The sequence below is a fragment of the Cellulophaga baltica genome (genome assembly GCF_900102165.1).
Taxonomy (GTDB): Bacteria; Bacteroidota; Bacteroidia; order Flavobacteriales; family Flavobacteriaceae; genus Cellulophaga; species Cellulophaga baltica.
In genome coordinates this window covers 115344-173014 of sequence record NZ_FNBD01000003.1, presented here as the reverse complement: position 1 = coordinate 173014, position 57671 = coordinate 115344, and the positions used below count along the sequence as shown (strand labels likewise).

The 57671-nt window shown below is 34.7% G+C and carries 50 protein-coding genes and 1 tRNA gene (1 of these 51 only partly in view); 21 read left to right on the top strand and 30 right to left on the bottom strand.

Going from position 1 to position 57671, the window contains the following annotated elements; genetic code table 11:
• Window positions 1-17: 17 nt before the first annotated feature.
• The 5 genes from BLQ19_RS06415 to BLQ19_RS06395 all read right to left on the bottom strand — a co-directional run bounded on the left by BLQ19_RS06415 (window position 18) and on the right by BLQ19_RS06395 (window position 4280).
• Window positions 18-794, bottom strand: coding sequence for a UDP-2,3-diacylglucosamine diphosphatase (locus BLQ19_RS06415; RefSeq protein ID WP_074537785.1), 777 nt, complete (start codon window positions 792-794; stop codon window positions 18-20).
• A gap of 22 nt (window positions 795-816) precedes the next feature.
• Entirely contained in the window at window positions 817-1266 is a 450-nt protein-coding gene (locus BLQ19_RS06410) for a 6-pyruvoyl trahydropterin synthase family protein (RefSeq protein WP_024482523.1), read from the bottom strand.
• Between the two features lie 352 nt (window positions 1267-1618).
• Window positions 1619-2386 (bottom strand): enoyl-CoA hydratase/isomerase family protein, encoded by a 768-nt coding sequence (locus BLQ19_RS06405; protein ID WP_074537784.1) that lies wholly within the window; start codon window positions 2384-2386, stop codon window positions 1619-1621.
• A gap of 52 nt (window positions 2387-2438) precedes the next feature.
• Window positions 2439-3770 carry an MATE family efflux transporter gene (locus tag BLQ19_RS06400; RefSeq protein WP_074537783.1) on the bottom strand — a complete coding sequence of 444 codons (1332 nt, stop codon included), beginning with the start codon at window positions 3768-3770 and terminating at the stop codon, window positions 2439-2441.
• Between the two features lie 12 nt (window positions 3771-3782).
• Complete coding sequence (locus BLQ19_RS06395; protein WP_029450510.1) at window positions 3783-4280, bottom strand: GNAT family N-acetyltransferase; 498 nt, start codon at window positions 4278-4280, stop codon at window positions 3783-3785.
• 143 nt (window positions 4281-4423) lie between these two features.
• On the opposite strand from BLQ19_RS06395, the gene BLQ19_RS06390 reads away from it, so the two are divergent.
• The 6 genes from BLQ19_RS06390 (at window position 4424) to BLQ19_RS21215 (ending at window position 8288) form a co-directional block, all read left to right on the top strand.
• The gene (locus BLQ19_RS06390) at window positions 4424-5221 is read left to right on the top strand and encodes a universal stress protein (RefSeq protein ID WP_029447620.1); all 798 of its coding nucleotides are present in this window, start codon (window positions 4424-4426) and stop codon (window positions 5219-5221) included.
• A 51-nt stretch (window positions 5222-5272) separates the two neighbouring features.
• Window positions 5273-5346, top strand: a tRNA-Ala gene (locus BLQ19_RS06385).
• A gap of 109 nt (window positions 5347-5455) precedes the next feature.
• Window positions 5456-5959, top strand: coding sequence for a TlpA family protein disulfide reductase (locus BLQ19_RS06380; RefSeq protein ID WP_074537782.1), 504 nt, complete (start codon window positions 5456-5458; stop codon window positions 5957-5959).
• On the top strand, window positions 5960-7207 hold the full coding sequence (locus BLQ19_RS06375) for a hypothetical protein (RefSeq protein WP_074537781.1): 1248 nt from the start codon (window positions 5960-5962) through the stop codon (window positions 7205-7207). It begins immediately after the preceding gene.
• Window positions 7208-7520: 313 nt separating this feature from the next.
• Window positions 7521-7913 (top strand): Pycsar system effector family protein, encoded by a 393-nt coding sequence (locus BLQ19_RS06370; protein WP_367888688.1) that lies wholly within the window; start codon window positions 7521-7523, stop codon window positions 7911-7913.
• A gap of 228 nt (window positions 7914-8141) precedes the next feature.
• Window positions 8142-8288: a hypothetical protein gene (locus BLQ19_RS21215; RefSeq protein ID WP_175444402.1), complete on the top strand. Its 147-nt coding sequence runs from the start codon at window positions 8142-8144 to the stop codon at window positions 8286-8288.
• A 389-nt stretch (window positions 8289-8677) separates the two neighbouring features.
• On the opposite strand, the gene BLQ19_RS06365 is transcribed toward BLQ19_RS21215, so the two are convergent.
• From BLQ19_RS06365 to BLQ19_RS06355, 3 genes are read right to left on the bottom strand one after another with little or no spacing between them, the layout of a single operon-like run.
• Window positions 8678-11194 carry a TonB-dependent receptor gene (locus BLQ19_RS06365; RefSeq protein WP_083332205.1) on the bottom strand — a complete coding sequence of 839 codons (2517 nt, stop codon included), beginning with the start codon at window positions 11192-11194 and terminating at the stop codon, window positions 8678-8680.
• Window positions 11187-12095, bottom strand: a complete 909-nt coding sequence (locus tag BLQ19_RS06360) for a FecR family protein (protein ID WP_074537779.1) — start codon at window positions 12093-12095, stop codon at window positions 11187-11189. Before BLQ19_RS06360 ends, BLQ19_RS06365 begins: the two co-directional genes overlap by 8 nt.
• Window positions 12096-12143: 48 nt before the next feature.
• Window positions 12144-12668, bottom strand: coding sequence for an RNA polymerase sigma factor (locus BLQ19_RS06355; RefSeq protein WP_025616421.1), 525 nt, complete (start codon window positions 12666-12668; stop codon window positions 12144-12146).
• A 110-nt stretch (window positions 12669-12778) separates the two neighbouring features.
• On the opposite strand from BLQ19_RS06355, the gene BLQ19_RS21210 reads away from it, so the two are divergent.
• Window positions 12779-13915, top strand: coding sequence for a hypothetical protein (locus tag BLQ19_RS21210; RefSeq protein WP_074537778.1), 1137 nt, complete (start codon window positions 12779-12781; stop codon window positions 13913-13915).
• Between the two features lie 121 nt (window positions 13916-14036).
• Here BLQ19_RS21210 and BLQ19_RS06345 read toward each other — a convergent pair whose 3' ends face one another.
• The 4 genes from BLQ19_RS06345 to BLQ19_RS06330 form a co-directional block, all read right to left on the bottom strand.
• Window positions 14037-15806 (bottom strand): RagB/SusD family nutrient uptake outer membrane protein, encoded by a 1770-nt coding sequence (locus BLQ19_RS06345; protein WP_074537777.1) that lies wholly within the window; start codon window positions 15804-15806, stop codon window positions 14037-14039.
• A gap of 6 nt (window positions 15807-15812) precedes the next feature.
• Window positions 15813-19088 (bottom strand): TonB-dependent receptor, encoded by a 3276-nt coding sequence (locus BLQ19_RS06340; protein ID WP_074537776.1) that lies wholly within the window; start codon window positions 19086-19088, stop codon window positions 15813-15815.
• Window positions 19089-19160: 72 nt separating this feature from the next.
• The gene (locus BLQ19_RS06335; protein ID WP_074537775.1) at window positions 19161-20075 is read right to left on the bottom strand and encodes a FecR family protein; all 915 of its coding nucleotides are present in this window, start codon (window positions 20073-20075) and stop codon (window positions 19161-19163) included.
• 57 nt (window positions 20076-20132) lie between these two features.
• A complete protein-coding gene (locus tag BLQ19_RS06330) occupies window positions 20133-20681 on the bottom strand; it encodes an RNA polymerase sigma factor (protein WP_074537774.1) in 549 nt (182 codons plus the stop codon).
• A gap of 257 nt (window positions 20682-20938) precedes the next feature.
• On the opposite strand from BLQ19_RS06330, the gene BLQ19_RS06325 reads away from it, so the two are divergent.
• Window positions 20939-22000 carry a phosphatidylinositol-specific phospholipase C1-like protein gene (locus tag BLQ19_RS06325; RefSeq protein ID WP_074537773.1) on the top strand — a complete coding sequence of 354 codons (1062 nt, stop codon included), beginning with the start codon at window positions 20939-20941 and terminating at the stop codon, window positions 21998-22000.
• A gap of 111 nt (window positions 22001-22111) precedes the next feature.
• Window positions 22112-22822, top strand: a complete 711-nt coding sequence (locus BLQ19_RS06320) for an SDR family oxidoreductase (protein ID WP_025616428.1) — start codon at window positions 22112-22114, stop codon at window positions 22820-22822.
• 1 nt (window position 22823) lies between these two features.
• Here the strand turns inward: BLQ19_RS06320 and BLQ19_RS06315 are convergent, their stop codons facing one another.
• The 4 genes from BLQ19_RS06315 to BLQ19_RS06300 all read right to left on the bottom strand — a co-directional run bounded on the left by BLQ19_RS06315 (window position 22824) and on the right by BLQ19_RS06300 (window position 31406).
• On the bottom strand, window positions 22824-25556 hold the full coding sequence (locus tag BLQ19_RS06315; RefSeq protein WP_254788259.1) for a PD-(D/E)XK nuclease family protein: 2733 nt from the start codon (window positions 25554-25556) through the stop codon (window positions 22824-22826).
• A 67-nt stretch (window positions 25557-25623) separates the two neighbouring features.
• Entirely contained in the window at window positions 25624-26964 is a 1341-nt protein-coding gene (locus BLQ19_RS06310) for an OmpA family protein (protein ID WP_074537772.1), read from the bottom strand.
• A 113-nt stretch (window positions 26965-27077) separates the two neighbouring features.
• Window positions 27078-28271 carry a glycine C-acetyltransferase gene (gene kbl, locus BLQ19_RS06305; RefSeq protein ID WP_074537771.1) on the bottom strand — a complete coding sequence of 398 codons (1194 nt, stop codon included), beginning with the start codon at window positions 28269-28271 and terminating at the stop codon, window positions 27078-27080.
• Window positions 28272-28280: 9 nt separating this feature from the next.
• Window positions 28281-31406, bottom strand: coding sequence for a UvrD-helicase domain-containing protein (locus tag BLQ19_RS06300; RefSeq protein WP_074537770.1), 3126 nt, complete (start codon window positions 31404-31406; stop codon window positions 28281-28283).
• A gap of 121 nt (window positions 31407-31527) precedes the next feature.
• On the opposite strand from BLQ19_RS06300, the gene BLQ19_RS06295 reads away from it, so the two are divergent.
• On the top strand, window positions 31528-32136 hold the full coding sequence (locus tag BLQ19_RS06295) for a superoxide dismutase (protein WP_024482554.1): 609 nt from the start codon (window positions 31528-31530) through the stop codon (window positions 32134-32136).
• Between the two features lie 870 nt (window positions 32137-33006).
• On the opposite strand, the gene BLQ19_RS06290 is transcribed toward BLQ19_RS06295, so the two are convergent.
• Complete coding sequence (locus BLQ19_RS06290; protein ID WP_074537769.1) at window positions 33007-34905, bottom strand: amidophosphoribosyltransferase; 1899 nt, start codon at window positions 34903-34905, stop codon at window positions 33007-33009.
• A 53-nt stretch (window positions 34906-34958) separates the two neighbouring features.
• A complete protein-coding gene (locus BLQ19_RS06285; protein ID WP_025616434.1) occupies window positions 34959-35885 on the bottom strand; it encodes a PfkB family carbohydrate kinase in 927 nt (308 codons plus the stop codon).
• Between the two features lie 221 nt (window positions 35886-36106).
• On the opposite strand from BLQ19_RS06285, the gene BLQ19_RS06280 reads away from it, so the two are divergent.
• Window positions 36107-37597 (top strand): S10 family peptidase, encoded by a 1491-nt coding sequence (locus tag BLQ19_RS06280; RefSeq protein WP_074537768.1) that lies wholly within the window; start codon window positions 36107-36109, stop codon window positions 37595-37597.
• Here the strand turns inward: BLQ19_RS06280 and rnhA are convergent.
• Window positions 37594-38061: a ribonuclease HI gene (gene rnhA / locus BLQ19_RS06275; RefSeq protein WP_025616436.1), complete on the bottom strand. Its 468-nt coding sequence runs from the start codon at window positions 38059-38061 to the stop codon at window positions 37594-37596. The two genes, BLQ19_RS06280 and rnhA, sit on opposite strands and share 4 nt — an antisense overlap.
• Window positions 38054-38620: a phosphoribosylglycinamide formyltransferase gene (purN, locus tag BLQ19_RS06270; protein WP_074537767.1), complete on the bottom strand. Its 567-nt coding sequence runs from the start codon at window positions 38618-38620 to the stop codon at window positions 38054-38056. The genes rnhA and purN overlap by 8 nt, the downstream gene beginning before the upstream one ends.
• A 159-nt stretch (window positions 38621-38779) precedes the next feature.
• Here purN and BLQ19_RS06265 point away from each other — a divergent pair, with 159 nt between their 5' ends.
• From BLQ19_RS06265 to BLQ19_RS06230, 8 genes are all read left to right on the top strand, one after another.
• The gene (locus BLQ19_RS06265) at window positions 38780-39013 is read left to right on the top strand and encodes an acyl carrier protein (protein ID WP_009778413.1); all 234 of its coding nucleotides are present in this window, start codon (window positions 38780-38782) and stop codon (window positions 39011-39013) included.
• 118 nt (window positions 39014-39131) lie between these two features.
• Window positions 39132-40382 carry a beta-ketoacyl-ACP synthase II gene (fabF, locus tag BLQ19_RS06260; RefSeq protein WP_074537947.1) on the top strand — a complete coding sequence of 417 codons (1251 nt, stop codon included), beginning with the start codon at window positions 39132-39134 and terminating at the stop codon, window positions 40380-40382.
• A gap of 7 nt (window positions 40383-40389) precedes the next feature.
• Window positions 40390-41127, top strand: a complete 738-nt coding sequence (gene rnc / locus BLQ19_RS06255; protein ID WP_024482561.1) for a ribonuclease III — start codon at window positions 40390-40392, stop codon at window positions 41125-41127.
• A gap of 136 nt (window positions 41128-41263) precedes the next feature.
• Window positions 41264-41710, top strand: coding sequence for an IPExxxVDY family protein (locus BLQ19_RS06250; protein WP_254788256.1), 447 nt, complete (start codon window positions 41264-41266; stop codon window positions 41708-41710).
• Between the two features lie 3 nt (window positions 41711-41713).
• A complete protein-coding gene (gene pyk, locus BLQ19_RS06245) occupies window positions 41714-43162 on the top strand; it encodes a pyruvate kinase (protein WP_024482563.1) in 1449 nt (482 codons plus the stop codon).
• A 194-nt stretch (window positions 43163-43356) separates the two neighbouring features.
• On the top strand, window positions 43357-44205 hold the full coding sequence (locus tag BLQ19_RS06240) for a helix-turn-helix domain-containing protein (protein ID WP_074537946.1): 849 nt from the start codon (window positions 43357-43359) through the stop codon (window positions 44203-44205).
• Window positions 44206-44478: 273 nt separating this feature from the next.
• A complete protein-coding gene (locus BLQ19_RS06235; protein ID WP_074537765.1) occupies window positions 44479-45015 on the top strand; it encodes a carboxymuconolactone decarboxylase family protein in 537 nt (178 codons plus the stop codon).
• A gap of 54 nt (window positions 45016-45069) precedes the next feature.
• Window positions 45070-45450, top strand: coding sequence for a plastocyanin/azurin family copper-binding protein (locus tag BLQ19_RS06230; RefSeq protein ID WP_074537764.1), 381 nt, complete (start codon window positions 45070-45072; stop codon window positions 45448-45450).
• 52 nt (window positions 45451-45502) lie between these two features.
• Here BLQ19_RS06230 and dinB read toward each other — a convergent pair whose 3' ends face one another.
• Window positions 45503-46603: a DNA polymerase IV gene (dinB, locus tag BLQ19_RS06225; protein WP_025616444.1), complete on the bottom strand. Its 1101-nt coding sequence runs from the start codon at window positions 46601-46603 to the stop codon at window positions 45503-45505.
• 28 nt (window positions 46604-46631) lie between these two features.
• Here dinB and BLQ19_RS06220 point away from each other — a divergent pair, with 28 nt between their 5' ends.
• Both BLQ19_RS06220 and BLQ19_RS06215 read left to right on the top strand, forming a co-directional pair.
• On the top strand, window positions 46632-47297 hold the full coding sequence (locus tag BLQ19_RS06220) for an NAD(P)H-binding protein (RefSeq protein WP_074537763.1): 666 nt from the start codon (window positions 46632-46634) through the stop codon (window positions 47295-47297).
• A 1-nt stretch (window position 47298) separates the two neighbouring features.
• Complete coding sequence (locus tag BLQ19_RS06215) at window positions 47299-47775, top strand: CYTH domain-containing protein (RefSeq protein ID WP_024482569.1); 477 nt, start codon at window positions 47299-47301, stop codon at window positions 47773-47775.
• Between the two features lie 11 nt (window positions 47776-47786).
• On the opposite strand, the gene BLQ19_RS06210 is transcribed toward BLQ19_RS06215, so the two are convergent.
• From BLQ19_RS06210 to BLQ19_RS06170, 9 genes are all read right to left on the bottom strand, one after another.
• Window positions 47787-48380 carry a TetR/AcrR family transcriptional regulator gene (locus tag BLQ19_RS06210; protein ID WP_074537762.1) on the bottom strand — a complete coding sequence of 198 codons (594 nt, stop codon included), beginning with the start codon at window positions 48378-48380 and terminating at the stop codon, window positions 47787-47789.
• An 18-nt stretch (window positions 48381-48398) separates the two neighbouring features.
• Window positions 48399-49814: an efflux transporter outer membrane subunit gene (locus BLQ19_RS06205; RefSeq protein ID WP_074537761.1), complete on the bottom strand. Its 1416-nt coding sequence runs from the start codon at window positions 49812-49814 to the stop codon at window positions 48399-48401.
• Between the two features lie 5 nt (window positions 49815-49819).
• The gene (locus tag BLQ19_RS06200) at window positions 49820-52957 is read right to left on the bottom strand and encodes an efflux RND transporter permease subunit (protein ID WP_074537760.1); all 3138 of its coding nucleotides are present in this window, start codon (window positions 52955-52957) and stop codon (window positions 49820-49822) included.
• A gap of 22 nt (window positions 52958-52979) precedes the next feature.
• Window positions 52980-54113: an efflux RND transporter periplasmic adaptor subunit gene (locus tag BLQ19_RS06195; protein ID WP_025616449.1), complete on the bottom strand. Its 1134-nt coding sequence runs from the start codon at window positions 54111-54113 to the stop codon at window positions 52980-52982.
• A 7-nt stretch (window positions 54114-54120) separates the two neighbouring features.
• A complete protein-coding gene (locus BLQ19_RS06190; RefSeq protein ID WP_024482574.1) occupies window positions 54121-54645 on the bottom strand; it encodes a GbsR/MarR family transcriptional regulator in 525 nt (174 codons plus the stop codon).
• A 136-nt stretch (window positions 54646-54781) separates the two neighbouring features.
• Entirely contained in the window at window positions 54782-55177 is a 396-nt protein-coding gene (locus tag BLQ19_RS06185; protein ID WP_074537759.1) for a hypothetical protein, read from the bottom strand.
• A 50-nt stretch (window positions 55178-55227) separates the two neighbouring features.
• Window positions 55228-56247, bottom strand: coding sequence for a phenylalanine--tRNA ligase subunit alpha (pheS, locus tag BLQ19_RS06180; RefSeq protein WP_074537758.1), 1020 nt, complete (start codon window positions 56245-56247; stop codon window positions 55228-55230).
• A gap of 249 nt (window positions 56248-56496) precedes the next feature.
• Entirely contained in the window at window positions 56497-57123 is a 627-nt protein-coding gene (locus BLQ19_RS06175; protein WP_024482577.1) for a carbonic anhydrase, read from the bottom strand.
• Between the two features lie 96 nt (window positions 57124-57219).
• Window positions 57220-57671: the 3' portion of a carbonic anhydrase family protein gene (locus tag BLQ19_RS06170; RefSeq protein WP_024482578.1), read on the bottom strand. 175 nt of this gene lie beyond the right edge of the window; 452 of the gene's 627 nt are visible here — the last part of the coding sequence; the start codon falls outside the window, past its right edge; the stop codon is at window positions 57220-57222.

Here is a 57671-nt window from a genome sequence, read left to right as displayed (position 1 = left end):
ATAAAGGAAGTGCAGATTTATTTTGAAGTAGGGCTATACGTTTTCAGAATCATTTCTTTACCATCAAAAACTCCGTAAGTATAATAACCAATCCAGTCTCCAAGGTTTATATATTTAGATTTGTCGGTTAAGGTAATATCTAAAGGCAAATGTCTGTGGCCAAATACGAAGTAATCATAATGGTCTTGTTCTAGTTTGCGTTTGGCATATTGTACAAGCCATTCCTTCTCTTCTCCTAAGAACTTAGCATCGTCATCACCAGAAATCAGCTTGTTTTTTACCGATAGGTATTGTGCTAAACGTACGCCTAAATCTGGATGTAACCATCTAAAGAGCCATTTAGAAAACGGATTGGTAAATACTTTTTTCATTCGCTTGTATCCTTTATCACCAGGACCTAAACCATCTCCATGACCAATAAAAAATGACGTGTCGTTAAAGGTAAACTGTTGGGGTAAATGAAAAACAGGAATGCCTAATTCTTCTTCAAAGTAACCATTCATCCAAAGGTCATGATTGCCTACAAAGTAATAAATAGGAATTCCGGAGTCTGCAATTTCAGCTAATTTTCCTAAAGTTCTAGTGAAGCCTTTTGGAACCACTGTTTTATATTCCATCCAAAAGTCAAACATATCTCCTAATAAAAAGATAGCAGCAGCATCTGTTTTGATTTCATCCAACCAAGCCACAAATTTTTTCTCTCTTGGATAGCTGTGTTCCATAGTGGGAGCACCTAGGTGATTATCACTAGCAAAGTATACTTTCTTACCTTCTGGAACTTTTAAGGATTGCATCTATTAGAGACTATTAAGGAGATTAATTATCACTAGCATACCACTCTGCAAAAGAGGTATCTGTTTCTTGTAGTCTTAACGAATGTAATTGAATGTTTTCTGGTAGTCTTGATATAATACGTGCAGAAAAATCAATTACCATATTCTCACTTGTAGGTTGGTAATTTGCTAAAATTACCATGTGACCGCGGTCTGTAAGCTCTTTCGCTAATTCTACATGAGGTGTATTTTTATTAAATACGGTAGCATGATCAAACTGATCTACGATTTCTTCTTTGACAATCTTTTTTAAATCACCAAAATCTATCACCATGCCTAATTTTACATGCGAGGTATCTGTAATAGGCCTGCCAATTACCGTAACAGAAAGTTTATAACTGTGGCCATGTACATTTCTACATTTACCGTCATACCCATAAAGGGCGTGACCGGTTTCAAAATTAAATTGCTTGGTGATTCTGATATTACTCATAATGATAGCTTAAACAAAATGCTTAAATAAGCTGCAAAAGTATTGATTTATATGGAGTAATTTTAAAAAACACCAATCTTAAATAAAAGGTTTGCAGTTTAGATTTGGCGCTAGTTGTTATTGCTACTCAATAGCAAGAGCATCTTTATGGCAGAACTTTATGGAAAAAGGCACTTTTTAAGGCGGTTACTTTCTTTTAAATTTTTTATTATTTCTGTATTTATTGAAAAAATAGATAGCACCAACAATTAATAATAACAAGGCAAAAAATGTACTGCCGTTTAAAAACTCAAGTATTTTCATGATAACTAATAATAGGATAAAAGAAGAGAACGATTATTTTTTAGAGATATTATTTTTTAAATTTTTCTAAAGTGTTTTTTGTAAATTCAGACAAGGCTAACTTTCCTGTGATTGCAGCTCTTTCAGGTAATAAATCATCCCAATGGTCTGTGTTTTTCCAGAGCACTTTTTTCCAATCTTCCAAGGCTTGTGGATTGTATTGCGATAGACTATTGGTATAAAAATCTAACTCCTTGTCTAACTCAGAAATAGAATCATACACCTTGGCAAATAAGCCTTTCTCTTTAGCCCAATACGCATTTTTCCATTCTGTGGGATTCAATGATAATTCAGACAAAGCGGCTGTTCCCAGCTTACGTTCTACGGCTGGTTCAATCACAAAAGGAGCTATGCCAATAGTAAGCTCAGATAAACGAATAGAAGCGCTTTCTGTAGCGTAAACAATATCACACGCGGCTGCTAGACCAACACCACCGCCTACGGTTTTACCTTGTACGCGTCCAACAATTACTTTGCTACACGTACGCATGGCATTGATGACTTTTGCAAAGCCATTAAAAAAAACTTTTCCTTCTTCCAGCGTAGAGACGGCTACCAATTCATCAAAAGATGCGCCGGCACAAAAAGTACTATCGCCTTCAGATTTAAGAATAATTACGGTAACCTCTTTATTCGCTGAAAGATTAGAGAACTCGCTTGCTAGCCGATCTAGCAATTCACTTACAAAGGAGTTGCTTGCTGGATGGCCAAACTCTATGGTAGCCACCTTGTTTTCTATTTTCGTATAAAGACTTCCGTTAGGTCTTGTAGTAGCCATATATTGTAATTTATATCAAAAGTAATTAAAAAATAAGAGAGCCTAAGACGCATCACACAGTTCTAAGCGGCATAAATTTTCTTTTAAACTCGATCACCAAGGCACCACCACGGATAAACATCCAGAGGGTAAATGCGATCCAAATACCTTGGAGTTCTAAACCAAAATACTTCCCGATAAATAAAGCGGGAATAAAACCTAGAAAAGTGGCAGCTAATAAAGTATTTCTTAAATATTTCATTTCCCCTAACCCTTTAAATAATCCGTCAAATATAAATGCAATACTATTTATAGGCTGCCCTAGAATTACAATAAAAAAGATACCATAAAAAGCGTTTAGTACCGGAATGTCATTGGAGAAAAAGGTTCCAATCGGGGTGTAAAAAATAAAGCCTAAGGTCATAAGCAATAGGCTGACAAGTACACCATATATCATAATTTTTTTTGCCAATAAAAAGAGGCCGTCATAGTCTTTACTCCCCAATAGTTTTCCTCCCATAATATTACCTGCAGCAGCATAGCCATCAATGAAAAAAGCAGAGAAAAGCCATAGATTTATGGCAATGGTATGCGCGCCAATATACTTATCGCCAAGTGCTGTGGCCTCTCTAACAGCTAATATTAATGCAATATTAAGTGCTAAGGCTCTTACAAATAAGTTTAAACTCATGATGATGAGTCGGCCTAACTCTGGATGTAAAGGAAGTTCAGGTTTTAAGCGAATGGTTGTTTTTGTAAGGAGTAAAATAAAAGCCATAATGGCCATAACTGCTTGTGCAATTAAACTTGCCCATGCTGCGCCCTCTAAATACATAGGCTCTAAAATGCCTGTAATTCCGTAAACAAAAATATAATCAAGAAATACATTGAGAACTGCACCCACAATAGCAATGAGCATGGGGTAAAATGTATTTTGTAATCCTCTGAAAATACCCATTACGGCAAAGGTGAAGAGGGTTAGTGGAAAGCCCCAAACTCTAATAGAATAATAGGAAATACAGTACTCCAAAATTTTCCCTGTAGCGTTTAAGAATCTAAAGATATCGTCTACAATAAAGATGGTTGATAGTAAAATTAAAATACTCAGCCCAATATTTAAATAGATGGCTTGTGCGGGTAACGATTTTATTGCTTCTTTTTTTCCGGCCCCTACATATTGAGAAATTATGGCAGAAATAGCACTTCGGGTTTGTCCTAAAATCCAAATTAACATGGATAAAAAAGAACCTACAATACCTGCCGCAGCCAAAGACTCTATACCTTCTACCTCAATATTGCCAACAATAGCAGTATCCGTAATAGAAAGTAAGGGCTCTGCAATGCCCGCAATAGTTGCCGGAATTGCCAGTTTATTTATATCTTTAAAAGTGATGGTATTCTTCAAGTAAAAAGGAATTTATAGTACAAGCTCGTAACAATGAAAAGGATGTATACTTTGTTTAGGAAAGTAGATATCGCCTAGTTTTTTATAGCCTCTAACTTCGTAAAATTTTTGATTTCTTTTATTTTGGCTAAAGGTATCTAATCTTACACTGCTATAATTTTTTTGCTTGGCGTAATTTTCAGCAAAAGTCATCATTTTTTGAGCATAGCCCTTTCCTTGGTTCTCGGGATGCACAGAAAGTCTGTGAATATAGATGTTGTTTTTATTTTCTGTGAGCCATTTTATGGGCTGGTATTCCTGATCCATATGGGTAGAAATAACAATAGTGCCTATAATTTTAGAATTTTCTTCTAAGACATACAATTCATTTTGGTCTATGTCGTTCTCAAAAGCGTCTTTTGATGGGTAATGTTCATTCCATTGATGAATACCGTTATCAGACATATTTAAAGCACAGGCTCTAGTAATTTTAAGAATATCGGGAATTTCTAATATCTTTGCGCGACGCATTTTTTTAGTATATTTCTTTATTATTTGTAAATTTAAAAGATATAAAATAAAAGCGTAGTGCATTTTTTGAAATCAATTTATTGCGATTGCTTTTTGTTTCAACTAAAAAAAATATAGACTACTAAAACAAACAATTTCTACACATGAAAAATATATTAGTTCCGATTGGTACCTCACCAGATTCTCATGAAACTTTACAATACGCAGTAGATTTTGCGACTCAGTTTTCTTCTGAAATTTATGTAATGGAAGTATTTAGTGTGTCTGCTAACGCTGGTACATTAAGTAACGTTTCTGGCAAAATTACTGAAAATAGTATTGAGCGTTTAAAAGAAATAATTGAGAAAGTCGATGCTAAAGATATTGTCATTAAGATTGCAACCTACAATGGAGGTATTGTTAGTGGCGTAAAAGATATTGATAAGGAATTAGGAATAGATCTAATTATTATTTCTCCTAAAAGTAATGATATAAAAGAAGGGTTGTTCTTAGGGAATACTTCTGGTAAAATTGTAAAGCAAACAAATATTCCTAGTTTAATTGTACCTAAAGGAAGTGTGTTTGCACCTTATAAAACAATTCTTACCGCATTTAAATCAGGGGTGTTAAAACGCAATAGAATTTTAGTGCCATTAATTCAGATTAAAAAGAAATTTAGCTCTGTAGTGAATCTTTTATTGGTAAAAACACCGGGATATACAGATGCAGATTTAAAAATCAATACCGCTTTAATGGATATCAGCTCTCAGCTTACCTTAACCGAAAATGCCACTACTTATTTAGGAGTATTGGAGCATTTTCAAGCGCAGCACCCAGATCTATTGTGTGTTTTTAGAAGAAGAAGAGGCTTCTTCAAAACCTTATGGGAAAAGAATACCATATCAAAAGAAGAGTTTTATTCTCCGGTTCCTGTTTTAGTTTTAAGCGTAAAGAAAGATTAATTTTTCATTTTGATTCACAAATAAAATAGACGTTCTTTGAAGGGTCTATTCGGGGGATTAGCTCAGCTGGCTAGAGCGCTTGCCTGGCAGGCAAGAGGTCACCGGTTCGACTCCGGTATTCTCCACAAACCATCACGAACAGTGATGGTTTTTTATTTTTGTAGCACTTCTCGTGCATCCTGATGCTTCATGGGTTTAATTTGTTATTTTTGTTAGGGGAGGCATTAATAGCATATGAGAAGACATTTAGGAATCACAATTTTACTTTTAGCCTGTTCAATTTCATGCAATCAAATAGAAAAAAAACCTATTGATTCGGTAAATGAGATGAATGTTGTTACCACTCCTTCTAGTTTATATACAGATTTAGAGGGTAATCCTATTTCTTTAAATGATTATAAAGGCAAGAAAATATTGCTGAATTTTTGGGCAACATGGTGTAGGCCTTGTGTTGAGGAAATGCCTTCTTTAGAGCGCGCCATGGCATTATTGAAAGAAGACAACTATGTCTTTCTTTTAGCTACCGATGAGCCCATCGAAACCATAAACAATTTTAAAGCTCACACGAATGTTAAACTTAATTTTATACGTTACACTGGTGCCCTATCGCAATTAAAAATTTATGCGTTACCAGCCACATTCATTTATAATGAGCAAGGAAAGGAAGTCTCAGTAATTAGGGGTGCATCTGAGTGGGATGCTCCCGAAATGATTTTGAAACTAAAGAATAGCAATTAAATGAAGTCTATAAATTTCATAACCGTAAGCATAGTTTTAGTATTATTTGTCTCATGTACGTCTAAAAAGAAAGAGCAAGTACCCTCAGAAAAAAATGCAGTGTTGGTACATTCTTTGGCATTTCCTGGCGGCACAGAAACATCATTACCGCATTTATTTTCAAACACGGAGCAAACCATACTCTCTTGGGTAAAAGGGGTCAATGATTCTGTAGCGCAGTTAAATTACTCCTATTTAAAAGAGGGGAATTGGGAGCAGCCTAAGGAAATTATAACAGGTACGGATTGGTTTGTAAATTGGGCAGATTATCCAAGCATTACAGAGAATAATGGAAACTTACTTGCACATTACCTTAAAAAATCTTCTAAAGAAACTTTTGCATATGACATCAAATTAAATGTTTTACCCAAGGATGCCTTAAAATGGGAAACGCAAAAGGAATTACATACCGATAATACAAAAACAGAACACGGTTTTGTTACGGCTTTGCCTTATCAAGAGGATTCATTTTTTATCACTTGGCTAGACGGGAGAAATACGATGTCTGATGCCACTGAGGCGCATGCGGATCACGGAGGTACTATGTCTATTAGAGCTGCTGAGGTTTCTTCTGAAGGTACCGTCAGTGAAGAGGTGCTTTTAGATCCTAAAACCTGTAGCTGTTGTCAAACGACAGCCGCAATTACGGCTAATGGCCCTATTGTTTTATACCGAGACCGTACGGATGAGGAAATTAGAGATATTGCCATTACAAGACGCGTAGATGGGAAATGGACGACTCCTAAATTTATTCATAAGGATGGATGGGAGATAAAAGGCTGTCCTGTTAACGGACCAAAGGTAGATGCTATTGAAAATAATATTGTAGTAGCTTGGTTTACGGCGGTAAATGGGGAACCAAAAGTGCAGTTGATTTTTTCTGAAAATGGAGGTGAAGATTTTTTAGAACCTATTTTAATAAGCAATAAGGAAACTTTGGGTAGGGTAGATGTTGAAATGCTAAACCCTGATACTGCTATTGTAAGTTGGATGGAAACAATTGCGAAAACTACCTACTTAAAAGCAATGAAAGTAACTAAAGATGGCATAAAATCTACGCCAATTTCTATTAGTGTGTTGGGCGACTCTCGAAATACCGGGTTTCCACAAATGGAAAGAGTAGGCGACAAAATGTATTTTGCATGGACTGTTCATGATGCTAAAATATCAAGTATAAAAACAGCAAGTGTAGCCTTAGATTTATTCTAATAAACGATGCTTAAAGAGTATAAATAAATAGCGGAGCTTTGCTCCGCTATTTTCATTTTTAACTAAAATAGATAGCAATAAGCTATAGTTGGTGCTATTTCTGCAGCTTCAATTTCACTTAGAAACTTAATTTAAATTAGCTAGGTTTATTCCAGTATTGATATGGTCTGTTTCAGGGCTATTACTAGCGGCCCTGTTCTATTGTAATTGCCGACGCCTTGGGCTTCTAGAGCAAATTCGCGCCTACTTTCTTCTACAATTTGTCCTTTAGGTGCGATACCTGTTTTTTGTTGTTTTTTTGTTCTAATTTGTAATCTTAGGAACCATTTACGGGCAGTTAGATAAAGATCCTCATTTAATATATCCAGTGGTAATGATGCTGCTTACCAACATTATCTCTATTGCATTTGCAATCTTTGCTACTAGGCCAGAATTAAAACACGGGGAGAAGCATACCAACAACTTATTGTTTTATGGGAATTTCAATACCATGAATGAAGAAGAGTATGTAACCCAGATGACGGGTTTAATGTACAAAGGAGATGAGTTGTATGAAACTATTGCAAAAGATGCCTATTATCTTGGTAAAACGATAGATAGAAAATTTAGGCTTCTTCGTAAATCTTTTCATGTTTTTTTAGTCGGGATTATTCTTTCGGTGATAGCTTTTCTTATGTGTCATTTATTGTTTGCCTCGATGGTCTAATGACGGGATTTTATAAAATTTTATTTATTTAAAATCTTTTTAATAAAAAAAAATATTCTGCTTTTAGTTACGGTATATCGCTGGCAATGAATGAGTAGTATTTTTGAATACAACCCGAGAAACAACTGTTTTCTTGGGTTTTTTATTTTATGTAAAAAAAAATCAATTTTTTTTCAGGAGTTTTAAGTAGATGGTTGTTTTAGTTATATAAACAATGAAAAAGAATAGATGATGACTATACATGAACAAACCTACGGAGTAAAGACAAATGGAATGGAAGAGATTAATGCAATCTTCACTAATTGTAATAAATTTATTATTGGTATTGGAGTAATTGCCATTATTCAATTTTCAATTCTATATATGGTACTATAATCTTTGTTATTTATAAAAAGCTGTATATAGTTTCCCCAAGCGTTATGTAGCTCATATAGATTACAAAGTATTAGTGTTAAGTTTTTTGCAAATGAAAATCTTTGGTGTTGTAGCCCTCAGATTACAGTATCAAGATTGACATTTATTTTTTAGTAATAACATTGAACAGCGGACATTATGGATTTACATGAACGAATTTCTGCTCTAAAGATTACTCAAAATGAAGAAATGAAAACTATACTAGTTAAGTATAAAAAGTTTCTAATTGGACTAGGTATTTTTATTCTAATCCAATTCTTAATCCTACTTATGATATTATAAAAATTGACAACTAACTATTGGGCTACACCGCAATTGTCCCCCCACAATGTGTAGCCTAATATTTTTTCTTAAAAAATTAGCTTTACGGTGGCATTAGGAGTAAGACCCAGAGAGCTTTGATCTACCTTTTGTATGTTTTCAGAGGCATCTAGTCTATAGTAAGAAGTCATAGAGTTATCTCTATTTAGTATGTTCCATAATGCAACACCAACTTCTAATTTGGTTTTTTCATGCCAGTTAAATTGATACTTGCTCGATACATCTAAACGCAAATAATCACTTTGTTTACTGCTATTTGCTTCGCCGTAGTTAATGGTGCCATTTTCTACTTCATTCCCTATAATAGGTCTGGTAAAAGGTTTTCCTGTTCGCCAGTTGAACCCCGTTGCCAATAACAAACTCTTAATTGTATAATTTGTACCGGCAGTAATTGTATTTGTAATATCAAAATTGCTAGGGAAACTTTCATCCTGCAAGTTTTCAAAAGTATAGTTGCTTTTTAAGTGCGAGTAACTTATCCAACTACTAGAGTTTTTTAATTGTTTTCTAAGCAATACGTCTATCCCGCTAGCATCATAATTTCCGCGCTCTCTAGAAAATTCATAAGCATCTTTAAAACCTTGACTTTGTGTAGTTATGCCCTGTACTTCTTTATAAAATGGCACCACATTTACCAACCATCCTTTCTGATTATGGCTTAAGCCCAAAGACACTTGCTTGCTTTTAATAATAGGAATGGTACTGTCATTAGATAATTGCCAACGTCTTTTTTCAATTCCTAAAAAATCATTTTGAAAATTAATGATCTGAGATGTATTTTGGTGTTTATACTCTCCTAGAATTTCAATATTAAAAGTGCTCCAAAAATCATGGTTAAAACTTATTCTTGGCTCCCAAAGTGTTTTTTTAAATTTGGTAATGTAATTATATCTAAGTCCTAAGTTAAGGTGGGTTCCCTTGTTTTTTGTTGATACATTCAAGGCGCTAAATGCACCATGAGCTCTTAGTACTTCTGCTTCTAACAATACATATCTAGGATCATCTACGTCATCTAAATTAGAAACTTTGGTTTCTACAAAATCATACCCATTGGTAAGTGATAGTTGAGAAGACAATTTTGTTCGGGTTAATAGTTTTGCTCCGGTCTCAGAAACAATGTTTTTCTGAAGAAACCGTTGATTTTCTTGAATGTTTACATTTGTACCTTTTAACTGGTAATCGGTCTCATAGACGCTCACTTCAGTTTTAAAAGTATCCGTCCAATTTCTGTGGTATTGTATGCCGCCAGCGATACTACTTTGCTTTAGGTTGCTCTGTTGTATTTCTTGGGCACCGAATGAATTTTCAGTCTCATTAAACCTCACATTATTGGCCGTGTGTATGAAGTTAAACTGCAATCGGTCTTTATCAGAAGGAGTAACTAATAATCGAAAGGAAGTGTCGTAAAAATCAAATATAATATCAGAATTGGTTCTAACAGATGCTTCATTTTCTATTTCTGTATCTTGAGAAATACGTTGGTAATATTTAGAGTAGGTGGGAGTCTCAACGAGATCACTAATAGATTTTCTTGCGGCAATTTGCAAGGATGCATTTTGCCCTAATGGGGTATCAATGTAGCCATTAACATCTAATAGATTTACAGCAATACTTCCCTTAAATTTCTGATTGATGTATTTATCAGTACCCATAGAAATGGTTCCAGAAACCCCATCAGTATCTGATGCATTGCTGCCATTTTTACGAAGTTCTACTTTCTGGGTAATGTTGGGATTATACATAGAAATTAACCCAAAGAAATGACCAGATTGGTACATTTTAATACCATCCCAAGTAATTAGGTTTTGATCGTTACTGCCTCCGCGTATGTTTATATTGGATACGGTTTCATCTATACTTTGTACGCCAGGTAAGGCTTGTACCGCCTGTAATACGTCATTATCAATAAGGCCAGGAAGTATTGAAAATTTATTAAAATCTATTTGAAAGGTACCATTGTCTAATTTATCTACACCCCTAATTAAATAATCATAAACAACAATTTCTACTAATTGCTCGTGGTTGGTGACTAGGTAGATGTTCTCACAGGTATCACTTTTACTAAAATACCGTACCTGTCTTTGTAGAATTTTATGTCCAAAATGTCTAATAAATATGATGTCATCATCAGAATTAACTTCTATCTCAAAATACCCCGCTTCATTGGTGAGTGTTCCTGAGCTTCCATTTTGGATGGTCACATAGGGCAATAGTTCTCCAGTGTCTTTATCGGTAATATAGCCACAGAGTTTCCTCTTTTTTTTTCTAATGGAGATGATTTTTTTTGAAACAAAGACAAAATCCAAATTAGCGTCGAGTCTTAAAGTAGCAATTGTTTCTTTTAATGATAAAGTAGTGTCAATAGCATGGACAGTTACATTTTCTACCAGAGAAGATGCGTAGTTAAATTGTACGTCATAGCGAGATTCTAGGGTACTTAGGGTGCTATCAAGAGCTTGTTTTGTATTTGTTTCTTGAGCATATGTAGGTATACTATTAAAAAATAGCAGGATTATTCCTAAACAAAGAAAAGATTTCTTACTCACTAATAAGCAAACGTACTTTGTTTTGCTTTAGTATTTCATAGTGTAATCCTAGTGGCTCAGCTATAGCCATAAGTGCATCTTCTAAATTATCATGAACAAAACCTCCTGTAAATAATTGTTCTGTATCTATATCTTGAGATGTTATTTGAATACCATATTGTCTTTCCAGTTCTGCAAGCACTTCATATACAGGAATACGCTCAAACTGGCTCATATTATCTACCCATTGCGGACTAGGTACCGTATGTTTACTTGTTTTAATCGTCTTGTTGATTTCAAGAAATTTATCTCCTACTTTCAATATTTCTGTACCCGTTTCTGTAACTACACGTACGGTACCTTCGTAGCAGGTAACTTCAAAAATAGCACCTCTTTGTTTTACATTAAACTCAGTACCTAATACAGATACGGTTCCTGAAGGAGTAATGACATCAAATTTAGATCCTTTGGCAACATCAAAAAAAGCTTCACCCTGTAATTCAATTGCTCTTTTATCATCCCATTCACTAGCATTATATTTTACTTCAGAAAGTGCATTTAATACTACTATTGAGGAATCTGGTAATTCTATAGTTGTTTTTTGGGCAACACTAGTTTCAATATCCGTAAGGTTGTTATAGAAGAAACTATAGTAAAGACCAAAAAGGATGGCAAAAGCACTTGCTATTTTTAGCATAGGAGCAAACCATTGCAATTTTTTAACGGAAGTTTTGTCTTCTTCCACACGAGCTTTAAAAGTCTCGAAATCGGGCATTTTAGAAAAATTTGAAGCCTTGAAAACAGTAGCATCCTCGATAATTTTTGTATAGAAAGGCGCTTCGTCTAAGGTAGCGAAAACATTGTTTTCTTCTTCCGTTAGTTCGTCTGCCAACCATTTCTGTATTAATTTGTTTTTATCCATGAGATATACTCGTTTATTATAAAACAACTAAGAAGCTAAAACTCCTGACTATTTTATCTTAAAATTTTCTAATTCTTTTTTTAATTGATCAAAAGCCGAGTATATACGGTATTCTACAACCTTTCTTGTTACTCCTAATAGTTGCGCAATTTCTTCATGCTTTTTACCTTCTACCTTATTAAGCATAAAAGCGGTACGTTGGTCTTCGGATAATTTAGCCAACGCATTTTGGTATTTTTTATAGTATTCATCTTGCTCAAGAAGAAATTCAGGAGTTTCGTTCGTGTAGTCTTTAGGAGCATCATTCTGATATTTTAAAACTACTTTTTGATGTTTGTATTCATTCAGCATTAAATTATTGGCAACAGTATATAAAAAAGATTTAGCCTTCTCTAGGGTTACTTTTTTGCAATTTTCCCATAATTTTATAAACGCTTCTTGTGCTTTATCACTAGGATTTAAATTCTCTCCATACTTATAGTATAGGAAATCATGAAGACTTTTGGAGTATTTATTGTAGATATTGGCATATAATGTTTCATTACAAATATCCGCGTGGAGGTCTTTTTTCAATACGATATTTTTTTATTAGAAAATCTCAAAAACTTTTTTCTAAAATTTTCAGGAGTTTTTAACGTTGAGGTGTTATAGTAATACACAAAACACATTAATTTTTCCTAACCATGAAAAACAGTAACGTATTAATAGGATTTTTATTACTTTTTCTAAGCCTACTAAACACCTCGTGTAGAAAAGAAGAGTCCGTCTTTGAGGGGGCTACTCCACAAGATAGGTTGCTGGTTGGCTCAAATGCTTACACGCTACTTACACAAACGGCCTTACATGATGGCTCTTATGATAATATTTTAGACCAAGCAAGTTGTATCGCTATGAAACTTCCCGTAGATGTTGTCGTTAATGGCGTAGCTATAGAAGTATTGAGTATTGAAGATTTTGATCTTATCAATGATGTTTTTAGTCTAGATGATGCTGATGAAGATAGCTTAGAAATAGTATACCCTGCCACCGTAATTTTTGCAGATTATTCAGAAGCTATAGTTTCAAATACAGCCGAGCTTGAAGTTTATAGGAATGCCTGTGGAGATGAAAACAGTAGTGATGAGGATATTGAATGTATTGATATTAAGTACCCCATAGGTATTTCTTTATTTAATACCATTACAGAAGTTCTGAGTGCAAATACGGTAAAGAATGATCATGAGTTGCTAGATTTTTTAGATAGTTTGACGGATAATCATGTGGTGAATATAGATTTTCCGATACAGGTCTTGTTAAAGGATGGCTCAGAATTAGAAGTCAACACTATGGAGCAATTAGAAGCCATTATTGAGAGCTCTAAGGATAGCTGTGATGAGGAAGATAATAATGTAGAAGATACGGAATGTGATGATTGTTCTGAGGAAGAAGTTGCAACTATTTGGTCTACCTGTGATGCCTGGGAAGTAGATAAGCTTTTAATTTTTGGCATCAATAAAACGGACGATTACGAAGATTTTTCATTCAATTTTAAAGCAGATGGCAGTGTTGAGGTGAGTACGGCTACATCAGAAACATATATGGGTACTTGGGCTACTACGGAGTTAACGGTTTTCACCTATTTAGAAATTACTATTCCAGAGTTATCAGATATTAGTGGTATCTGGACCATAATTGATCTATCTATCTTTGCGAATGATGAAGCAAGAAATAAGATAGAATTACTAAGTGGTTTAAGAAGTCTTAGGTTTAAAGATGATTGTAATGATGATGAAGATGATGAAGATGATGAGGATGATGAAGATGATGAAGAGGAGGATTAGTATCCCTACAAAATAGGTAATAGAACAAAGATTCTTTACGAGTTGTCTCCAATAAATTAGAAAGCTCCATAAAATAAATTATGGAGCTTTCGGTGTAAAAAAACTAGTAAAAAAACTAAACTTAGTACCCGTTATTCTGTGTAAATTCTTTGGTGACATCCATAGTTTCCTGTGGAATAGGAAAAATTCTTCTATAGGGTTCTGTTGCTGGTTTAGCCGTGTATGCACTATCAAAAGTACCAAAACGGATCATTTGAGGTCTTCTTTGCAACTCCCAATACAATTCAAATCCTATTTCTTTATACAGTTGTTCTTCATCTAAAGCCGTTAAGACTTCGCCAGGAGCATTGCTAAATAGCGCTTCTCTAGTTCTGCTTGTTCTTAGCATATTTATATCTATTAATGCCGCTCCCGTTTGTCCGTTTCTAAAATAGGCTTCTGCGCGCATAGCATACATTCCCCCTAAACGATATAATGGAATATCTACTTTACTAGTACCGTTACCGTTTTCAGGATCGTATTCAAACTTAAAAATACGGACTCCTCTATTAATTTGGTCTTGTGCAAAAACTGCTTGAGCAGGGTTATCAAAGTTTAGTTCCGGAGTAAAATCCATAGGCGTACCAGTACTTTTTTCCATAACTAAAGGAGATACCGCGATTCTTCCGTCGTCAGTCATAATAAAGCCTCCATTACCATCTAAAATAGGTCCGTATTGAGGTCCGTTTAAGAAACCGCTATTGAAATGAAACCATGCGTTGCTTTCTGAATCAGGAACAAAATCTTCTGCAGGTACACTTACATCTGTTCCATCATTCATAAACCAAGTACCATCACGGTATTGATATTTTCTAGAAAAGCGAGGATCACTTTCATTACCGCTCCAAGTAGCAAAAAACTCTGGAGTAGTACAGGCCGCATTGGTTCCTCTATTTGCCGGAGAAGGTCTTTGATTTCGGGCTACAGAAACATACCCAAAATCATTATCTCCAGAACGCACTGCTTCAATTTCTTGAACAACAGCAAAAATCATTTCAGTACTTGAGCCATTATTAATGGAGAAGTTGGAAAAGTAATTATTTTCCAAAGCAAATTTTCCAGAATTGATTAATAAAGAAGTATACTTAATTACTTGCTCCATATCATTACTGCCAGCAGTTAATGATGCTTCCGTAAAATTAAAAGAAGAGCCGCTATTGTAGCGGTCTTTAAACACCGATCTATTCAAATACATGGTAGCTAGTAAACCGTAAGCAGCCTCTTTAGTAAAACGGCCATTATAAGTAGCTTGTTCTCCTAAAGCAGCTAAATCTGGAATAATCGCTTCTACTTCAAGAATTAAATCATCAATAGCATCTTCTGCTTGTAGAATTTGAATCGTTTGGTCTTCTGCATACGGATCTCTGTAAGGTGCTTGCCCATAAAGATCTAAGGTGGTGTATGTGTAAAATGCTAATAAACCTCGAGCTTCGGCTAAAAATAAATCTTTAGTACTCGCCTCTGAAGTATAAATGCTTTCAATGGCGGTTAAAGAACGTGTTATTCCGTTGGTGAGATAATTCCAGTTGCCTGTAACAATACTGTTGTCTGGCGCCCAAGTAAACTCATGCATAGACCTCCATTTACCACCATCTCCCCAGTCACTACCCCGTGTAGGTAGCATAGCTATGTCTGTTGTGTATTCTTGAAGTGCAAAAACCCCACCGTGATCTACAAAAGTTTTATCGCCTAAACGGTCATAAGCAGAAGCCAATACTCCTTCTGGATCTGCTGTTTGTTCTCCTAATTCCTCATCCAAAACCACTTCTTCTAAATCAGTACAACTGGTAAAGAGTAAGCTAAGCATAAGAAAGGTGATGCTATATATTGTTAATTTTTGTTGCGTGTTCATAGTCTATTATAATTTAAAAATTGCGCCTAAAATAAATGTTCGAGAACCAGGATAGCTAGAATAGTCAATTCCTAGTGATTGATTTCCACCACTAGATTTTGGACTATTGATTAATGGATCGTATCCAGAATAATTAGAAATAGTCAAAAGATTTTGACCTGTAACATATAAGTTAATCCCCTCTAGCCAGTTTACATTATTCAGCTGTAAGTTATACCCTAAACGCGCCGTATTTAGACGGATAAAATCTGATTTTTCTAAATAGAACGTAGATAGTTGAGGTGAGTTTGCTGGGTTTGCACCTGTTTCATAATAGGCCCTAGAAACATTCCTGTCAGATGCCAAATTATTAATGTTTAATGCGTTTAAGCCCGTGTTATTAATTAAATAACCACCTGCTTGACCAATTAAAGAGAACGAGAAATCAAAATTCTTATACTTCATTTGACTGTTAAAGCCGTAGGTAAATTTTGGTAAAGCACCTTCTATAATGATACGATCATCTGCTGTAATATTACCGTCATTGTTCGTATCCTTAAAAACATCAAATCCGTCTTCATCAAAACCTGTATGTTCTAATAGATAAAAAGACCCAGCAGCATAACCACTTTTGTAGATGTTAGCTAAAACGCCAGATTGACCAGGCCCAGAAATAGAACCAGAAAGTATTTCAGATACAGGTAAGTTTTTAATTTCATTCGCCAAAGTAGCACCGTTAATATCTACATCCCAACTAAAATCTGAGTTAGAAACAAGGTTAGAACCTATCATAAATTCTAAGCCAGAGTTTACAATTTCACCATCTATATTTACCCAAATATTATCAGTGGGACTCAATACTTGAGATGGGATATTTAAAATGGCATCCGCAGTCGTTTTTTGGAAATAATCTAAGGAACCATATAATTTTCTATTCCATATGCTAAAGTCTATTCCAAGGTTATACTGTTCTACGACTTCCCATTTAAGATCAGGATTTGGAGTTCTTAATACGGATATCCCATTGATTAAGGCGTCACTACCATACAAGTAATACCCGTCTGCTCCAGAGAGTGCATAACTAGCTTGGGTTATTTTGTTTTGTACTTCTTGGTTTCCAGTCTGGCCCCAGCTTGCTCTTAGTTTAAGACTTTCCACAGGACTATCTCGTAAGAAATCTTCTTCAGAAATATTCCATCCTAGAGCAAATGAAGGAAAGTAACCGTACTTGCTATTTTCGCCAAAACGGGTAGAACCATCGGCACGCATTGAAGCGGTTAGTAAATACTTGCCATCAAAAGAGTAATTAAACCTTCCAAAGTAAGACTGTAGCTCATTCTCTTGCGCAAAACCGTCTATATTGATCTGTGAATTATTTGAAGTAGGACTGTATGCTGGTTTAACGCCGTTGTCTTTCTCAGGTATATTGTCTAGGCTAAAACTAGTTCCGGAGCGTTCAAATTTTTGGTAAGAGAATCCGGCTAACACTTCTAATTTGTGCTTTTCTCCAGCCAATAGGTTATAGGTTAAATAGTGCTCTAATAAAGTGCTCTTAGATTCTAAATTATTTTGAACATACATTCCTAATGGATTCAAATCCGTAAGGTTTGGATAAATTGTGGTGTTACGTTCTGCAATAGAGCGGTCTACTCCATAGTTCAATTTATACTCCAAACCTTTAAAAAGGCGCAAAGAAGCTTCTATGTTTCCTAGAATACGAACTGTTCTGGTTTCGTCTTCATAAATGCTCAGCAAGTATGCTGGGTTATAGTGAGCATTCATATTAAAATTGGTATACTCCCCATTTTCATCATATACAGGTCTTGTAGGGTTTGCCATTAATGTATGTATGATCAATTGCCCGTTAGAACCACCATCATCACTAGTAGGTACTCCGTTATCTACAGTTTCACTTGCGGTAAGGTTTACTTTTATTTTTAAACGCTCATTGTCTAAAAAACTCTCAGCAACATTTATTCTACCAGAGGTTCGGCTAAATTCACTATTATTTACAATACCCTCTTGGTCCATATTTCCTAAGGAGACATAGTAGTTTCCGCTTTCATTGGCTTTAGAGTAAGACAAAACATTACTTTTTGTAATAGCGGTTCTGTAAATCTCATTTTGCCAATCTGTGTTAGCACCATGGTCAAAAGCATCATCTGTAATGGCAGCTCTATAGTCATCCGCATTTAGAAGATCCATTTTATTAGCTACGGTAGACATTCCTAAATAAGTATCTAGGGTTAAAGAGGCTTTTCCAGTTCTTCCTTTTTTGGTAGTGATGATGACTACACCATTAGATCCTCTTGCGCCATAAATTGCAGCAGCAGAAGCATCCTTTAATACATTTATAGATTCAATATCACTTGTGTTTAAAAAATTTAAAGGGTTTTTGGCACTTGAAGAACCAAACCCAACATTGGATCCAGAAGGACTTACATCATCATTGGTTAAGGGCACACCGTCAATGACGAATAATGGACTACTACCACTACGAATAGAGCCTACACCACGAATACTCACATCAATTCCTGCTCCAGGTTCCCCACTTGTATTTACGACACGTACACCAGCGACTTTACCTTGTAATAAGCCATCAGGAGAAGTGTTGATCCCTTGTCTAAAGCTAGATTCTTTTAATTGCGTAACAGCGCCAGTTACATCGGCTTTGGTTTGACTACCATAACCAACCACGACTACCTCATTGAGTTCTGCTGCATCTGGGGTGAGCTGTGTTCGGACAGTGGTAGATGTCACGGTTACCTCTTCGGTCTTATATCCGATATAGGAGATTTTTAAAATACTTCCGATGCTCGTTGCTATTTGAAACTCACCATCAAAATTGGTAACTACGCCATTAGAAGTTCCTTTAACTTGTACACTTGCACCAGGCAATGGCGCATTGTTCTCGTCTAAGACAACACCCGTGATTGTTTGTTGTGAAACTTTTTTGGAGGGTGCAGGAGCTACTTTCTTTAAGAGAATTATGTTGTTGGTAATACGATACGAGAAACCCGCCTTGGCACCCAAATCTTTTAAAGCGGCTTCTAAAGAAGTATTGTTATAGGAAACCGTATACTTTTTGACATCTCTTAAAATGTCTTCTCCATAGCTAAAGTTATAGGAAGATTGTGCGCTTACTTCATCTAATAGTGTAATTAAATCAGCATTGGTATAGTTAACTGTTATTGTTTTTTGATTCTCTAGAGTATCATTTGACCATCCTATCTGGATGAAAAATGAACTTAATACTAAAAAAAGTATTGGTTTTAATTTAAAAGGAATATTTTTAAAATACATTTATTTAAGTGTTAGTGAATAATGCTTGAACATTTGCCGCAATTGTTCGTAGCAATTGCGGTTTTTTTAATTTTAATCCGTAGTAATTATTTCATTTTCATAGCGCAGATTTAAATTGGTTATATAATTTATTTGATTTAATATTTCTTCGACACTTGCCTTTTTACCGATGAATAGCGTAAGTCTTAGGTCTTTTATTTGGCTATCTTTTAGATTGTTTTTTATGCCATATTTTAGATGTATGAAGTGCAATACCTCATGAAGTTTTATCGCATTCAGGGGTAAATCTTGGTTATACCAATTAAGGCGCATAATGCCTGTTAGCGTTTCTTTTTGAAGGGTATTACCAAGGGTATGTACTTCTTCTCCGGGAATTAAATTTTCAAGCTTGTTATTGTAGCGAACCTCAACTTTTCCTGTAACTACCGCTACACTACATTCTTTTTCTTCCATTCGTATGTGGAAAGAAGTACCCAGTACTTTGGTTTTTAAACTTCCTGATTGAATAACAAAAGGATGTTTCGGGTCTTTAGTAATATCAAAAAAAGCATTCCCTTTTAAGAGTGTGACATTTCGTTGCTCACCTTTAAATGTTTCAGGATATTCCAAACTAGAGTTTGGGGCTAAATATACTAGTGAACCATCATTTAGAACAATAGAATCTAGGGCATTTGTAGTTGTAGCAATTAGGATATTTGTCGTATTACTTCGGTACTGAAATACAAGAATAAGAGAGATTATGATTGCTAATGCTGCAGCATATTTTAAAAAAGTAAAATTTACTTTTTTTACAGGGGTAATGGCTATTCTAGATCTAATTTCATCTTTTATCTCGTTTTTGTCTCCCATTGTTTTTTCGTCCCAAGAAATAGTATGGTATACTTTTCTTAAAAGTATGGAGAGTAATTTATCCTCGGCGGCATTCGTTTTATTATCAATGCTTTTGGAGAATAATTTTTTGAGTATAGATGTAGATTCTTGATGCATAAATATGTTTTCTAATAGTAAGTACCAGAAAACGCTTATGCGTACTATTGCTAAATGTTATGATAAGATTAAGCAAACATTAAGTAAAAAAGAACCTGAAATTAACCCCAAAAGCAACCAGCTAAGTTGTGCTAATTCTATTCTAATTTGTCTTAAAGCAGATGATAATTGGTTTTTTACAGTTTGTTTCGAAAGTTGTAATTCTTCTGCAATCTGATCAATGTTCATTTCCTGCAGTTTGTTCATTAAAAGAATTTCCCTTCTTTTTTCAGGAAGCTTCTCTAATAGCGGGGTTAGAAATTCAGCATAATCGGATGAAGCATATTCCGACGTCTCTTCCGTAAGTTTTTCAAGGGTTTCGTCTAATACAGAAGGGTTGTGCTTTTGTTGTCGATAAAATTTTAAAATATGATTTTTTACCGCTCTAAATAAAAAGTTTTCAATAGAAATGATGTTTATTTCTGCTCTGCGTTCCCATAAATTGGTAAAAACATCTTGGATAATGTTTTTTGAAAGGTTGCTATCCCCTGTCATTTTATAAGCGAAAACATATAGTTTTTCCCAATAATTAGAATATATTTTTTCAAATTCTTGGGTGGTTTTCATTTGTGTGGTATAAGATTTTATGGATACCGCAAAAGAAGAAAATCAATTTTCAATTTATTTTATGTGAATGTTATCATATAATTAAATCAATTTTTTATTGGTACACAAAATGACTTTTTTATAGTGTAGTTTACATAAGCTTAAACTAATGATTAAGCTTATATCACTACTAAATTTTTTAGAAAGCTTTTATTTTACAACTTGTCTTGTAACTTCATGAGCCAAGGCTATTCTTAATTTATTCCACTAATTTAGTTATGATTAAAGCTTTACAATTACTTCTTTTTATAGTGTTAAGCACTATTTCTTTACATTCTCAGGATAGAAAACTACACCAGACTCAAGTTATTGGTTCTCATAATAGCTATAAGCAAGCCATACAGCCTAACTTATATTCCTATTTGGAGCGTAGAGATACTACGGGAGGTTTGCAAAGCCTGGCATACACTCATATTCCTATTCCCGAACAACTAGACTTAGGCTTACGAAATTTAGAAATTGATGTACATGCAGACCCAGAAGGAGGAAGGTATGCACACCCTAAAGGGCTTTCTATAGTTTCTGGTGATGAGGTTTATGATGAAAAGCACAGCATGAATTCTCCAGGGTTTAAGGTTTTTCATATTATAGATATTGATTTTAGAACCTCATATTACACCTTAAAAGACTGTCTTATAGCATTGAGAGCCTGGTCTGACCGAAATCCGGAACACAGTACCATATTTATTACCCTAGAGCCAAAAGATAGTGATCAGAGCATTTTTGGTACACAGGCAGTGCCTTTTACAGGTGCACTTTTTGATGCTTTAGATACGGAACTACGTACTTATTTAGGTGCGGATAAGATTATTATGCCAGATAATATCATAGGGGAATATAAAACTTTAGAAGCGGCAGTTCTTGCAGGGAATTGGCCAAGTATGGAACGTGCTAGAGGAAAGTTTCTGTTTATTTTAGATGACAATCATAAAAAGAAAGAACACTATAAGAAGGGACATTCTAATTTGAACGGTAGAGTGGCATTTATAAATGAAAAAGAGGGTAGTCCTGAAGCTGCCGCCATGATTTTGAATGACCCTAAGGATTCTCGTATATCAGAACTAGTTAGAAAGGGGTACCTCATAAGAACTAGGGCAGATGCAGGAACAAAACAGGCAAGAACCAATGACTACTCTAATTTTGAAGCGGCTAAAAAGTCTGGAGCACAAATTATTACTACAGACTATTATTTGCCAAGTACGCTGTTTAGGTCTACCTATCAAGTACAATTTGATGATGCTACTTATGAAAGAGCCAATCCAATCAATGGGGACTACTAGTTATTTATCATAACAGTTTTGCTATTTTCTAATTGAATTTTAAACTAATTATAACAGTCAATTCTTGATTAGAAGATTCAAGTATTTTAACTTCACTAAAAAATCAAGGATATGAATTTAAAAGATAAAGTAGTTTATATAACAGGAGGATCAAAAGGTATTGGTTATGGTACTGCAAAAGTATTATTAGCAGCTGGTATGAAAGTAGCTATTAGTGGTAGAACCTTGGCCTCTGTAGAAGATGCGGCGAAGAGTTTGGGAACTAATTCTAATGTCTTGGCTTTGGAGTCTGACGTTACTAAACTTATAGATGAAGAGAAAGCGGTAGCCACCATTCTTGCTAAATGGGGGCAATTAGATGTGGTCTTAGCAAATGCAGGAGTTGGTAATTTTGCTCCGGTTGATAAGATGACAGAGGAGGAGTGGCACCAAATGATTAATACTAATTTAAATGGTGTTTTTCATACGCTGAAAGCTTCTGTAGAGGCACTGAAAAAATCAGAAGGGTATTATATTACCTTGGCGAGTTTAGCAGGAACCAACTTTTTTGCCAATGGCGCAGGATACAATGCCACTAAATTTGGTGTAGTTGGCTTTACACAAGCTGCCATGTTAGATTTAAGGCAATATGGCATTAAAGTTTCTACCATAATGCCTGGTTCTGTGGCTTCAGAATTTAACAATCATGTGCCTTCAAAAGATGATGCATGGAAAATTCAGCCAGAAGATATCGGAGAGCTTGTTTTAGATGTCTTAAAAATGAACCCTAGAACACTACCAAGTAAAATTGAGGTACGCCCTACCCGTCCTGATTTAAAGTAAATTAAACTTCTTTTTCAAGGAAAGGTATTTCAGGGTTAAAAATTTCCTGAACTAAAGTATTTAGCACGCTTTTAAATTCTAAAAGCGTGCTTTTAGTTATTTCCTCTGTTTTTGACTCAGAGAAGTATAAAGTTCCGCTGTTTAAATTTTTAAAAGATATAATACCTGCTTTTATGGTTTCTATTGGTTTCATGGTATCAATCATGATTGCGTAACATAACAATTGAAAAGCTTTGCTTTTATCGTAATTCTCAATCACGTCATTCCAATCCGTGATTTTTACATTTCTAGCTTCTACTTTTCCAGTTTTGTAGTCGATGATTCTGGTGACGCCATCTACTTCATCTACTCGATCTAATTTACCTTTCAATCTTATTGTATGGGGAATTCCTGGAATCTCTAATGCAACATTTAACATTTGCTCAAGAGAGACTATCTTAATTTTTTGATGTTTAATTTCCTTTAATTCTAGTTTTATAAAGTTTTCAATATACCGTAGAATAACCGTGTACGCGATTAAGTTTTTACCTCTGGTAATATCTCCGTCTGCATAGGTCTTGGCAAAATTATGTTTTACGGTGCCTTCTATTTTAGGTAATAATGCTTCTAAAGCTTCTTTGTTTAAAAATTCGCCCACAAAGGGTTGGTATAAATCTTCCAGAGTGTCATGTACAATGGTTCCAAAAGTATTTGCTGCTAAACTTTCTTCAACCTCATTGAGGTCATTGATTCTTAGAATGCTTTTTTTGTAAAAATCGATAGGATTTCTGACATAATTTGAGAGTGATGTTGGTGAAAAGCCTTTTTCAGATAAGGCTTTCAATTGCGCCATAAGAGCTTTGCTTTTCTCAATGCGTTCAATAGGAACGGTGGGAGACGAAACCGCGGCAGATCCCGTAATTTCTTTTATATTTTGTGATATCGTATCGTCTGTTAAAAGTTGTGTTAGGAGCCTACTTTTTTCATTTCCTTCAAGAACATTTGGTTCTGTATTGTAGATTAGATAAACATTCTTTGCGCGTTGAAGTAACCTATAAAAGTGATAAGTATACACGGCATCTTTTTCCTTATATGTAGGTAGTCCGTATATTTTTTTTAAATCGAATGGGATAAATGAATTATTTGATTTTCCTGAAGGTAAGATTCCCTCATTCACGGAGGTAATAATTACGGTTTCAAAATCTAGGTTCCTACTTTCTAACATTCCCATGATCTGAGTTCCTTGTAAAGGCTCTCCTTGAAAATCTAAGGTTTCTGTACCAATTAATTCTTTATAGAGTGATTGTAAAGATTTTATATCCGTAATAAAGGCATGTTCATTAACCATTAATTCTAACTGATTGAACAGCGTATGGAAACGAAATAAATACTCTAAGCCTAAATTATTGCCCGATTCTTGAAATTTTTGTTTTAAAACATTAATCAGTTGTAAACTTCTTTTAATGAAGCTTTTTGGAGTTAAGGCAGTATCCTCAAATAAAATGCCCGTCAACTCTTTTACGTCAGGAGCCGCTTTTTCTATTTGTTCTGTTTGTACAAAGATCCAGTTTCTAGCTTTTATTTTATTAGCTATAGCGCTGGCATTATTATTTTTTTCTGTTTGATAAAATATTTGAAGGTAAGGATGTGCCAGTAGATTTAGTAATTGTTGATAAAACCATCCATTTGGTTCTTTGGTGAGCCATACTTCAAAATATAAATTGAAGAGTACAGCTATTGGTGTTTTATGAATAGGATACCCCATAGTAATATTGATACGTGCTATTTTTTCTGGAATAGCATTCAATATAGGATTTAACAGATTTTCATCTCCTAAGACAATGGCAGTTTCTTTTAATAAGAGGGGTTGTGTTTCTTGAATTTTTTCTAATAAGTTTCCTACGTATTTTGCTTGAGATACATTTTTAGGAACCCCTATAAGTTGAATATTTTTTTTTGAATTAAAATTGGCGCTTATTCCTTTAAAAGAATGAGTCTTAAAATAATTCCAGTTTTTTTTATGTTGGCGTATAAATAAACTAGCGTCATGCAGGGTGTCTTCTAAAAAATAGCGGTCAATGTCCCAATATATAGCTGCAGTAGCATGTTCCAATATGTATTGCAAAATGTTCTCTTCTGCTTTGTTCAAAGCATTAAAGCCTATGAAGACAAATTTTTTGTCTAAGGTTTGTTCAACATATGCTGTTACGGCTGTGTTTGCAGTTCTATAGGCATAGCCTTGGGAAGCTAAGTTTTTTTCTAAAAGATGTTGATTAAAACTATGATATAATGCTTCTAGATTATTCCAAAATTTCACGTAATCAGCAATCATCTGAGTAGGCTCTTCTTGAAAATAGGTGTTTAATTCTTGTATGGCGGAAAGATGAGAAAAGATAGCTTTTGTATCTATTAGATATCGATCTATCTCGTTAAAATCCTGAAGTACCGTTTGCCCCCATTTAGAGAAGCTCAGGAAACTATCTTTATCTTTCTCTGTGCTTGTTTGTAGGTATGATTTATAGAGCGTAAAGAGTTGCTCTGTGCTCGATGCATATTCTAATCCTGAGATAAGTTCAATGAAGCTTTCTATGCTATATATTTCTGGAGCGAATATCGTTTGCTGTATATTTTTAGAAATGGTATTTTTTAAAAAAGTACCGGCTCTCTTACTGGGTAGTACAAAAATGGTATCGGTTAGATTAGTACCGTTTTCTAGTAATTCCTGAACGACTTCTTCTATGAAACTTTGCATCATATAAAAATAAAAAAAGCTCCGCAATTGCGGAGCTTTTAACTATAAATTTGAATTGAACTTTTAGTTATTATTTAACTAAGTTAATTTCAACTCTTCTGTTTTGAGTTCTACCAGCTCTTGTACTGTTAGAAGCGATAGGCTTCTCTTCACCGTAACCAATTGCAGATAATCTGAATTCTTCGATTCCTTTTTCTACTAAAAATTCTTTTACAGAAAGAGCACGAGACTCAGATAAACTTTGGTTCAATTTAGCAGAACCAACGCTATCAGTATGACCTTCTACAGTAAATTTAGCATTAGGATATTCTTTTAAGATTGTGATAATGTCAACCATAACTGAAGTAGACTCAGCTTTGATAGAAGATTTACCTGTATCAAATAAGATAGTTCTAGCATAGTCATTCAATTGTTTCTGAACTTCTTCAGTAACTTCAGGACAACCTTTGTTAGCTACAGTACCAGCAACATCTGGACACATATCATCTTTGTCTAATACACCGTCACCGTCTTTATCTAAGAAAGGACAACCTTTGTTAGAAGCAGGACCAGCTTCAGCAGGACACTCATCATCTTTATCAGCAACACCGTCACCATCAGCATCTGGACAACCTTTTAAGGCAGCAGTACCAGCTTCGTTAGGACAAGCATCATCTTTATCAGCAACACCATCGCCATCAGCATCTGGACATCCGTTCATTTCTTTAGAACCAGCTTCATTAGGACAAGCATCTTTGCTATCTTCGATACCATCACCGTCAGCATCAGGACAACCGTTGAAAGCTTCTAAACCAGCAACTTCTGGACAAGCATCATCTTTGTCATAAATACCATCACCATCTGTATCAGTACCACCAAATTTGATGCTAAGACCAGCTAAGTGCTGCATGTGAGGAGCTAAGTAATCTTCGAAAGAATGCTTATATTGAGTTTGTAAAGTTAAACCGATGTTCTCAGTAAACCAGATATTAACACCAATACCACCGTTAGCTGTACCAGCTCCGATTTCATCAATCCAAGTATAACCACCACCGATTTCAACGAAAGGATCAACTACTGTATTTTTTAAAATGTTGTATTTAATAGTACCATCAAGAGCGTAGTGAGATAAATCATCAACAGATACATCACCTAACTTGTCGATTCTGTTTAAAGAACCTCTAGCTCCAACAGAAAATCCGTCACCAACGTATCTAGAAACAGATACATAAGAGATAGAAGGAAGTATATTCCAGTGATCAGTAGCGTTGAAATACTCATTTCCAAAAGAACTTACATCACTAGTTGGATAAACATCAATTGCGTTTACACCAAAACCAACTTGCCATGGATTATTCTCGTCTTGCGCTTGAATGCTGTTAAATCCTACAAAAAGTAGGGCAACAACCAATAATTTGCTAAGATGTTTCATTTTATTATATTTAAGTTTAAGGGTTTATTAGCTGCAAATGTAAGTTGTTAAGAATTATTAACAAAATCAATTTCCTATTTTTTTTAACACAATTAAAGCATTAAATGATGCATTTAAACGATTTTCAGCGTTTTCCCTACCTCCGTGAAGGCTGAAATTGCTTTATCTAAGTGATTTTTTGTGTGCGCAGCAGACAATTGAACTCTAATTCTTGCCTTATCTTTGGGTACAACCGGATAAAAGAAGCCTATAACATAGATACCTTTCTCTAATAATAGGTCTGCCATTTGCTGTGATAATTTAGCATCATAGAGCATAACGGGCACAATTGCAGAATCTCCTTCTATAATATCAAAACCTGCAGCTTTCATACCTTTTTTGAAATATAGCGTATTTTCCTCAAGCTTGTCTCTTAAAGAAGTATCTCTTTTTAACATTTCAAACACTTTTATAGAAGCACCTACGATAGCGGGTGCTAATGAGTTTGAAAACAAATAAGGTCTGGAACGTTGGCGCAACATTTCAATAATCTCTTTTTTACCGGTAGTATAACCACCCATAGCACCACCTAGTGCTTTACCAAGTGTACCTGTAATAATATCTATTCTTCCTAAAACACCTTTTTCTTCTAGTGTTCCTCTTCCTGTAGCACCAATGAATCCTGCAGAATGGCATTCATCAATCATAACTAAAGCATCATATTTATCTGCTAAGTCACATATTTTATCTAATGGCGCTAAAACACCATCCATCGAGAACACACCATCGGTAACAATAATTTTAAAACGAGAACCTGCTTCATTTGCCTTTTTTAACTGCTCTTCTAGATCTGCCATATCATTATTAGCATACCTATAGCGCATTGCTTTACATAATCGAACGCCATCAATGATAGAAGCATGGTTTAAAGAATCAGAGATAATAGCATCTTCAGCAGACAGCAAGGGTTCAAAAACACCGCCATTAGCATCAAAGGCTGCGGCATATAATATAGTGTCTTCGGTTTGATAGAAATCTGCTATGGTACTTTCTAAGGTTTTGTGGATGTCTTGTGTTCCACAAATAAAACGAACAGACGACATTCCAAAACCATGACTGTCTAAGGTGTCTTTTGCTGCTTGTACTACTTCTGGATGTGATGATAGACCTAGGTAATTATTAGCGCAAAAATTAATAACTTCTTCTCCGGTGCTAATTCTAATAACGGCATCTTGAGGAGACGTAATTATGCGTTCCTTTTTAAACAAACCAGATTCTTTGATATGCTCTAATTCTTCTGTTAAGTAATTTTTAATATTTCCGTACATGTTTTAATTTTAAATAAATTCAGGAATTATATCTTTATTTATATAAATGATAATTTTTTTATCAATTTGATATCCCATTTCTTCAATGGCATTGGCGTAAGTGTCTACTTGGTCTTTGTAGCTTACGTTTCTTGCGCCTGTTTTATAATCTATAATACTTGCTTTGTTGTTTTTGAAAACCAAACGATCTGGGCGCAAAATTATACCATTTTTTGTGATTATATCGGTTTCATTTTTAACAATGGTATCTTTTGCATAGAATTCTTTTAATTCAGTATGTTCAATTATAGATCTAACCTTTTGTTCTAATAGCGGGACCTCTTCTGAATTTAAAGATCCTTTTTTTACGAGCTTCTCAAAACATTCTGTAATATCATCAACCGTTTCAATTAAGCTCAGTATTTGGTGAATGGTATTCCCTTTAGAAAGTGCGGCTTCTGTAGAAGTATCCCAAAGCATTCCAGATTTGGTAACAATATTAAAACTAGTACGCTCTTTATAGGAATATTGGAATTTGATTACTTCTTGGTCGTTTGTAAGCTGGTCGCTACTGTTATTTTCATCGAGCTGTCCAAATTGATAATGTAATTGCTGATTTTCCCAAATGCCTACTTGTTTTAAATAACTCATAAATAGGCCGGAGTAATAATCGCTTTTAGGGTTTTCTGTTTTCCCTTCGAATTCTTTTTTGGTGAAGACAAACAAACATTTTACGGCTCTGGTTAAGGCTACATACAATACATTAAAGGCGTCTAATTCTAATTTTTCATGTTCTTCATTGTAAATACTTTCGGCCTCCTCGCTATAATTTACAATTTCTTTATTCTTATTAATTAGCATGTCTGTAAAGCCATTAAATTCTTCGGCCGCTACGGGCAACCATGTTTTTGGTTTTAGCTCCTTATATATATGACTATTGGCGTAAGGGAATAAGACTACCTCAAATTCTAATCCTTTAGATTTGTGAACCGTCATGATTTGTACCGCATCCATTTCTAATGGAGCGCTGATACTTAGCATATCTTTTTTCTTTTCCCAGTAATCTAAGAATAAGGTAGCGCTAGCCCCTTGTTTGTACTCTACTTCTAAAACTTCATCTAAGAAATAGGTAATATACGCATCAGATTCATCAACTAGATTAAAGTGCTTTACGGCCTGTTCAAAGCCGTCATAGACGCTAGATTGCTTCAGTATATTGGCATCAAATTGATAGGCTTCTAATAAATGCTTCTCTAATTTATTCAGGTTTTCAGAAATATACTCATGCTTGGGGTAGTTAGAAGTATTTCCTAAATAAGATAAAATGGCATAGGCGGCTTCGTAATCTTCACTATCAACACTAAGCTTGAGAAGGTTAACAAGGAAATTAACTTTTGGATTGTTTTTAAGTAATAAGGTTTCAGAAGATATAATCGGAATCTCATTTGCACTCAAAAAATCAGCTAGAAGTATCCCATGCTTTTTATCACGAACTAAAATACAGATATCTTTAAGAGGGTATTTCTTTTCAGAAAGGGTGGTAATGGTTTGTAGCACTTCATTGCAATACAACTCATCTTCATTTTTATCGTCTTCTTCTATAAATGAAATTTGAATAAAACCTCCTTCTTTATGGTTTACCTTTTGTTTGTTGCCTTCTTCAAAAAGCGATTTGTATACTGCATTGGTAATATTGGCACTAATGGTGGTAAAGAAACTGTTGTTAAAATTGATGACTTCATGATAGCTTCTATAGTTTGCAGGGAGGTTTTCTACATTAGGAAAATATACAAACGGATTTTTAGTTTGATGTACCAAGTTTAAAAATTGCTCTGCTTTACCGCCTCTCCAGCGATAAATAGCCTGCTTAGCATCGCCTACCAATAGTAAAGAACCATTGTTTCCTTTTTCGTCTTGACTTTCTAGGGCATTACCAATTAGAGGTATTAAGTTACTCCACTGCAATTCTGAAGTATCCTGAAACTCATCAATAAAATAATGACGGTATTTTTCTCCAAGGCGTTCATAAATAAAAGGAACGGGTTGGTTTTTTATCTCTTTAGAAATAATGCTATTAAATGTAGCTAGCGGAATTTCATCGCGCTCTAGTTCTAGATTTTTTAATTCTTTCTGTAAAGCATTAAGAACGGTTAGTGGTACAATGTTTTTGTAGGCATTTTTCAGGAAAGCCAGATCAAAGAAATTCTTTTTTATGCTTTGAAAATGAATAGCAAAGGTGGGGTGCAAGTCATCAATGGTTGCTTTTTTGTCTTCTGATAGTGTTTTGGTGTACAATGCAGTGTTTTCAAAATCTTGTTTCCAAGCGGCATTGAAGTTTATGGTTGGTTTTAATTCAGATACATCCATCATAAACTTTGAGAAATAAGAACTTTTAAAATCTTTGATCTCTAAACCATTATCAGTCATTAATTGCAGATTTGTTTTCCCTGCAAGCTGTATGTTGTCTTCTGCTTTTTTAATTTTCGCTTTTAATAAAGTTTTTAAGGTATTAAAATCTTCAATATTTTTTTGACCGATAACTTCTAGCGCATCCTCATATTTTTCTTTAAAGAGAAGCTCTCTTCCCATGTCAAAGATATCTCTTGAAATATCCCAACTTTTATCTTCGTTTGCTTTTTCTAAGGCAAATGCAATAAGAACTTTCGTAAGTTCTGGTGCTGTACCTGCTTTATTTACAAGGCGATCTACTGCTTCACTTAAAAGTAAATTAGTGTCTAGGATAACTTCAAAATTCTGAGGGAGTTTTAAATCTTTGGCGAAGGTTCTAATTAACCTATGCGTAAATTTATCAATAGTAGAAACATCAAAAAAAGCATAGTTATGTAAAATTTCTTTTAATCTAGTCTTAGATCTTTTTTGCAGCGTTTCTGTGTCTACGTGTAGTTCTTTTACAAGATCTTTGAACATGGAAGGGGCGTCCTCAGCGTTTTTAACTTTGCCAAAGTCATATAAGCTATCAATAATGCGCTCCTTCATTTCAGCTACCGCTTTATTGGTAAAGGTAATGGCTAAAATTTCTCTGTAATTTGCAGATGTTGCACTAGAGAGAATAATTTTCAGGTATGATTTGGTAAGCGTGTATGTCTTTCCAGACCCTGCTGAGGCATTATAAATATTATACGATGTGTTTTCCACCTGCTTTTTACTTGCAAATTACGTAATCTTATACAGTTCTTAACAAATTATTAGTGGAATTAGTTTCTTAAAACCTTAACTTTGTTAGACAACATTTTATTAACTTAAATACAATTATATTATGGCCTTTGATTTACCAAAATTACCATATGCATATGATGCACTAGAACCAAATATTGATGCTAGAACTATGGAAATTCACCATACTAAACATCACAATGGATATACAAACAATTTAAATAACGCTATTGCAGGAACAGATTTAGAAGGAAAATCTATTGAAGCTATTCTTGATACTTTAGATATGGACAATGCTGCCGTAAGAAATAACGGTGGTGGTTTTTACAACCATTCTCTTTTCTGGGAAGTAATGTCTCCAAATGGTGGTGGGGAGCCAACAGGTGAATTAGCGACTGCTATTGATGCAGCTTACGGTTCATTAGAAGCTTTCAAAGATGCATTTTCTAAAGCAGCAGCTACAAGATTTGGATCTGGTTGGGCATGGTTATGTGTTCATAAAGGTGGTAAAGTAGAAGTTTGTTCTACACCAAACCAAGATAACCCATTAATGCCTGGTGTAGGTTGTGGGGGTTTTCCAATCTTAGGTTTAGATGTTTGGGAGCATGCTTACTACTTAAACTACCAAAATAGAAGACCAGATTATATTAATGCGTTCTTTAACGTAATTAACTGGAATAAAGTTTCTGAGTTATATGCTGCTAATAAGTAGTCTATAGTAAGAACAATTTTCTTATATATAAAGCCCACTAGTTAATTCTGGTGGGTTTTTTCGTTTATAAAAACAGAAAAGGATGGAGAAGTCTCCATCCTTTTCATCCCAAATCTTACCATAAACTTAACCTACTTATGCTATGGCAATGCTAAGTTACTGGTATTGTGAGAAATATCAAAAGATATAGAGATAATTTATAGTACTAATGCTATAAATTTTATAAAAAAGAATCGATTAAAGGCTATTTTTTGGGTTAAAGTGCTGAGTATCAGAAATGAAAAAGGCGGAATATTATTCCGCCTTTTTCCCCCAAATCTTACCATGAACTTAACCTACTTATGCTATGGTCCTACAAATGTAGTTTGAGATAGTATATTTAGACGAAAGTTTTAGATGAACGCCGTTTATCCAAGTTGAAATACTCTTTTTGGCTTTTTGAAAGGGATTATGGTATTTTTTTTATGAAGAATAGTGTAAATACAAAAAGGTGAAGTCAGACTCCACCTTTTTTCCCCAAATCTTACCATGAACTTAACCTACTTATGCTATGGTTCTCCAAAGGTATGTTAATGAGTATGTTGTGCATCAAAGTTTTAGATGAACGCTCGGATATAAAAGTCAAAAGGTAAAACAGCAGTGTATTTGGTAGTCTTGAAGTATGCTGTATTGCAATTAGAAAAGTATAAAAATAAAAAAGGCGGAGTTAGACTCCACCTTTTTCCCCAAATCTTACCATAAACTTAACCTACTTATGCTATGGCAATCTAAAATTACTCTTGCCACTCGTTGAAACGACTAATTTTACGTCAATCGGTCAATATTATCGATGAAATACACTATTCGTTGCATTTCATCGATAGCTGTAGGTTAATATGCGCGTTCGTTTTTTCCTTCGTAGAAATTTATAAATGCTCTATTTACTACTCTGTTCCCTCCAGGTGTAGGATATTCTCCTGTAAAATACCAGTCTCCCAGGTTTTGCGGACAAGCTTGATGTAGGTTAGATATCGTTTGATAAATAATCTGTACCTCTGCATTTATCTCAGGAGAACTTAACAAGATGCCTATTTTGTCAGATATCTCTGTTGCTGTAAAAGGCAAGTAAAATTCTTTTACATAATTGATCACGTCTTTATCATGTGAATTTACTTGCAATAGGCATTTCTGATAAATATCATCAACAATATGCATGGTATTTCTATCCTTATGCAATTCTAATGCCGCTCTAAAAGCAATAAAGTCTTCTAGCTTTGCCATATCAATACCATAACAATCAGGGTATCTAATTTGTGGAGCAGAAGATACTACTACAATTTTCTTAGGATGTAACCTGTCTAATATTTTAAGGATACTTTTCTTTAAGGTAGTACCTCTAACAATACTATCGTCTATTATGACTAAGTTGTCTCCTTTTTTTACAGAACCGTAAGAGATGTCGTATACATGCGCAACCAAGTCATCTCTACCACTATCTTGTGCGATAAAGGTTCTAAGCTTAGCATCTTTAATTGCTACTTTTTCAATTCTTGGTCTTACATCTAAAATCTCATGCAATTCCTCTTTGGTAATCTTTGAACCAATAGAAAGAATTTGTTCTTCTTTCTTTTTGTTCATGTAATTTTGAGCTTCCTTCACCATTCCGTAGAATGAGGTTTCTGCTGTATTAGGAATATAAGAGAATACGGTGTTCTTTATATCTTCATCTATACACTCAAGTATTTGTGGGAAGATGAGTTTACCCAATTCTTTACGTTCTTGGTAGATTTCTTTGTCGCTACCTCTAGAGAAATAAATACGCTCAAAAGAACAAGCTTTGCGTTCTGTTGGCTCTAGAATTTCTTTAATGATAGTTTTGCCATTCTTTTTCACAAGAATTGCATGTCCAGGATCTAGTTCTTTTATATCTTCAAATTGTATATTGAAAACGGTTTGTATTGCGGGCCTTTCTGATGCAACAACAACAACTTCATCATCTTTATAATAATACGCAGGTCTAATTCCTGCAGGGTCACGTAATACAAAAGCATCACCATGACCTAATAAGCCTGCCATAGTATAACCACCATCCCAGTTTTTTGCTGCTCTACGTAAAATTTTAGCCACATTTAAGCGCTCTGCAATTAAGGGAGAAGCTTCTTGTTTGTTAAAACCTTCTTTTTTAATTTCTTTGTAAAGCTTAGCGACAGCATCATCTAAAAAGTGACCGATTTTTTCCATAACGGTAACCGTATCTGCCATTTCTTTTGGGTGCTGGCCAATTTGAATTAAATTATCAAAAAGCTCATCAACATTGGTCATGTTAAAGTTCCCTGCAACAATAAGGTTACGGTGCATCCAATTGTTTTGTCTTAAAAAGGGGTGTACACTCTCAATACTGTTCTTTCCAAACGTACCATAACGTACATGTCCTAATAGAACCTCGCCAATGTATGGAATGTGTTTTTTCTGAAGAGCAACATTGTTCTCATACTCAGGATTTTCTTTAATAGCAGAGTTTACTCTATCATTAATTTGGGCAAAGATATCTTGGATAGGTTGCTGCGCAATAGAACGTACTCTACTCATGTAGCGTTCACCAGCCTTCATATCTAATTTAATACTTGCAAAACCAGCACCGTCTTGACCTCGATTATGCTGCTTTTCCATCATAAGGTACATCTTGTTTACACCGTAAAAAGCGGTACCGTATTTCTCTTGATAATATTCTAGCGGCTTTAACAAACGTATTAAAGAAATTCCGCATTCGTGTTTAATGGCATCACTCATTTTCTTCTCGAGATATATTAAAAAAGCCCTGAAAAGACAGGGCGTAGGTTTTTTTATTGTAATTCAATATCAAATTGACTTAACTCTTTGAACTGATGTAATCTTTTATTAGTTTCTTCTTTTGATAATTTCTTCATGCGTTCGGTGCCAAACTTCTCTACGCAGAACGACGCTAAATTTGAACCTTGTATAATAGCGTTTTTCATATTGTTAAAGGAGATGTTTTGTGTCTGTGCTAAATACCCAGAAAAACCACCTGCAAAAGTATCACCGGCACCAGTAGGGTCAAAAACTTCTTCTAAAGGAAGCGCAGGAGCAAAGAATACTTTGGTCTCATGGAAAAGTAATGCGCCATGTTCTCCTTTTTTAATAACTACATATTTTGGTCCCATTTTTTCAATTTTAGCAGCTGCCTTTACTAAAGAGTACTCTCCAGTTAATTGGCGTGCTTCTTCATCATTAATGGTAATTACATCAATATGCTTTATAACCTCTAATAATTCAGGTAAGCTATTGTCCATCCAAAAATTCATAGTATCTAGTACTATTAATTTTGGTTTTTGTTCTAATTGATTAATTACACTTAATTGGACGCTAGGATGTAAATTTCCTAACATAACAACATCGGCATCTTTAAAACCATTAGGTACTACAGGATTAAAATCTGCTAATACATTAAGCTCTGTGGCTAAAGTATCTCTAGTATTTAAATCGTTGTGATATTTACCTTTCCAGTAAAAAGTTTTTCCTCCTTTTACAATTTCTAACCCAGAAAGATCAATATTTTTCTCTTTCAAAAGTGTTAAGTATTCTTCTGGCATATCATCGCCAATAATAGAAACAATGGCTGATTCTACATTAAATTGAGATGCCGCTAAGCCAATATACGTTGCAGCCCCTCCTAATATTTTATCAGTTTTTCCGAAAGGTGTTTCAATAGCATCAAAAGCAACCGTTCCAACAATTAATAATTTACCCATTATGGTCTGTAATTTTGTGCAAATATAAGGGTAACTTTTGAGGTATGTAAGGGAGTTTTAAAAAAGTATGAACAGTTTAACTAAGTTGTTTCACTTCTATAAACGCGCAGGGCTTACCGTTGTTTTAAAGACCGTTTATTTTCTTATGTTCTTTAGGCTTAGTGACCTGCGTTTCTTTAAAAAGCATTATTTTTAGAAATCAATTTTTTACTTACCAAATTATGAAGGCTGTACATTATCTTCTTTTAATTCCGTTTTTAGTAGTAACCGCTATTTCTGCACAGGGAAGAAAAATTCCCGTAGATACGATTATTACAACAAAAAGTAAAGCAACCATTAACGGTACTTTAATTAATTATACGGTACAAGCAGGCATGCAACCTGTTTGGGACGAAAAGGGAGAGCCAATCGCAAGCTTACAGTATACTTATTATACAAGAGACAATGTAAAGGATAGCGCTTCAAGACCGCTACTTATTTCCTTTAATGGTGGGCCTGGTTCTGCATCGGTCTGGATGCATTTGGCGTATACAGGTCCTAGAATATTGAAGATTGATGATGAAGGGTATCCCGTGCAACCTTATGGTGTAAATGAAAATCCATATTCTGTTTTGGATGAAACAGATATTGTATACGTAAACCCTGTAAATACGGGCTACAGTAGAACTATTCCTGAAACAGGAAAAGAGGTAGATCGTAAAAAGTTTTTTGGGATTAATGCTGATATAAAATATTTGGCAGAATGGTTAAATACATTTGTAACCAGAAATAATCGGTGGCGTTCTCCAAAGTATATAATAGGAGAAAGTTATGGAGGCACACGAGTTATGGGCTTGTCTCTTGCCTTGCAAAATCAGCAATGGATGTATTTAAACGGTGTTATCATGGTTTCACCAGCAGACTATAAGGTTTTAAGGGAAGATGGTCCTGTTTCAGGAGCGCTTAATTTACCGTACTACACGGCGGCGGCATGGCATCATCAAGCATTGCCGGCAGCATTACAGCAGAAAGATTTGAATGATATTTTGCCAGAAGTCGAGGCGTATACTATAAATAGTGTGTTGCCTGCAATAGCTAAGGGTGGTTTTATTTCTGAAACCGAAAGAAATACTGTGGCAGAGAAAATGGCATATTACGCTGGTTTGACTAAAAAAGAAATACTGGATCAAAACCTGGTAGTGCCTACAAGCTATTTTTGGAAAAATTTATTAAAAGATAAAAGTGGTTATACGGTAGGAAGATTAGATAGTAGGTATTTAGGTGTAGATAGGCAGATTTCTGGAGACAAACCAGATTATAATGCAGAACTTACCTCATGGTTGCACAGTTTTACACCGGCAATTAATTATTATTTACAGGAAGAGTTAAATTTCAAGACAGATATTAAATACAATATGTTTGGCCCAGTGCACCCTTGGGATGATAGTGATGACCATACTCGTGATGATTTAAGACAAGCAATGGCGCAAAACCCGTATTTAAATGTGTTGGTGCAAAGTGGGTATTATGATGGGGCTACTACCTATTTTAACGCAAAATATACCATGTGGCAAGTAGATCCTAGTGGGCGTATGAAAGATCGTTTTGAATTTAAAGGCTACCGCAGTGGGCATATGATGTATTTGCGTAAAGAAGATTTAAAAAATGCTAATGATGATATTCGCGCTTTTATACGTAAAACTCAGGCTAGTGGTAAAAGCGCAAAATATTAACTAGGATTAAAGCCTGAATCTTCTTTAAGGTTTCGTTCTTTTGATGCAGCAACAGCAAGAGCATCGCATCGTTCATTTTGTCTGTGATTGTTATGACCTTTGATCCATTGAAAAGAAACGTGCTGTTTTCTATATTCCACAAGGAAAAGCTTCCAGAGGTCTGGGTTTTTTTTACCCTTAAAATTCGTTTTTTCCCATTTTACATACCATTTCTTCTCTACAGTATCTACCACATATTTAGAATCTGTGAAGACTTTTACATAGGTGCCTTCGTTTTTAAGTTTTTTTAAAGCTTCAATTACAGCAAGAAGTTCCATTCTATTATTAGTAGTATGTTTAAAACCTTCTGAGAATTCTTTTTTGTAGGGTTTTCCTACCCATTCCATGACAATACCATATCCACCAGGACCGGGATTTCCTCTTGCAGCTCCATCAGTATAAATATGTACTTGTATGTTATCCATGTAATATTTGGTCTATAACTTTAGGAAAGTGTTTGTATTCTAATTCGTGTATTTTTTTAGCGATATCATCAGCGCTATCTTTAGGTGCAATTTGGGTTTTTTCTTGCCTTATTATGGCGCCTTCATCGTAATTTTCGTTCACAAAGTGGATTGTGATACCTGTTTCTAGTTCATTATTGGCTTTTACAGCATTATGAACATTCATTCCATACATTCCCTTTCCTCCGTATTTTGGCAACAGAGCTGGATGAATATTTACAATCTTATTTGGGAAGCTCTGCACGAGTTTTTCAGGGATTTTCCAGAGGAATCCTGCCAATACAATTAGATCTGGTTTCATTCCCTTCAAAATGTCTAATAGGCAATCAGTATCATAAAATGAGGTTCTGTTGAAGTGTAAGGCGCTTATTTTCAGCATTTTACATCTATCTAAAACTTTGGCATCGCTTTTGTTAGTAAATACAGCGGCGATAGTAACCTCAGAATTATCTTGAAAATAATGTACTATGTTTTCAACATTAGATCCAGAACCAGAAGCAAAAAGAACAATACGTTTCATAGGGTGTTTTGGGGTTATTGAAGGAGAAAAATTTAAGGCTAAAATAACACTCTTGTAATTAATTTGGTTAAAATCTGATACATTTTAACGACAAATAGTGTTATTAATCCAAAGTTTTTTATTTTTGCCACCAGTTAAATTTTTAAAACAAGAATAATTATGTCAGATATTGCATCAAGAGTTAAAGCTATCATCGTTGATAAATTAGGAGTTGATGAGAACGAAGTTGTTGCTGAAGCAAGCTTTACAAACGACTTAGGAGCAGATTCATTGGATACTGTTGAGTTAATCATGGAATTCGAAAAAGAATTTGATATCCAAATTCCAGATGATCAAGCAGAGAATATTGCTACTGTTGGTCAAGCTATAAGTTATATAGAAGAAGCAAAGTAATTTTATGATATCTTAATTAAGATTATAAAATATCCATGTGGTAATTACTCCGCATGGATATTTTTTTTAATTTACACCTACTTTTGATAAAGTTGTTTACTTAAATAAAATGAAATCAATGCAGTTAAAGCGAGTTGTAGTTACAGGAATTGGGGCATTAACCCCAATTGGTAATACTATTGAAGAGTATTGGGATGGTTTGGTGAATGGTAAAAGCGGTTCGGCTCCAATAACCTATTATGATAGTGAGAAATTCAAGACCAAATTTGCTTGCGAGCTAAAAAACTTCAATGTTGAAGATTTTTTCGATCGAAAAGAAGCAAGGAAATTAGACCGGTTTGCACAGTACGCAATAGTGTCTTCAGATGAAGCAATTAAAGACAGTGGTATCGATTTTGATACGGTTGATAAATTTAGAGTTGGTGTCATTTGGGGAGCTGGGATAGGAGGTTTAGAAACTTTTCAAAATGAAGTTCTAAATTTTGCTGCAGGTGATGGTACCCCAAGATTTAATCCGTTCTTTATTCCTAAGATGATTGCAGATATTGCTCCAGGCAATATTTCTATCAGACATGGTTTTATGGGGCCTAATTATACCACAGTTTCTGCATGTGCATCATCTGCAAATGCAATTATTGATGCGTTGAACACCATTAGATTAGGACATTGTGATGTGGTGGTTACAGGTGGTAGTGAAGCTGCGGTAACCATAGCAGGTATGGGTGGTTTTGGTGCAATGCACGCATTATCTACCAGAAACGAAGAAATGGAAACAGCTTCTAGGCCTTTTGACGCTACTAGAGATGGTTTTGTGCTTGGAGAAGGTGCAGGAGCATTAATTCTAGAAGAATACGAACATGCCGTAGCTAGAGGTGCAAAAATCTACGCAGAGGTTGCTGGTGGTGGTCTTTCAAGTGATGCTTATCATATGACGGCTCCACATCCAGACGGTATTGGTGTTGTGCGCGTGATGCAGAACTGTTTAAAAGATGCAGGTCTTAATCCAGAAGATGTAGATGCTATAAATACGCATGGTACTTCTACGCCACTTGGTGATGTAGCAGAATTAAAAGCGATATCTAAGGTGTTTGGAGAGCATGCTCATAAAATAAATATCAACTCAACAAAGTCTATGACGGGGCATTTGTTAGGAGCAGCAGGAGCTATAGAAGCCATTGCAGCTATTTTGTCTATGGAGCACGGAATTGTTCCTCCAACAATTAATCATACACATATTGATGAGAACATTGATCCTAAATTAAACTTAACGTTAAATAAGGCTCAAAAAAGAGATGTGAAAGTTGCTTTAAGTAATACTTTTGGTTTTGGTGGACACAATGCATGTGTTATCTTTAAAAAAATAAGTTAAGCTACCAATGAATTTTCCCTCAAATATATTTAATTCCCATTCTAAAGAGGATGGGGATTTTTTTTTAGGGATGACCCGAATTTTAGGTTTTAAACCTAGAAAACTGGCTGTTTATAAGAAAGCATTTTTACATAGATCTGCGAATATTAAGGATGAAGATGGTATGCCTATGAATTATGAGCGCCTTGAGTTTTTAGGCGATTCTATGTTAGGAACCATCATCTCTAAATATTTGTATAGCGAAGTTCCAACAGGTGATGAAGGATACTTGACGAAAATGCGCTCTAAAATTGTAAGTAGAGAGCATTTAAATGAATTAGGGAAAGACTTAAACTTAATTCATTTTGTAGAAAGTAGAATCCCTAAATCACATTTTGGCGATAATATTCACGGCAATGTCTTTGAAGCATTAGTGGGGGCTATTTACTTAGATCGTGGTTATAAATACTGCGAGAAATTTATTAGTAAGAGGGTAATTGATCCCTACGTTGATATAGAGCAACTAGAAGGTAAAGTGATCAGTTATAAGAGTCTTTTGATAGAATGGTGCCAAAAGCAAAAAAAATCTTTCTACTATGATATTTATGAGGACACTGGCAATGATGCGGTAAAGCATTTTGCAGTAAAACTCCATATCAATAAAAAAATAATTTCAAAAGCCAGAGCAACTTCAAAAAAGAAGGCGGAAGAAATTGCTTCTAAAAGAGCTTATTATGCGTTACAAAATAAAATAGATAAAGAATAGTGTTATTTTTTTGAATCTATAACGTTTTCGCAACTTTTCACACTTTAAAAAAGTGTCATCTACTAGTATTAGAGGAGTAGAAATCATATATTTACAACTTGATTTTTTTTACTAGGCTATGGTCGCAATGCATAAAATGTCGCTGGATTTTCACGAAGATTCTTTCGCTTTGATTGCTTTGCATTGTAATATAGAGGACTTTAAACTAGCCTACACCATAAATAAATTTCTTAAATGTGGTTTTAAAAGGCGAAAAGATAATTTAGTTTTTTCTGATACTATTTCACTTCCAGTTTTTGAATGGAAGGATACCATAAATGACCGCTATTGGATGCTGATATCAAACGGTGGACAATCTGAAGAAAGTAACGATAATACAGGGTTATTTAATGACATGCCTTCTATTAAGAAACAACATTTAATTCCGGAATATAAAAACGTTGATTATTTTATAAAGTTAGAGCAAGAAGATTTAGACGCAGAAACTGCAATTTTAAAATCGATATTGGCTATACCTAAAATAATTACTGCTTATACGATAAACACAGATACCTTAAAATCTAAAAATAATTTAATATTTTAAATAATGCCAACTAAAAAAAAGACAAAGATTGTTGCTACACTAGGGCCTGCTACAAGTAAGAAAGAAGTTCTAAGAGATATGATTAATGCTGGAGTAGATGTCTTTAGGATTAATTTTTCTCACGCAGATTACGAAGATGTTGCAGAGCGTATTAAAATGATCCGTGAGCTTAATGATGAGTTAGGATTGAACGTCTCTATATTAGGAGATTTACAAGGTCCTAAGTTAAGAGTGGGCGTAATGGCAGGAGAAGTTGTTGTTGCTCCTGGTGATGAAATTACTTTCGTTACAGGAAAACCTTTTGAAGGTACAGCAGAACGCGTTTACATGAATTATACGTCTTTCCCTAAAGATGTAAATGTTGGCGAGAAGATTCTTTTAGATGATGGAAAGTTGATGTTTGAAGTGCTTTCTACCAATAAAGAGAATGAAGTTAAGGCAAAAGTTATTCAAGGAGGTCCTTTAAAATCTAAAAAAGGAGTAAACTTACCAAACACAAACATATCATTACCTGCATTAACAGAGAAAGATATTAAAGACGCCATCTTTGCTATTTCACAAAAAGTAGATTGGATTGCATTATCATTTGTTCGTTTTAGTCAAGATTTAATTGATCTTCAAAATCTTATTAAAGAGCACACAGATGAGAAAATTCCAATTATTGCTAAAATAGAAAAGCCAGAAGCGGTAGAGAATATTGATAAAATTGTAGCTTATTGTGATGGTTTAATGGTTGCTCGTGGAGATTTAGGTGTAGAAGTTCCTGCACAAGAAGTTCCATTAATTCAAAAGCAATTAGTATTACGTGCTAAGAGAGCTAGAATTCCTGTAATTATTGCCACTCAAATGATGGAAACAATGATTACAAGTTTAACACCAACAAGAGCAGAAGTGAATGATGTTGCTAACTCTGTAATGGATGGTGCTGATGCTGTAATGTTATCGGGAGAAACTTCTGTAGGTAATTACCCAGTTCAGGTTATTGAAAAAATGTCTAGCATTTTAGAGACAGTAGAAAATTCTAGCTTAATAAAAGTGCCACATGAAGCACCACATGTAAGAACAAAAAGATTTATTACAAAATCTGTTTGTTACCATGCAGCATTAATGGCTAACGATATTAAAGCAAAAGCAATATCTACTTTAACAAATAGTGGGTATACAGCTTTTCAAATTTCTGCTTGGAGACCTAGCGCTCATATTTTAGTATTTACCTCTAACAGAAGAATATTAACACAGCTAAATTTATTGTGGGGTGTAAAAGCATTCTACTATGATAAATATGTTACTACTGATGAAACTATCGAGGATGTAAACAAAATGGCTTGCGAAAAAGGATTCCTAGAAGTAGGAGATATGTTAGTGAGTCTTGCGGCAATGCCTATGAAAGATAAAGGTATGGTGAATACCTTAAGAGTAACAGAAATAGAAGCTTTACATATGCAAGCTTAAATAGTACACTACCTAAAAGCCTCAATCTTAGAAATTAAGATTGAGGCTTTTTGATTTTCACCTCTTTTTTTAAGGTGCCTTAATCGTAACTAAGTAGTACCACTACCCTATGATTTATTTTTTGATCTTATAGGTTTGTGGCGTAAGGTTGTTCTCAATTTCGGACTAACTGAATGCCGCAAAAAGCTACTTATATGAAATACGAATTCTACGATACTAATTTAGGATCCATATTTGGATTAACAGATAATATTAAGAAAGACGAAAAATCATTCCGAATTAATTCTTCTACTATTAGTTTTTTGTGGAACCGGAATAGTACCGCTTTAGAACTTACCATAGATGATGCAACCATCTTATTACAGCCCAATCAGATTGTTACTACCACATACTTGCATCATGTTTCCTTTATAAAAACAGAATTGCCTTTAACTAGTTTTTTATTCAATAGAGAATTTTACTGTATTGCAGATCATGATAGTGAGGTATCCTGTAATGGAATTTTATTTTTCGGTACTCAAGATTTGCCGGTGATAACAATTCCTGAAGCTCAAGAGAAAAAATTTGAAACACTTTATGAGATTTTTCAGGATGAATTTAATACCCCTGATAAAATTCAAGGAGATATGCTTCAAATGCTTTTAAAGCGATTAATAATTATTTGTACGCGTTTGGCTAAAGACCAGCTTATCTTAAAAGATTTTGATAATGAGCAAGTAGATGTTATCAGAAAATTTAATGTTTTGGTAGATACGCATTACAAGACAAAGAGAAAGGTAGCTGCGTATGCCGATTTACTTTTTAAGAGCCCTAAGACTCTTTCTAACCTCTTTGCAAAATACAATCAGAAATCACCACAACAAATTATATTAGAACGTATCACTTTAGAAGCAAAGCGTTTAATGCAGTATACAGATAAGCAAAATCAAGAGATAGCTTTTGAACTTGGCTTTAATGATTCTGCCCATTTTAGTAGTTTCTTTAAAAAAATGACGAGTATCTCTCCTACACAATACCGTGAAAACAAGACAACCCTAGGCTAAGGGAAATTTCTACAACTAGTCGGGAAATTAGTGATAACAAAAAACTTGTTTCTCATCGCATCTTTGTACTGTAATTAAAAAACAGCTAAAAGATGAAATCAAAAAATAAATCACTCTTCAACTTAATTGAAATATTCCGTAGTGCGCCTAAACAGCGTTTAGCGCTTAATGCTATCCCGCAAACGCATTGTTCGGAGAAATACCATCACGATTTTTATTGTGATGCGGAGAAGCCTTTTATATCAATTTAATAATTTAAAAAAACATACTAGTATGAGCACATTTAATGTACCTAAAAGAGACGAAGTATCAAGTTCAAATCAAGCCTTATTTGACAATTTAGAAAAAGCAGTAGGATTTGTACCTAATTTATATGCAACCTATGCCTATAGCGAAAATGCTTTACAAAATTATTTAGCCCTGAGTGGTGCAAAAACATCACTTAAAGCAAAAGAAAAAGAAGTGGTAAACTTAGCCGTTAGTCAAGTTAATGAATGTTCTTATTGTCTAGCGGCACATACGGCAATCGGAAAAATGAACGGCTTTACAGACGAGCAAATTTTAGAATTACGAGCAGGAAAAGCATCTTTTGATCCTAAATTAAATGCTTTAGCAGCATTATCTAAAAACATTACAGAAAACAGAGGTGGTACAGATGCTGCTGTGGTTGCGAGTTTCTTTGCAGCAGGGTGGACCAAAGAAAACTTAATAGATACGATAGTACTAGTTGGCGATAAAACAATTTCTAACTATTTACATAAAACTACAGATGTACCTGTAGATTTTCCAGAAGTACGTATAGCACTTTAATAATAAAAAATCATTTTAATAAAAATTAAGTAATCATTTAAATAAAACAAAAACATGAAAAATTTAGTAGTAGTATTAGCAGTAGCCTTAGGATCACTATTTTCAGTAAATGCGCAAGACATGAAAATGGGTAAAACAATTTCACTAGAGCAAACTAAAGGTGAGTTTACGCAAAAGCAAATTACCGTTGATGAAGGTACCTATACTTTTGAAATTGCAAACAATGCGGTAGGGCATGATGTGGGATTCGTTTTGGTAAAAAAGGGACAAGACATTACTAAACCAGAAAACCACATACAAACAGCTTATGTTACTAAAGCAGTAGGTACTGGTTTAAAGCAAACGTCTAAGCCAACAGCATTAACAAAAGGAGAATACGTTTATTTCTGTCCATTAAACCCAACGTCTACAGATAACATACTAACAGTAAAATAATTTTTTAGTGTTTCTTCATTAACCCCATGAATTAATTTATGGGGTCAATGTTTTAAAAATCGAATTGTAATTGAATGGTCACCATTTTTTTCTCTTCGGTTTTTTCTTTTTTATCGGTGTTTAAATTTGCTAATGATATTCCTAATAAGCGTACAGAGTTTTCTAATTTCTCCTGATATAAAAGTTCTTTTGCGGTTTCTAATATTAGATTTTTATCCGAAATATAATAGCGCAAGGTTTTACTTCGTGTTTGCAAAGTAAAATCGCTATACTTAATTTTTAAAGTAATAGTTTTGCCGGAAATAGTAGCTTTTTTTAAACGGCGTTCCAGCTCGTTTGCAATATGCTCTAAACGTTCTAGCATAAAAATTTCACTACTTAAGTTTTCGCTAAACGTACGTTCTGCTCCTACAGATTTTGGAATGCGATGTGGTTTTACGGTACTGTTATGCACTCCTCTTACCACATGGTAATAATAGGCTCCACTCTTGCCAAAATGTTCCGTTAAAAAGGCTTCAGATTTTTGTTTTAAATCAAAACCCGTGAAAATTCCTAACTTATACATCTTTTCTGTGGTTACCTTTCCAACACCATAGAATTTTCTAATTTCTAATTTCTCTAAAAATTCAATGACCTCTTCTGGATTTACTGTTTTTTGCCCGTTTGGTTTGTTGTAGTCACTAGCAACTTTAGCAATAAATTTGTTGATAGAAATACCGGCAGAAGCGGCAAGTCCTAATTCATCAAAAATGCGCTGCCTTATTTCCTCTGCAATTAAAGAAGCAGAGGGGTTTCCTTTTTTATTCACCGTAACATCAAGGTAAGCTTCGTCTAAAGATAAAGGCTCTACCAAATCTGTATAGTCATAAAAAATTTTTCTAATATGCTGGGATATCTCTTTGTAACGCTCAAATCTAGGTTTTACAAAGGTTAGTTGCGGACAGTTGCGTTTTGCCATTACACCGCTCATTGCACTGCGTACGCCATACTTTCTTGCCTCATAATTTGCTGCAGAAACAACCCCTCTAATTTCACTACCACCAACGGCTAATGGCTTCCCTTTTAAATCAGGATTATCCAGTTCTTCTACAGACGCATAAAAGGCATCCATATCTACATGAATAATTTTTCTAATAGGCAAATCAATTGGCATACTGCAAAATTAAACTATATTTAGGTTGATGAAAAGAAAAGATAAGACCGCAATTATACTTGGTGCTACGGGGCTAACAGGAGGACTCTTGCTAGAACGACTGTTGCACGATGAACGTTATGAGAAATTTAAATTATTTTCAAGATCATCGGTAGCAATAAACAATCCTAAAATAGAAGAACATTTAGTAGATCTTTTAGCGCTAGAGGAACATACAGTTAACTTTACAGCAGATGAGGTATTTTGTTGTATTGGTACCACTAAGAAGAAAACTCCAGATAATGAAACCTATCGAAAGATAGATTTTGGCATTCCTGTTGCTGCAGCAAAAGCAGCGAAAAATAATGGAATTAATACATTTATTGTAATTTCTGCATTGGGCGCAAGCGCAAAAAGCAAAGTGTTTTACAACAAGGTGAAAGGAGAAATGGAAGAAGCGGTATTGGCACAAGAAATGACGAGAACGTTTATATTGCAGCCTTCTTTGATTGGAGGAGATAGAACTGAAAAAAGAACTGGAGAATGGCTATTTAAACAAGTAATGAAGGTGGTAGATGTCTTGCTTGTAGGTCCATTAAAAAAATATAGGACTATCGCGCCAGATACATTGGCAGCAGCAATGATTTGGTTGGCAAATAATGAATACAAAGAAGCTAGAATAGCATCGGATAAGATAAAGACTTTAGCGCAGTAGTATGGTTGAAATAGAACGAAAATTTTTAGTGTTATCTGATGCTTATAAGCAAGAGGCAAGCGCTAAAATTAGAATAGTTCAGGGCTTTTTAAATACAGATCCTGAACGTACGGTAAGGGTGCGAATTAAAGGAGAGCAAGGATTTCTAACCATAAAGGGAAAAGGAAATGATACGGGTGTTTCTCGATTTGAATGGGAAAAAGAGATTGCTGTTTCAGAAGCAGAAGCCTTACTCAAAATTGCAGAGCCTGGTAGTATTGATAAATTTAGATACGAGGTGCAAGTAGGCAATCATACTTTTGAGGTTGATGAGTTCTTTGGTGAAAATGAAGGTTTGACAGTTGCTGAGGTTGAGTTAAATTCTGAGAACGAAGCTTTTAAAAAGCCAGTATGGTTAGGGGAAGAAGTATCAGGGATCACAAAATATTATAATTCGCAGTTGAGTAAGCACCCTTATAAGTCTTGGGAAACTAGATAAAAGGTACTGAACTAACTTTTGCGCGCTTTCAAATAGTCTTCCGTAATAATTCCTTTTAGATGAATGATAACGAAGTGTTCTAAAATTTCATCGACGGTATAGGTCTCAAATAAATTAGAGGATCTTGAACTTAGGTTTTCTAAATTACCAAAATATAGATTACAAGTAAGGTCAATGTTTATGGTTGCGTGTATGAGGTTTCTTTTTTGGGCTTTTACCAATAATTCTTTAATGTATTTATGGGTAAAACGCAGTTTAAAATCTGAATACAATGTATTGGATTTAGGATAGTATTTTTTTAAGCCGTTGATGTACGCCGGACTCATATTTTTAACAAAAAGAAACCCAATCCTGTAGATCTCAATGATAGACAGGATTGGGTTTGCTTCTTTTTTAGCCGTAATCGCTACAATTTCAAGTTCAGTCTTCTTTAAAAGAAAATCCAAACTATCAGTAACTATTGTTTCTTTTGTGTCAAAAGTTTCATAAATCGTTTTTTTAGAAATTCCCATCTCATGAGCTAAATCATCTAAGGTGAATCTCTTACATCCAAATCTTGTGAATTTAGCTATAGCTATTTCTAAAAAACGATCTTTATTTATCATGTGATGGTCACTCTTTCGTTATTTCCATCCACCACCAAGAGCTTCATATAAATCTACAATTGCAACGAGTTGTTGTAGTTTGCTATCTATGATATTAAGTTCTGCACTCAAGGCGCTTTGTCTTGCAGTTAATAAATCTAAATAATTCGCATACCCGTTTTTAAGTAACTCTTCAGAATTTGCTTCGGCAGTACGTAAAGCTTCCACTTCGTTCTTTCTAAATTCGAATTTTTTAGTTTCGGCCTTGTAGGTGTATAACGCATTTGATACCTCACTACCTGCAACCAATAACGTCTTTTTGAAATTTAATAAAGAGCTTTCTTGATTTGCTAGGGCAACTTCCTTTTGCGTTTTTAACTTCCTTTGATTTAAAAGTGGTTGTGTCAATCCGCTTACTATTGTTGCAAATAAAGAATTGGCATTAAACAATTTATCTAACTCTAAACTTTGCAAGCCACCAGAAGCGGTTAGCGTTAGCGATGGATAAAAGCTACTATTCGCTACATTTGTGAGCTCAAAATCTTTGATTAAAGCATATTCTGCAGCCATAACGTCTGGTCTATTTCTCAGTAATGTTGTTGGAACGCCAAGTTTCATTTCTTGATCCATACTTTGCGTATCAAGGCTACTTCTTTCGAACTTTTGTGGTGTTTTACCTAAGAGTATACTAAGGGTGTTTTCTGCTTTAAAAATAGCAGCTTCAATATCTACTTGCAATGCTCTGGCACTATTGTATTGTGCTACGTTTTGATCTACGGCAACTTGTGTAACTTGACCCGCATCTTTTAATGCCTTAATAGTGGCCACACCACTTTCTCTTGTAGCTATAGTTTCCTTGGTTACTTCTAATTGAGCGTCGAGGGCTAATAAGTTATAATAGGTATTTGCAATGCTTGAAATAAGCTGAGTTTTTACGGCTTGATGCCCTGCAACGTTTTGTAAATAATCTGCTTGTGATGCTCTTCTGTTGCTTCTTATTTTTCCCCAGATATCTGCCTCCCATGACAAATCTGCTGTTACGTCATAGGTATCTAAACCTCCCGTGAATAAAGATCCAAATTGGCTATTTTCTGAAAATTCTTGACGGGTATAATTGGCTCCAACACTTAATGTTGGAAAATAACCAGCTTTACCTTGCTTCGCATATGCTTGGGCAGCAATCATTTGCTGAAGTGCAATACGGACATCCATGTTGTTTTCAAGTCCTTCTTCTATATATTCAATCAAATAGGGATCAGTGAACATAGTTTTCCAAGAAACATCGGCCATAGAAACACTATCCGTAGGTAAGTTGTCGGTACGGTAAAGTGCTTCAGTTTCTGCTAATTCCGGACGTTTGTAATCTTTTGCAACAAAACAACCTTGAAGGGTTACTAAAACCACACCTAAGAGCATGGTTTTAGTTATATTTTTACGGTTTATAGTAGTTTTCATAATTTTTATTCTTCAATAGTTAGTACTTCGGGTTTACTAGAAATTCTTTCCTGTAACCACTGAAATAATATGAATAATATTGGAATTACAAAGACACCTAAAAGGGTTCCTATAAGTAATCCTCCCACGGCCCCTGTTCCAATAGATCTATTTCCTTCAGATCCCACACCTTTAGCTAATACTAATGGCATCAATCCTAAAATAAAGGCAAATGAGGTCATTAAGATAGGACGTAAACGAGATTTTGCACCATCAATAGCAGCTTCAACAATGCTTTCTCCGCTTTTCCGTTTCTGCAAGGCAATTTCGACAATAAGGATGGCATTTTTGGCGAGTAGTCCAATAAGCATAATTAAAGAAATCTGGAAATAGATGTTGTTTTCCAATCCAAACAATTTGGTGCTTATATAGGCGCCAAATACTCCAAAAGGCAATGATAAAATTACAGCAAATGGTAATAAATAACTTTCATATTGCGCACTTAACAAGAAGTATACAAAGAGAATACTCAAACCAAAAATGAAAATCGTTTGGCTTCCTGCACTTACTTCTTCTCGTGTTAACCCAGAATAAGCAATGGTGTAATTATTTGGTAAGTTCGCAACTTCCTCTTCAATAACTCTAATAGCATCACCAGTACTAAACCCATCATTGGTAGCACCAGTTATGGCTGTAGAATTAAATAGGTTAAAACGGGTTACGGATTGCGGCCCGTATACACGCTCTAGTTTTACAAACTGCGTAATAGGAGTCATCTCACCAGAATCTGTTCGTACATACATACTATTTAGATCATCAACATCTGCTCTGTCATCTGGTAATGCTTGAATATACACTCTAAATTGCTTCCCAAATCTAGAGAAATCTGAAGCATAAATACCACCGATAAACCCTTGTAATGTAGAGAAAATGCTATTAATAGGTACGCCCTTTTCTTTTGCTAAAGGCACATTCACTTCCATTTCGTATTGTGGGTAATTTGTACTGAAAGAAGATTGCGCATATTTTATTTCTGGATGCTTCATTAAAGCCATGGCAAAGTCTTTATTCGCTTGATCTAAATCTTTGAATTCTCCACCAAACTTATCCAATAAATTCACCTCAAAACCTGCCGAGTTACCAAAACCACGGATACTAGGAGGTGAGAAGAATATGATATTAGCTTCTTTTATTCCTGCAGCTACACCAAATAGTTTACCTGTGATGGCTTGTACTGAGGTTGCAGCATCTTCACGGTCTGCCCAATCTGCTAATTTGATAATTCCAAAGCCATAATTACTCCCTTGTCCATTAATTAAACTTCTACCCTTAATAAAGTTTACGGCCACAATACCCTCTATGCCATTTATTTTACTGTACAAATCTCTGGAAACTGCATCTGTTCTATCTAATGATGCACCTTCTGGCAAGGCAATATTTGCAAAAATAATACCTCTATCTTCGTTAGGTACAAATCCTGTAGGTGTAGTCTGAGAGGCCCAGTAAATACCCGCCAGTGCAATCACTAATAACAATGGTGAAATCCATTTTCTCTTATATAAAAATTGAAGCGATTGTCCGTATCGGTTTATAGTAGCGTTAAATCCACGGTTAAAAAGCGTGTAGAAACGTTTTAATGGACCTTTACTTTTTAGTTCATCGTCATCCTTATGCCCTTTTAATAATAATGCACATAATGCAGGACTTAAAGTCAATGCATTCACGGCTGATATTAAAATAGCTATAATTAAAGTTACTCCAAATTGCTCATAGAATACGCCTGTAGGACCTGTTATAAATGTTACAGGAATAAATACCGCTGCCATTACCAAAGTAATAGAAATAATAGCGCCAGATATCTCATTCATGGCAACTAAGGTGGCTTTTTTAGGGCTCTTCTCTCCTTCATCCAATTTGGCATGCACAGCTTCCACCACCACAATAGCATCATCCACCACAATACCAATGGCAAGGACTAACGCAAATAGTGTTAGAAGGTTAATAGAGTATCCAAAAACATTCAAGAAAAAGAACGTACCTATAATAGAAACAGGTACAGCAATTGCCGGAATTAATGTAGACCTGAAATCTTGTAAGAATAGAAATACCACTAAGAACACCAATAAGAACGCTTCTAGTAATGTACTAATTACCTTTTCTATAGAGGCATTTAAAAACAAACTAGTATCGTAAGGCACAAAAATATCTAAACCTTCTGGTAGGTCTTTTTTTACATCTTCTAGCGTAACTTTAATATTCTCAATAATTTCTCTTGCATTAGAACCTTTAGTTTGAAAAATACCCATAAATACAGCTGGATTGCCCATACTCATCGCATTAGCGGCATAGGATTGTGCATCTAACTCAATAGTTGCTACATCATTCAATCTAAGAAACTCTCCATTGCCTAAAGCTTTAATAACAATATCTGCATATTGTTGCTCGTTTTTGAAACGTCCGCTATAAGTTAATGTATAGGAGAATGCTTCCCCATTATTCTGTCCTAAAGATCCTGCCGCAGCTTCTAAGTTTTGCTCAGCTAAAGCTGCAGTAATATCTGAAGGTATTAAACCGTACGTTGCTAATTTTTCAGGTTTCAACCAAATACGCATCGCATAATCTTGTTGAGAGAACAAACTAACATCTCCTACACCACTAATACGTTGCATGGCAGGTACCACATTTATTTTTAAGTAATTCTGAATGAATGTCGCATCGTAATTCTCATTTTCAGAATACATAGAGATAAACATTAACGCACTCGTTTCTTGCTTTTGAGTTATTACCCCAGTCTGTATAACCTCTTGTGGTAGTAATGCGTTTGCTCTAGATACACGGTTTTGGACGTTAACTGCGGCTATATCTGCATCTACTTCTTGATTAAAGTAAACGGTAATTTCTGCCGTACCTGTGTTAGAGGCGGTAGAGGTAATGTAACTCATACCTTCTACACCATTAATTTGTTCTTCGATAGGAATAATTACACTCTCTAAAACGGTTTCTGCATTTGCTCCCGCGTAAGATGCAGTCACCTTAATGGTTGGTGGCGCAATATCTGGATACTCCTCTATAGGTAAACTTGATATACTGATGACACCAAGTATTACGATGATAATAGAGATTACTGTTGAAAGCACTGGTCTTTCAATAAATGTTTTTAACATAACTAAATAAGTTTATAATTTGTTAATTCTTAAATAAAACCTCTATTGGTTTAATAGCCTCATCAAATGGTGTGTCTTGTGGTGTAATAGCCATACCATCTCTTAATTTTCCAACACCAGAAACAATAAGTCTATCACCAGCTTTTAGTCCAGATTCTACCACATATAAATTACCAACGGTACCTTGTATTTTTAAAATAGTAGATTTTGCTTTGTTGTCTTTATCTATGATAAAAGCTACAATATCTTTTTGTTGTTCGAATGTTGATGATTGAGGTAGTACAATAGCATCTTTATATTCTATTGGAAACCTAATTTTACCACTGTTTCCATTGGTTAAAATTTCATTTGGATTATCAAAAGCAGCTCTAATTTTAATGGTTCCTGTATTTTCATTAATTTGACCTGTACTTGTTTGGATACGGCCTGTTTCAGAATAAATTTTTCCGTTGGCTAAAACTAAGCTTAGGTCTGGAGAATTTTTTATACGTTCTGCTTTTGTTGTTCCTTCAGATCTTTGTAACAGGTCTATATACTGCGCTTCATTGAAACTAAAAAAAGCATACACTTGACTAATTTCACTAACGGTGGTTAACGGCTTACTATCACCAGGACTAATTAAAGCGCCTTCTCTAAAGTTAATAGAACCAACATAGCCATCTACAGGGCTCTTAATAGTAGCATAGCCTACACTTGCAGAAACACTACTGTAGTTTGCTTGTGCCTGTGCTAAGTTTGCTTTAGCGGTTTCTAATTGTACAGGGCTAATAATGTTTTTCTCTACCAGAGGAATTAACTTGTTTACTTCTACCTGAGCTACGTTGATACGTGCTTTTGCTGCACCTGCATCTTGACTAAGTGATTGTGTTTCTAATTTAAATAACACTTGACCTTTACGTACTTTTTGTCCTTCGTCTACTAATACTTTCTGAATATAGCCAGATACTTTGGCTCTAACATCACTGTTAACTATACCTTCTATATTTGCTGGATATTCTTGATACCCGGTTACTGTTTTGGTTTGCATTGTAACAACGGGAAAAGATGGGGCAGGGCCCTCTGGTGCTGCTGCTTTTTGTTCGCCATTGTCTCCACAACTTGAAACGACTAATAGTAGGGTTAATGCTAGTATCGTTAATAATTTATTATGTCTCATTTTGTACTTAGTTTAGATATCGAATTGTTTGTTTGTTGTCTTTAACTTTAATTAATTTTAATCTTAATTCTTCAATAGAAGCAGAAGCCCCATCGATAAATTTTATATAATCGTTGTGAAAATTTAAATCAAATTTTTCTTCTTCATTTTCAATACTTTTATTGTTTTGATTGTCCTTATAGTTTTTAATTTCTAAGTGTAATTCACGTATTTCTTTCCAATCATTTATCATTTTATCAACATGCTGAATAATGGTGTCTGCATTAATAATAAAATATTTTTTACGATCTCCGGTTTTTGTGAAGTACTCAATTTTTTTTAAGTCCTGTAGATGATTAAGGTGTGTAGAAATAGTGCTTTTACTAGCACAAAGGATAGTTACCATGTCTTCAAACGTAGTCCCTTTTTTACCCGTAAGAATTATATAGGATAGTATGCGTGCTGCAACAGGTGCCAACTGCTCTCTATTTTCTAAATGAACACCTAGTTTTTCAACTAAAGACATTTTTTCTTTACAAATATTTTTTGCCATTTTTGACTGTATTTTCTACTGCTTTCTGAATACAAAAAATCCATGTACAGTAAAATTCTGTGCAAATATATTTATTAGTTCGGAACAAACCGAACTTAAAGAACTCTAAAATGCTTTTTTATGAAAACTTTAGCAATTACTCGGCTAGTATACCTTCTTTGTCTATTAAAGAGATGGTTGTGAGTGCTTTAGTTTGTATCGTATTTTTTTTGAAGAGGAATTTCTTATCAAATAATTTATTATCGGAAAAGAAGGAAAGAGAGAAAACATTGTCTAAGCCGAAGATTTCTTCTTGCAGGGGCTCAAATTTCTTAAATGATTTAGCCTCCAAAGTACCAAGGCCATGTCTTATGGTAGCGGTTTTATCTGTGCTATTAGATCCGCTAGATACAATAATGGCCATTTCTATGGCGCTATCTTTACTGTTGATGAGATAGGCATTCCATACTTTATTTAGCATTTCATCATCCCATTCATGGATGATGGCTACATAAACATCTTTGACAACGGGTATATCAATATCTTTTTTCAAGAATAGCTTTCTTTAGAAGTTTTCACTAAAAATATAATTCGATTTCTAGCTTAAAGCGCAGACTTAAATTGTTCTAAAAAACGAACATCATTCTCACTAAGCAAACGAATATCGGTAATTTGATGTAGTAACATTGCAATACGATCTATACCTACCCCAAATGCAAAACCAGAATATTCATTTGGATCTATGCCGCAATTGGTCAATACATTTGGGTCTACCATTCCGCATCCTCCAATTTCTAACCATCCTGTTCCTTTTGTAATTCTATAATCTGCTTCTGTTTCTAATCCCCAATACACATCTACTTCTGCACTAGGCTCTGTGAATGGAAAATAAGAAGGTCTCAATCTAATTTTAGATTTGCCAAAAAGCTCTGTAGTAAAAAACTGTAAGGTTTGTTTCAAATCAGCAAAGGATACATTTTTATCAATATATAAGCCTTCTATTTGATGGAAAAAACAGTGGGAACGAGCAGAAATAGCTTCGTTTCTATACACTCTACCAGGAGAAATAGTTCTAATAGGTGGTTTGTTATCTTCCATATAACGTACCTGTACCGAAGAGGTGTGCGTACGCAATAAAATATCAGGATTTGTTTGGATAAAAAAGGTGTCTTGCATATCACGAGCTGGGTGATACTCTGGCAGGTTTAATGCGGTGAAGTTATGCCAGTCATCTTCAATTTCTGGACCTTCAGAAACGTTAAAACCTATTCTAGAGAAGATATCAATAATTTGATTTTTAACGATAGATATTGGATGTCTTGAACCTAATTCTACCGGTTCTCCAGGGCGTGTCAAATCGCCATACCCGCCATTATCATCTACTTTTTCTTCAATAGCTTCCTTAAGTTTATTAATTTTTTCGGTAGCAATTGTCTTTAATTGATTGATAGTTTGTCCAAATTCCTTTTTTTGGTCATTAGGAACATTTTTAAATTCCGTAAAGAAATCATTTAAAAGCCCTTTCTTACCTAGGTATTTAATTCTTAAGTTTTCTACAGCCTCTTTAGAGTCTGAAGTAAACTTTTCAATTTCAGCAATATGTTCTTTTATTTTATCAATCATAACAATGGACTAGCCAACAAATTTAAAACTTTTATGGGAGTAGTACAGCTAACTGCTTTAAACTTTTTTAATGAACCGTGAAATTGCACATTTTTTGGGTGTTATTTTAATGAATTGAACAGTTAATCCTTAAAGGTTTTATGAACTGGGGTATAGCTTTCGCTTAAGACGAAACGGCGGTATCCTTAGTTTTTTCCTTCACCTATTTTATAGTAAGATGATTTTCTTAAAACTACATACTTAACGGTTTTAATCTAAGTGGTAAATCTCCATAATATTGCCAAGAATTCCTTCGAAATCGATTTTTAAATCGATTAATTTGCCCGTGTGGATGTCAAACACCCAGCCATGTACTTTTAAACCATGATCTCTATAGGCTTTTTGTACTGCTGCTGTTTTAATAAGATTCACGCATTGCTCTTCTACATTTAATTCTACTAGGCGTTCATACTTGTCATGCTCATTTTCAATAGCATTTAGTTCTTTCTTATGAATGCGGTAGACATCTCTTATATTTCTAAGCCAAGGATTTAAAATACCTAAGTCTGCAGATTGCATAGCGGCTTTTACACCACCACAGCCGTAATGACCACAAACGACAATATGGTCTACTTTCAAGTGCATAACTGCATACTCTACGACAGACATGGCATTAAGGTCTGTACCTATAACCATATTGGCAATATTTCTATGTACAAATACTTCGCCAGGACCTAAGCCCATTAAATCTTCTGCACTTACGCGGCTATCAGAGCAACCAATATAAAGCAACTCAGGACTTTGCCCTTTGCCCATTTCATCAAAGTAGTTAGCATTCTCGCTAAGCTTTTCATTGACCCATTTTTTATTGTTTTCGAAGACAAAATCAAGATTCATTCGGTGCAAATTTATAGGATGTTAATATACGCTATTATGTAAAATGACTTACCAAAATTGGTAAGCCATTTATTTAATTTAACAAGATTGATGCCTCTAGTAAAAATCTACTGCACCAGTAGAAATATCATACATAGCGCCAATAATTTTTATTTCGCCTTGTTTTTCCATTTCGGCTAAAATTTCACTTCGGTCTCTAACATTTTTGATAGTTTGCAAGACGTTTTCAGTAGAAACCGCATCTACAAATTCTAGGTTTTTAGAATTTCTTAAGCTTTCATCTTTTGGTTCTTTAACAGCGGCTACAGCGGGCTCTATCTTATTGATTAAAGCCGTTAAATTACCCATTCTTGCATGATCGCATGCTCCTTTGATAGCACCACAACTGGTATGACCAAGAACAACTATAAGTTTCGTTCCTGCCAATTTGCTAGCAAACTCCATACTTCCTAGAATATCTTCATTCACGAAATTCCCAGCAATACGGATGCTAAAAACGTCTCCTAGTCCTTGATCAAATACTAATTCTGCAGAAACACGAGAATCAA

Bases quoted from the DNA above. Each gene is read 5' to 3' on its own strand.
- BLQ19_RS06415 (WP_074537785.1), bottom strand. From the start codon at position 794: ATGCAATCCTTAAAAGTTCCAGAAGGTAAGAAAGTATACTTTGCTAGT.
- BLQ19_RS06410 (WP_024482523.1), bottom strand. From the start codon at position 1,266: ATGAGTAATATCAGAATCACCAAGCAATTTAATTTTGAAACCGGTCAC.
- BLQ19_RS06405 (WP_074537784.1), bottom strand. From the start codon at position 2,386: ATGGCTACTACAAGACCTAACGGAAGTCTTTATACGAAAATAGAAAAC.
- BLQ19_RS06395 (WP_029450510.1), bottom strand. From the start codon at position 4,280: ATGCGTCGCGCAAAGATATTAGAAATTCCCGATATTCTTAAAATTACT.
- BLQ19_RS06390 (WP_029447620.1), top strand. From the start codon at position 4,424: ATGAAAAATATATTAGTTCCGATTGGTACCTCACCAGATTCTCATGAA.
- BLQ19_RS06380 (WP_074537782.1), top strand. From the start codon at position 5,456: ATGAGAAGACATTTAGGAATCACAATTTTACTTTTAGCCTGTTCAATT.
- BLQ19_RS06375 (WP_074537781.1), top strand. From the start codon at position 5,960: ATGAAGTCTATAAATTTCATAACCGTAAGCATAGTTTTAGTATTATTT.
- BLQ19_RS21215 (WP_175444402.1), top strand. From the start codon at position 8,142: ATGATGACTATACATGAACAAACCTACGGAGTAAAGACAAATGGAATG.
- BLQ19_RS06360 (WP_074537779.1), bottom strand. From the start codon at position 12,095: ATGGATAAAAACAAATTAATACAGAAATGGTTGGCAGACGAACTAACG.
- BLQ19_RS21210 (WP_074537778.1), top strand. From the start codon at position 12,779: ATGAAAAACAGTAACGTATTAATAGGATTTTTATTACTTTTTCTAAGC.
- BLQ19_RS06345 (WP_074537777.1), bottom strand. From the start codon at position 15,806: ATGAACACGCAACAAAAATTAACAATATATAGCATCACCTTTCTTATG.
- BLQ19_RS06340 (WP_074537776.1), bottom strand. From the start codon at position 19,088: ATGTATTTTAAAAATATTCCTTTTAAATTAAAACCAATACTTTTTTTA.
- BLQ19_RS06335 (WP_074537775.1), bottom strand. From the start codon at position 20,075: ATGCATCAAGAATCTACATCTATACTCAAAAAATTATTCTCCAAAAGC.
- BLQ19_RS06330 (WP_074537774.1), bottom strand. From the start codon at position 20,681: ATGAAAACCACCCAAGAATTTGAAAAAATATATTCTAATTATTGGGAA.
- BLQ19_RS06325 (WP_074537773.1), top strand. From the start codon at position 20,939: ATGATTAAAGCTTTACAATTACTTCTTTTTATAGTGTTAAGCACTATT.
- BLQ19_RS06320 (WP_025616428.1), top strand. From the start codon at position 22,112: ATGAATTTAAAAGATAAAGTAGTTTATATAACAGGAGGATCAAAAGGT.
- BLQ19_RS06315 (WP_254788259.1), bottom strand. From the start codon at position 25,556: ATGATGCAAAGTTTCATAGAAGAAGTCGTTCAGGAATTACTAGAAAAC.
- BLQ19_RS06310 (WP_074537772.1), bottom strand. From the start codon at position 26,964: ATGAAACATCTTAGCAAATTATTGGTTGTTGCCCTACTTTTTGTAGGA.
- kbl (WP_074537771.1), bottom strand. From the start codon at position 28,271: ATGTACGGAAATATTAAAAATTACTTAACAGAAGAATTAGAGCATATC.
- BLQ19_RS06295 (WP_024482554.1), top strand. From the start codon at position 31,528: ATGGCCTTTGATTTACCAAAATTACCATATGCATATGATGCACTAGAA.
- BLQ19_RS06290 (WP_074537769.1), bottom strand. From the start codon at position 34,905: ATGAGTGATGCCATTAAACACGAATGCGGAATTTCTTTAATACGTTTG.
- BLQ19_RS06285 (WP_025616434.1), bottom strand. From the start codon at position 35,885: ATGGGTAAATTATTAATTGTTGGAACGGTTGCTTTTGATGCTATTGAA.
- BLQ19_RS06280 (WP_074537768.1), top strand. From the start codon at position 36,107: ATGAAGGCTGTACATTATCTTCTTTTAATTCCGTTTTTAGTAGTAACC.
- rnhA (WP_025616436.1), bottom strand. From the start codon at position 38,061: ATGGATAACATACAAGTACATATTTATACTGATGGAGCTGCAAGAGGA.
- purN (WP_074537767.1), bottom strand. From the start codon at position 38,620: ATGAAACGTATTGTTCTTTTTGCTTCTGGTTCTGGATCTAATGTTGAA.
- BLQ19_RS06265 (WP_009778413.1), top strand. From the start codon at position 38,780: ATGTCAGATATTGCATCAAGAGTTAAAGCTATCATCGTTGATAAATTA.
- fabF (WP_074537947.1), top strand. From the start codon at position 39,132: ATGCAGTTAAAGCGAGTTGTAGTTACAGGAATTGGGGCATTAACCCCA.
- rnc (WP_024482561.1), top strand. From the start codon at position 40,390: ATGAATTTTCCCTCAAATATATTTAATTCCCATTCTAAAGAGGATGGG.
- BLQ19_RS06250 (WP_254788256.1), top strand. From the start codon at position 41,264: ATGTCGCTGGATTTTCACGAAGATTCTTTCGCTTTGATTGCTTTGCAT.
- pyk (WP_024482563.1), top strand. From the start codon at position 41,714: ATGCCAACTAAAAAAAAGACAAAGATTGTTGCTACACTAGGGCCTGCT.
- BLQ19_RS06240 (WP_074537946.1), top strand. From the start codon at position 43,357: ATGAAATACGAATTCTACGATACTAATTTAGGATCCATATTTGGATTA.
- BLQ19_RS06235 (WP_074537765.1), top strand. From the start codon at position 44,479: ATGAGCACATTTAATGTACCTAAAAGAGACGAAGTATCAAGTTCAAAT.
- BLQ19_RS06230 (WP_074537764.1), top strand. From the start codon at position 45,070: ATGAAAAATTTAGTAGTAGTATTAGCAGTAGCCTTAGGATCACTATTT.
- dinB (WP_025616444.1), bottom strand. From the start codon at position 46,603: ATGCCAATTGATTTGCCTATTAGAAAAATTATTCATGTAGATATGGAT.
- BLQ19_RS06220 (WP_074537763.1), top strand. From the start codon at position 46,632: ATGAAAAGAAAAGATAAGACCGCAATTATACTTGGTGCTACGGGGCTA.
- BLQ19_RS06215 (WP_024482569.1), top strand. From the start codon at position 47,299: ATGGTTGAAATAGAACGAAAATTTTTAGTGTTATCTGATGCTTATAAG.
- BLQ19_RS06210 (WP_074537762.1), bottom strand. From the start codon at position 48,380: ATGATAAATAAAGATCGTTTTTTAGAAATAGCTATAGCTAAATTCACA.
- BLQ19_RS06205 (WP_074537761.1), bottom strand. From the start codon at position 49,814: ATGAAAACTACTATAAACCGTAAAAATATAACTAAAACCATGCTCTTA.
- BLQ19_RS06200 (WP_074537760.1), bottom strand. From the start codon at position 52,957: ATGTTAAAAACATTTATTGAAAGACCAGTGCTTTCAACAGTAATCTCT.
- BLQ19_RS06195 (WP_025616449.1), bottom strand. From the start codon at position 54,113: ATGAGACATAATAAATTATTAACGATACTAGCATTAACCCTACTATTA.
- BLQ19_RS06190 (WP_024482574.1), bottom strand. From the start codon at position 54,645: ATGGCAAAAAATATTTGTAAAGAAAAAATGTCTTTAGTTGAAAAACTA.
- pheS (WP_074537758.1), bottom strand. From the start codon at position 56,247: ATGATTGATAAAATAAAAGAACATATTGCTGAAATTGAAAAGTTTACT.
- BLQ19_RS06175 (WP_024482577.1), bottom strand. From the start codon at position 57,123: ATGAATCTTGATTTTGTCTTCGAAAACAATAAAAAATGGGTCAATGAA.